The 57290-nt window shown below is 64.3% G+C and carries 48 protein-coding genes and 2 tRNA genes (1 of these 50 running past the window's edge); 33 read left to right on the top strand and 17 right to left on the bottom strand.

Going from position 1 to position 57290, the window contains the following annotated elements; genetic code table 11:
• From PSV26_RS18685 to PSV26_RS18660, 6 genes are all read right to left on the bottom strand, one after another.
• A protein-coding gene (locus tag PSV26_RS18685; RefSeq protein WP_300572936.1) for a M90 family metallopeptidase crosses the window boundary here: on the bottom strand, positions 1–547 show its 5' portion. It extends 236 nt beyond the left edge of the window; only the first 547 of its 783 coding nucleotides appear in the window; the start codon lies at positions 545–547; the stop codon falls past the left edge of the window.
• Between the two features lie 9 nt (positions 548–556).
• A complete protein-coding gene (locus PSV26_RS18680; RefSeq protein WP_300572933.1) occupies positions 557–1366 on the bottom strand; it encodes a UDP-2,3-diacylglucosamine diphosphatase in 810 nt (269 codons plus the stop codon).
• A gap of 35 nt (positions 1367–1401) precedes the next feature.
• On the bottom strand, positions 1402–1911 hold the full coding sequence (locus PSV26_RS18675) for a peptidylprolyl isomerase (protein WP_300512764.1): 510 nt from the start codon (positions 1909–1911) through the stop codon (positions 1402–1404).
• A gap of 6 nt (positions 1912–1917) precedes the next feature.
• Complete coding sequence (locus PSV26_RS18670; protein ID WP_300572930.1) at positions 1918–2514, bottom strand: peptidylprolyl isomerase; 597 nt, start codon at positions 2512–2514, stop codon at positions 1918–1920.
• Between the two features lie 8 nt (positions 2515–2522).
• Complete coding sequence (locus tag PSV26_RS18665; RefSeq protein WP_300572927.1) at positions 2523–3815, bottom strand: L,D-transpeptidase family protein; 1293 nt, start codon at positions 3813–3815, stop codon at positions 2523–2525.
• A gap of 76 nt (positions 3816–3891) precedes the next feature.
• Entirely contained in the window at positions 3892–4992 is a 1101-nt protein-coding gene (locus PSV26_RS18660; protein ID WP_300572924.1) for a tetratricopeptide repeat protein, read from the bottom strand.
• A gap of 260 nt (positions 4993–5252) precedes the next feature.
• On the opposite strand from PSV26_RS18660, the gene cysS reads away from it, so the two are divergent.
• From cysS to PSV26_RS18605, 11 genes are all read left to right on the top strand, one after another.
• The gene (gene cysS, locus PSV26_RS18655) at positions 5253–6629 is read left to right on the top strand and encodes a cysteine--tRNA ligase (RefSeq protein ID WP_300572921.1); all 1377 of its coding nucleotides are present in this window, start codon (positions 5253–5255) and stop codon (positions 6627–6629) included.
• Positions 6630–6684: 55 nt separating this feature from the next.
• Positions 6685–7383 (top strand): DNA-3-methyladenine glycosylase 2 family protein, encoded by a 699-nt coding sequence (locus tag PSV26_RS18650; protein WP_300512754.1) that lies wholly within the window; start codon positions 6685–6687, stop codon positions 7381–7383.
• Positions 7384–7411: 28 nt separating this feature from the next.
• Positions 7412–8389, top strand: a complete 978-nt coding sequence (locus PSV26_RS18645; RefSeq protein ID WP_300512752.1) for an acetyl-CoA carboxylase carboxyltransferase subunit alpha — start codon at positions 7412–7414, stop codon at positions 8387–8389.
• A gap of 32 nt (positions 8390–8421) precedes the next feature.
• Positions 8422–9366, top strand: a complete 945-nt coding sequence (tilS, locus tag PSV26_RS18640; protein ID WP_300512750.1) for a tRNA lysidine(34) synthetase TilS — start codon at positions 8422–8424, stop codon at positions 9364–9366.
• A 182-nt stretch (positions 9367–9548) separates the two neighbouring features.
• Positions 9549–10823 (top strand): aspartate kinase, encoded by a 1275-nt coding sequence (locus tag PSV26_RS18635; protein ID WP_300512748.1) that lies wholly within the window; start codon positions 9549–9551, stop codon positions 10821–10823.
• A 52-nt stretch (positions 10824–10875) separates the two neighbouring features.
• Positions 10876–10968, top strand: a tRNA-Ser gene (locus PSV26_RS18630).
• A gap of 137 nt (positions 10969–11105) precedes the next feature.
• The gene (locus PSV26_RS18625) at positions 11106–11429 is read left to right on the top strand and encodes an I78 family peptidase inhibitor (RefSeq protein ID WP_300572919.1); all 324 of its coding nucleotides are present in this window, start codon (positions 11106–11108) and stop codon (positions 11427–11429) included.
• Positions 11430–11511: 82 nt separating this feature from the next.
• Positions 11512–12420, top strand: coding sequence for a MurR/RpiR family transcriptional regulator (locus PSV26_RS18620; protein WP_300572916.1), 909 nt, complete (start codon positions 11512–11514; stop codon positions 12418–12420).
• A 5-nt stretch (positions 12421–12425) separates the two neighbouring features.
• The gene (locus tag PSV26_RS18615; RefSeq protein WP_300512743.1) at positions 12426–13766 is read left to right on the top strand and encodes an aspartate aminotransferase family protein; all 1341 of its coding nucleotides are present in this window, start codon (positions 12426–12428) and stop codon (positions 13764–13766) included.
• A gap of 31 nt (positions 13767–13797) precedes the next feature.
• The gene (locus tag PSV26_RS18610) at positions 13798–14784 is read left to right on the top strand and encodes a TAXI family TRAP transporter solute-binding subunit (protein WP_300512741.1); all 987 of its coding nucleotides are present in this window, start codon (positions 13798–13800) and stop codon (positions 14782–14784) included.
• Positions 14785–14907: 123 nt separating this feature from the next.
• Positions 14908–17511, top strand: coding sequence for a TRAP transporter permease (locus PSV26_RS18605; RefSeq protein WP_300572913.1), 2604 nt, complete (start codon positions 14908–14910; stop codon positions 17509–17511).
• A gap of 60 nt (positions 17512–17571) precedes the next feature.
• Here PSV26_RS18605 and PSV26_RS18600 read toward each other — a convergent pair whose 3' ends face one another.
• Genes PSV26_RS18600 through PSV26_RS18590 form a run of 3 tightly spaced genes read right to left on the bottom strand, consistent with a single transcriptional unit; the run spans position 17572 to position 20210 of the window.
• Entirely contained in the window at positions 17572–17979 is a 408-nt protein-coding gene (locus PSV26_RS18600) for a S4 domain-containing protein (RefSeq protein WP_300512737.1), read from the bottom strand.
• 48 nt (positions 17980–18027) lie between these two features.
• Entirely contained in the window at positions 18028–19530 is a 1503-nt protein-coding gene (locus PSV26_RS18595) for a sensor histidine kinase (protein WP_300572910.1), read from the bottom strand.
• The gene (locus PSV26_RS18590) at positions 19527–20210 is read right to left on the bottom strand and encodes a response regulator transcription factor (protein ID WP_300573611.1); all 684 of its coding nucleotides are present in this window, start codon (positions 20208–20210) and stop codon (positions 19527–19529) included. Before PSV26_RS18590 ends, PSV26_RS18595 begins: the two co-directional genes overlap by 4 nt.
• 110 nt (positions 20211–20320) lie before the next feature.
• Here PSV26_RS18590 and PSV26_RS18585 point away from each other — a divergent pair, with 110 nt between their 5' ends.
• The 11 genes from PSV26_RS18585 (at position 20321) to PSV26_RS18535 (ending at position 32749) form a co-directional block, all read left to right on the top strand.
• Positions 20321–21280 carry a tripartite tricarboxylate transporter substrate-binding protein gene (locus PSV26_RS18585; protein WP_300512731.1) on the top strand — a complete coding sequence of 320 codons (960 nt, stop codon included), beginning with the start codon at positions 20321–20323 and terminating at the stop codon, positions 21278–21280.
• A 141-nt stretch (positions 21281–21421) separates the two neighbouring features.
• Positions 21422–21943, top strand: a complete 522-nt coding sequence (locus tag PSV26_RS18580; RefSeq protein ID WP_300512729.1) for a tripartite tricarboxylate transporter TctB family protein — start codon at positions 21422–21424, stop codon at positions 21941–21943.
• Positions 21944–22181: 238 nt separating this feature from the next.
• Complete coding sequence (locus tag PSV26_RS18575; protein ID WP_300572907.1) at positions 22182–23684, top strand: tripartite tricarboxylate transporter permease; 1503 nt, start codon at positions 22182–22184, stop codon at positions 23682–23684.
• A 153-nt stretch (positions 23685–23837) separates the two neighbouring features.
• Positions 23838–25337, top strand: a complete 1500-nt coding sequence (locus PSV26_RS18570) for a sigma 54-interacting transcriptional regulator (RefSeq protein ID WP_300572904.1) — start codon at positions 23838–23840, stop codon at positions 25335–25337.
• Positions 25338–25482: 145 nt separating this feature from the next.
• Positions 25483–26676, top strand: a complete 1194-nt coding sequence (locus PSV26_RS18565) for a substrate-binding domain-containing protein (RefSeq protein WP_300572901.1) — start codon at positions 25483–25485, stop codon at positions 26674–26676.
• A 172-nt stretch (positions 26677–26848) separates the two neighbouring features.
• Positions 26849–27625 carry an ABC transporter ATP-binding protein gene (locus PSV26_RS18560; RefSeq protein WP_300572898.1) on the top strand — a complete coding sequence of 259 codons (777 nt, stop codon included), beginning with the start codon at positions 26849–26851 and terminating at the stop codon, positions 27623–27625.
• A complete protein-coding gene (locus PSV26_RS18555; RefSeq protein ID WP_300572895.1) occupies positions 27622–28347 on the top strand; it encodes an ABC transporter ATP-binding protein in 726 nt (241 codons plus the stop codon). Before PSV26_RS18560 ends, PSV26_RS18555 begins: the two co-directional genes overlap by 4 nt.
• Complete coding sequence (locus PSV26_RS18550; RefSeq protein ID WP_300512716.1) at positions 28344–29324, top strand: branched-chain amino acid ABC transporter permease; 981 nt, start codon at positions 28344–28346, stop codon at positions 29322–29324. Before PSV26_RS18555 ends, PSV26_RS18550 begins: the two co-directional genes overlap by 4 nt.
• Positions 29325–29451: 127 nt before the next feature.
• The gene (locus PSV26_RS18545) at positions 29452–30534 is read left to right on the top strand and encodes a branched-chain amino acid ABC transporter permease (RefSeq protein ID WP_300572892.1); all 1083 of its coding nucleotides are present in this window, start codon (positions 29452–29454) and stop codon (positions 30532–30534) included.
• A 28-nt stretch (positions 30535–30562) separates the two neighbouring features.
• Positions 30563–31714 (top strand): ABC transporter substrate-binding protein, encoded by a 1152-nt coding sequence (locus tag PSV26_RS18540; RefSeq protein ID WP_300572889.1) that lies wholly within the window; start codon positions 30563–30565, stop codon positions 31712–31714.
• Between the two features lie 168 nt (positions 31715–31882).
• A complete protein-coding gene (locus PSV26_RS18535) occupies positions 31883–32749 on the top strand; it encodes an alpha/beta hydrolase (RefSeq protein ID WP_300512711.1) in 867 nt (288 codons plus the stop codon).
• Positions 32750–32841: 92 nt separating this feature from the next.
• Here PSV26_RS18535 and PSV26_RS18530 read toward each other — a convergent pair whose 3' ends face one another.
• The 4 genes from PSV26_RS18530 to PSV26_RS18515 all read right to left on the bottom strand — a co-directional run bounded on the left by PSV26_RS18530 (position 32842) and on the right by PSV26_RS18515 (position 36079).
• A complete protein-coding gene (locus PSV26_RS18530) occupies positions 32842–33294 on the bottom strand; it encodes a GNAT family N-acetyltransferase (RefSeq protein ID WP_300572887.1) in 453 nt (150 codons plus the stop codon).
• Positions 33295–33305: 11 nt separating this feature from the next.
• Positions 33306–35036 carry an ABC transporter ATP-binding protein/permease gene (locus PSV26_RS18525; RefSeq protein ID WP_300572884.1) on the bottom strand — a complete coding sequence of 577 codons (1731 nt, stop codon included), beginning with the start codon at positions 35034–35036 and terminating at the stop codon, positions 33306–33308.
• 63 nt (positions 35037–35099) lie between these two features.
• Positions 35100–35387 carry a hypothetical protein gene (locus PSV26_RS18520; protein ID WP_300572882.1) on the bottom strand — a complete coding sequence of 96 codons (288 nt, stop codon included), beginning with the start codon at positions 35385–35387 and terminating at the stop codon, positions 35100–35102.
• 2 nt (positions 35388–35389) lie between these two features.
• Positions 35390–36079, bottom strand: a complete 690-nt coding sequence (locus tag PSV26_RS18515; RefSeq protein ID WP_300572879.1) for a ProQ/FINO family protein — start codon at positions 36077–36079, stop codon at positions 35390–35392.
• 231 nt (positions 36080–36310) lie between these two features.
• Here PSV26_RS18515 and PSV26_RS18510 point away from each other — a divergent pair, with 231 nt between their 5' ends.
• Both PSV26_RS18510 and PSV26_RS18505 read left to right on the top strand, forming a co-directional pair.
• Positions 36311–37093 (top strand): DUF4189 domain-containing protein, encoded by a 783-nt coding sequence (locus PSV26_RS18510; RefSeq protein WP_300512705.1) that lies wholly within the window; start codon positions 36311–36313, stop codon positions 37091–37093.
• Positions 37094–37184: 91 nt separating this feature from the next.
• Positions 37185–40649, top strand: a complete 3465-nt coding sequence (locus PSV26_RS18505; protein ID WP_300572876.1) for a tetratricopeptide repeat protein — start codon at positions 37185–37187, stop codon at positions 40647–40649.
• Positions 40650–40653: 4 nt separating this feature from the next.
• On the opposite strand, the gene hemH is transcribed toward PSV26_RS18505, so the two are convergent.
• Positions 40654–41757, bottom strand: coding sequence for a ferrochelatase (hemH, locus tag PSV26_RS18500; protein ID WP_300512703.1), 1104 nt, complete (start codon positions 41755–41757; stop codon positions 40654–40656).
• Between the two features lie 19 nt (positions 41758–41776).
• Here hemH and PSV26_RS18495 point away from each other — a divergent pair, with 19 nt between their 5' ends.
• Together PSV26_RS18495 and PSV26_RS18490 are read left to right on the top strand one after the other, a co-directional pair.
• Positions 41777–42487, top strand: a complete 711-nt coding sequence (locus tag PSV26_RS18495; RefSeq protein WP_300512702.1) for an HAD family hydrolase — start codon at positions 41777–41779, stop codon at positions 42485–42487.
• Positions 42484–43131 carry a glutathione S-transferase family protein gene (locus PSV26_RS18490; RefSeq protein WP_300512701.1) on the top strand — a complete coding sequence of 216 codons (648 nt, stop codon included), beginning with the start codon at positions 42484–42486 and terminating at the stop codon, positions 43129–43131. The genes PSV26_RS18495 and PSV26_RS18490 overlap by 4 nt, the downstream gene beginning before the upstream one ends.
• 44 nt (positions 43132–43175) lie before the next feature.
• On the opposite strand, the gene hpnE is transcribed toward PSV26_RS18490, so the two are convergent.
• From hpnE to hpnC, 3 genes are all read right to left on the bottom strand, one after another.
• Complete coding sequence (gene hpnE, locus PSV26_RS18485; RefSeq protein ID WP_300572873.1) at positions 43176–44453, bottom strand: hydroxysqualene dehydroxylase HpnE; 1278 nt, start codon at positions 44451–44453, stop codon at positions 43176–43178.
• Positions 44454–44565: 112 nt separating this feature from the next.
• Positions 44566–45408 carry a presqualene diphosphate synthase HpnD gene (gene hpnD / locus PSV26_RS18480; RefSeq protein ID WP_300572870.1) on the bottom strand — a complete coding sequence of 281 codons (843 nt, stop codon included), beginning with the start codon at positions 45406–45408 and terminating at the stop codon, positions 44566–44568.
• Between the two features lie 51 nt (positions 45409–45459).
• The gene (hpnC, locus tag PSV26_RS18475; RefSeq protein WP_300572867.1) at positions 45460–46320 is read right to left on the bottom strand and encodes a squalene synthase HpnC; all 861 of its coding nucleotides are present in this window, start codon (positions 46318–46320) and stop codon (positions 45460–45462) included.
• A 132-nt stretch (positions 46321–46452) separates the two neighbouring features.
• On the opposite strand from hpnC, the gene PSV26_RS18470 reads away from it, so the two are divergent.
• The 7 genes from PSV26_RS18470 (at position 46453) to lon (ending at position 57170) form a co-directional block, all read left to right on the top strand.
• Positions 46453–47613 (top strand): efflux RND transporter periplasmic adaptor subunit, encoded by a 1161-nt coding sequence (locus tag PSV26_RS18470; protein WP_300512697.1) that lies wholly within the window; start codon positions 46453–46455, stop codon positions 47611–47613.
• Between the two features lie 7 nt (positions 47614–47620).
• Entirely contained in the window at positions 47621–50776 is a 3156-nt protein-coding gene (locus PSV26_RS18465) for an efflux RND transporter permease subunit (RefSeq protein ID WP_300572864.1), read from the top strand.
• A gap of 123 nt (positions 50777–50899) precedes the next feature.
• Positions 50900–50986 (top strand) — tRNA-Leu (locus PSV26_RS18460).
• An 89-nt stretch (positions 50987–51075) separates the two neighbouring features.
• The gene (tig, locus tag PSV26_RS18455) at positions 51076–52386 is read left to right on the top strand and encodes a trigger factor (protein WP_300512695.1); all 1311 of its coding nucleotides are present in this window, start codon (positions 51076–51078) and stop codon (positions 52384–52386) included.
• A 115-nt stretch (positions 52387–52501) separates the two neighbouring features.
• A complete protein-coding gene (gene clpP / locus PSV26_RS18450) occupies positions 52502–53122 on the top strand; it encodes an ATP-dependent Clp endopeptidase proteolytic subunit ClpP (RefSeq protein WP_300512694.1) in 621 nt (206 codons plus the stop codon).
• Between the two features lie 177 nt (positions 53123–53299).
• Positions 53300–54565 carry an ATP-dependent Clp protease ATP-binding subunit ClpX gene (clpX, locus tag PSV26_RS18445; RefSeq protein WP_096699741.1) on the top strand — a complete coding sequence of 422 codons (1266 nt, stop codon included), beginning with the start codon at positions 53300–53302 and terminating at the stop codon, positions 54563–54565.
• 175 nt (positions 54566–54740) lie between these two features.
• The gene (lon, locus tag PSV26_RS18440) at positions 54741–57170 is read left to right on the top strand and encodes an endopeptidase La (protein ID WP_300572861.1); all 2430 of its coding nucleotides are present in this window, start codon (positions 54741–54743) and stop codon (positions 57168–57170) included.
• The last annotated feature ends 120 nt before the right edge of the window (positions 57171–57290 follow it).

The following is a 57290-nucleotide window of genomic DNA, read 5'->3' as shown; positions in this document are numbered from 1 at the left end:
AGGCCTTGTGCGCGGCACGCGAGGGCAGGGGCGGGCAACCATCGGCGGCGCCGTCCTTCATGTCGATCTTGTGGACGAACTCGTGGATCACGACGTTGTAACCATGGCCGGCCAGCGCGCCGGCCGAGGCCACGTCCTGCCAGCTCAGCGTGACCGGGCCGCGCTCCATGGCTTCGCCGGAAAGCACCTCGCGGTACTGATGCACGACGCCACTGGCGTCCTGCCTTTCGCGGCGCGCGATCATCTGCCCGGGATGAACCACGATGCCGACAAAGTCGCTGTACCAGTCCAGGCCCAGGTGCAGCACCGGCAGGCAGGCCTGCGCGGCAATGGCCACCGCCATCTCGTCGGTGACCGCCAGGCCGTGCGCACCGGTAAATTCCTTGTGGACCAGAAACTCGGCCACCAGGCGGCGCAACTGCAGACGCTCCGCCTCCGGACGTTCCATCAAAAAAGGGTGGGCGGCCAGCGTTGCCTGCCACAGGGCGTCGGGAATGGTGTCGGCACGTGGCGTGCGTCCGAGCAGCTGGCGCAACCAGTTCAGCATGGCGCCCGCCTACAACAACGGGATGCGGCGCAGGCCGGTGGCCGTCAGGCGCAGCACTTCCGCGCGCGGCACGGCCGCGGCGGCGTCCCAGTCGCTGAGCACCACACGGGAGTAGCCGTGACCGAGGTCGTGCACTGCCGGCCGGTGGGTGTGGCCGTGAATCAGGATCTGCGCGCTGGCGGCTTTGAGTTGCTCGCGGGCCGCGCTGCAGTCCACGTCGGCATAAGGGGCGCCGGACTGCTTGCGCGCCTCGCTTTGCTCGCGCAGGCCGCGCGCGATGGCCTGCCGCTCGGCCAGCGGCCTGGCCAGAAAGCTGCGTTGCCAGTCGGGGCTGCGCACCTCGCGGCGAAATTGCAGGTAGTCCACATCGCCCAGGCACAATGCGTCGCCGTGCGAGAGCAGCCAGCGCTGGTGGTTGAAGCCCAGCACGGTCGGGTCGGCCAGCAAGGTGGCGTGACACAGCGCCATGAGACGCGGGCCGACCAGGAAGTCGCGGTTGCCGTGCATGAAAAACAGCGCCAGCCGGCTCGCCGTCTGGCCGAGCAGATCGGCGCAGCGGTCTTCGAAGCTGCCTTGCGCCCCTGTTGTGTCGCCCGCCCCCACTGTCGTGCCCACAGCGTCGTCACCGACCCAGACTTCAAACAGGTCGCCCAGAATGAACACCGCGTCGGCCGGTGTGCTTTCCATGTAGCGGCGCCAGGCGGCAAACGTGGCGGTATCCCCCGCCTGCAGGTGCAGGTCGGAAATGAAATCGACCGTGCGCCAGGAATGCGGCGCATGGAGCTCCGCAATATGGGGGACGGTCGACGGGATTTTCACGGGCTGAACTTGAACAGGCCCAGTCCAGACGGAGATCAGGCCAGCAGGACGGCTTTTTCAATCACCACGTCGGTTTGCGGCACGTCGTCGTGAAAGCCCTTGCGGCCGGTCTTGACGGCGGCGATCTTGTCGACCACATCGGTGCCGCCCACCACCTTGCCGAACACCGCATAACCCCAGCCCGAGGCGTTGGGCGCGGTGTGGTTCAGAAAGGCGTTGTCGGACACGTTGATGAAAAACTGCGAGCTCGCGGAGTGCGGTGCATTGGTGCGCGCCATGGCCACGGTGTAGTGGTCGTTTTTCAGGCCGTTGTTGGCTTCGTTTTCGATCTCGCCGTCGGTCGGCTTTTGTTTCATGCCGACTTCAAAACCGCCGCCCTGGACCATGAAGCCCGGGATCACGCGGTGGAACACCGTGTTGTTGTAGTGGCCCTTGCTCACGTAGCTGAGGAAGTTGGCCACCGATTTGGGTGCCTTGTCCTGGTCGAGTTCAAGGGTGATGACGCCGTGGCCGGCAATGTGGAGTTCGACTTGTGGGTTGCTCATGAGGGTTTATTTGACGAGGGTTGCGGAGTTGATGAGGATGGGTGTTCTGGGAACGTCGCTGGGGAAGGGGCCGCCCGGGCCGGTGGGCGTGGCCTTGATCCTGCCGACCACGTCCATGCCGCTGACCACCTTGCCGAACACGGTGTAGCCCGGGGACTGCGCGCTCGGGTTCAGGAAGTCGTTGTCCCTGACGTTGATGAAAAACTGTGACGACGCCGAGTCCGGGTCATTGGTGCGCGCCATGGCCAGCGTGCCGACCACGTTTTTGTCGCCGCCTTTGGCCAGCGCTTCGCGCCCTTCATGCGCCACCGGCGGCCGGGTGGGTTTTTGCGCGTAGCTGGCATCGAAGCCGCCGCCCTGGACCATGAAGTTGTCGATCACGCGGTGAAACACCGTGCCGTCATAGTGCTTGTCCCGCACGTACTGAAGGAAATTGGCGACCGTTTTCGGCGCCTTGTCGGGATAAACCTCGACGACAAAATCGCCGGCGCTGGTCGCAAACTTCACCTTGGGGGCGGTGGCCGCGCCTTGCGCCCAGGCCTGGCCGGCCACCAGCGCCAGTGTTGCGATCGCCAGGCAGGCGCGCCGGCTGGGGGACCTCATGCTCGATGTCATCCAATCACTCCTTCAAAGAATATTTTCCACTGCTTGCCCTGGCGCATCCAGTACTGGCGCCGCACCGGGCCGGTGCGCGAGCCGCTGAGCACCTCGCCAAAGGTTACCACCATGGTGTCGGTGCTGTCCGTCCAGCGCAGGTAAGACACGTCCTTGAGCTGCACGGCGCGGCCGCGCCTTCTGTCGGCCTCGCTACGCAGCTGGGCCGTCCAGTCGTCGCGGGTCTTGCCGTAACTGCTGAAGTCGCTGCTGTACAGACTGGCCAGGGTGGCCAGGTCACCGGCCGATTTGGCCTGGTGCCAGCTGTTCAGCGCCTCTTCAAAAGCCTTGCTGTCGGCCTTGATGCTGTGCGGCGCCACCCAGGTGAGGCTTTGCGCAATCACCACCGGTGTGGTGCGTACCTCCACGGTACGGATGATGCGTTCCAGATCCGGATTGGCCAGCACCACACAGCCGTCGCTGGCCAGCGGCGCGCGCGAGAACTGGGTCGGCGGTGTGCCGTGCAGCCAGATGCCGCCGCCGGTCTTGCCGCGCTTGAGGTCCAGTGCATTGGGGTAGTTGATGGGCAGGGCGCCCGAGCCGTAGAAGTCTTTCAGGGACTTCGGGTCCAGGTTGCTGGTGACGAAATAGACGCCCAGCGGGGTGCGCGAATCACCCTCGACCGATTTTTCGATGCCGGATTTCCCCACCGAGATGTAATAGTCGCTCACCAGCTTGAGACCGGTGGTGGAGTTTTCAAACAGGTAGAGCCGGGCCCGCGAGGCGTCCACCGCGATGGCATGTTTGTTGCGCGGCGACAGCGCCAGGAACTGCGAAGGAATGGTGCCCGGCGCCGGTCGCTCACGCAGCGCCTTCAGCCGCATCAGGGATTCCTGGCGCAGCTCGGCCAGCGTGCTGGCACCGGCTTTGGCGGTGCCGTCGGACACGTCGCCCAGCGTGCGCAACGGACGGGAGCGGGCGGCCAGCAGGTCGCCATAAACCAGCTGGGCGAGCTGGAAGTTGGGATGGTCATTGACCAGGCGCTCGGCCTTGACCAGTGCCTCGCGCCCCCGGGCCTGGCCAGCGAGTTTGTAGATCTCGATCAGGCGGGCTTCGGCTTCGCCGTCCCTGACCACCGGCCGCGCGGCTGTCGGGGGTGGCGCTGCGCTGCGTTGATGGGCTGCTCCCTTTCCGGGGGAGGAGGCAGCGGTGGTAGCGTGGGACTTTCTCTTGTCCACGCTCTGGGCGAGGGCGGGACCGCACATCACCGACAGTGCCGTGACGAGGAGGGTGGCGGATGCCCGTTGCATGGGGGGATGGGTGGGGGTCAGTGGCCGTGGAAAATGTCAGGCAGGAGCCGGAGGGGGCGTGTGCAACTGGCGGCCATCAACCGCCGGTGGATTCCCTGACGATGAGCCAGCGCTCGCCGGCCCTCGCCATGTCCAGTGTCTTGCGGCTGGAGATGTTCAGCGCATCAGCGCTGTAATCCTGGCGGAACCTGGCCGTGGCCTTGCTGCCCTTGACGTCGACCGCCAGGTTGTTGATTTTCACGCTGATCTTTGATTTGCCGACGATGCGGCTGCGCCGCTCTTCTTCCCAGGCCTTGCGCGACTGGTTGCCGGGGGTGTCAAAGTCCTTGCCGTAGGCGGCCAGATAGGCCGTCATGTCCTTGCTGGCCCAGGCGCTGGCCCAGGCCCTGACGGCAGCCTCAACTTCCTTTTCGGCGGCGCTGACCGGTGTGGCCGCCGCTGGTGCGGGCGATGCCGCCGGCGCGGCGGGGGCGACAGGTGCGGGTGCTGCGGGCGCGGGTGTCGGCACGGCAGGCGCTGCCGGCGCTGCTGGTGTTGCTGCGGCCGGTTTGGCCGGCGCGGCAGGGGCCTGGGCCGTCACGGCGGGGGTGGCCGGTGTCGCAGCAGCAGGCTTCTGGGCCTTGGCTTCCGGCGTGAACAGGGTGCGGATCAGCGCCAGCTTGGGCGGCACGGCACTGTTGCCGCCGTCGAGCTGCAGCGCCTTGCTGTAGGCCTGGCTGGCCAGCTTGGCATACACGTCGCCGAGGTTCTCGTGCGCGGTGGCATAGCTCGGGTTGGTGCGGATCGCCATTTCCAGGGCGGCCCGGGCCTTGTCGAACTGGTTCTGGCCGGCGTACAGCACGGCCAGGTTGTTGTAGGGCTCGGGCAGTTCCGGGTAGTCCTGCGTGATCTTGGTGAACGTGGTGATCGCGTCGTTCGGCTTGCCGGCTTCGGTCTGGATCACGCCCTTGATGAAGCGCATCTGCGGGTCGCGCGGTTTGCCGGCGAGGTACTTGTCGGCCTTGGCCATGGCTTCCGTCAATTGTCCGGCGCGCACGAGGGTGTTCACCTCGGAGTAGTCGTCGGCATGAGCGGGCGGCACACACAGGGCCGCAACCAGAGCCAGCAAGCGCAGGGCAGTCGGTAGCGCCTGGTTTGAAAGATTAGCTGACTTGGACATATTTCCTCTGGAACGCATGGTGTGGCTGGTATGAAACAGAAAACCGAAGCAGCCGGCTGTGCAGGGTGTGCTGCATGGGCTCTTCCTGGCTGGATATACTGGGAGATTGTATCTGAGGGGTATAGTTTAAGCTCCTGCGAAAAATCATCATTCGCATCCCGTCGACAGACCTTTCGGAGCCGTTTTTCCCTTTGCCGATGCACCCGATGACCCGCCCCCGCTCCAGCGCACCTTCCCGGTTCCGGCGGTTCCAGCCAGACTGAACACCCAGACTTTTCATGAGCCTTCGCATTTACAACACGTTGACGCGTGCCGTAGAGGATTTTTCGCCCCTGGTTCCCGGCCATGTGCGCATGTATGTGTGCGGCATGACGATTTACGACCTGTGCCACATCGGCCATGCCCGAATGATGATGGCCTTTGACGTGGTCCAGCGCTGGCTCAGGGTCAGCGGCTACCAGGTCACCTATGTGCGCAACATCACCGACATCGACGACAAGATCATCAAGCGTTCTGTCGAACGGGGAATCACCATCCGTGCGCTGACCGACGAGATGATCACGGCGATGCACCAGGACATCGGTGCGCTCGGCATCGAGCCGCCCACGCTGGAGCCGCGCGCCACCGACTACGTGCCGCAGATGCTGGGCATGATAGGCACGCTGGAGCAAAGAGGCCTGGCCTACCGCTCGGACAACGGCGATGTGAACTACGCCGTGCGCAAATTCCCCGGCTACGGCAAGCTTTCGGGCAAGTCGCTCGACGAGCTGAGGGCGGGCGAGCGTGTTGCCGTGCTGGACGGCAAGGAAGACCCGCTCGATTTTGTCCTGTGGAAATCGGCCAAGCCGACCGAGCCCGACGATGCCCAGTGGGACAGCCCTTACGGCAAGGGCCGGCCCGGCTGGCACATCGAGTGTTCGGCCATGAGCTGCCAGACCCTGGGCGAGACCTTCGACATCCATGGGGGCGGTGCCGACCTGCAGTTTCCGCACCACGAAAACGAGATCGCGCAGAGCGAAGGTGCCAACGGCAAGCCGCTGGCGAAGTTCTGGGTGCACAACGGCTTCGTGCGGGTGGACAACGAGAAGATGTCCAAAAGCCTGGGCAACTTTTTCACCATCCGTGAGGTGCTGGCGCAGTACGACCCGGAAACCGTGCGCTTTTTCATCGTGCGTTCGCACTACCGCAGCGCGCTCAACTACAGCGACGCGCATCTGGACGATGCGCGCAATGCATTGAAGCGCCTGTACACCGCGCTGCATCTGGTCCAGCCGGCCACGGTGGTGATCGACTGGGTGCAACCGTTTGCCGCCCGTTTCAAGGCGGCGATGGACGATGACTTCGGTACGCCCGAAGCGATGGCCGTGCTGTTCGATCTGGCCGGCGAGGTCAACAGGACCCGGTCACCCGAACTCGCGGGGCTGCTCAAGGCACTGGGCGCCTGCCTCGGCCTGCTGCAAAACGATCCGGCCGCCTTCCTGCAGGCCGGCGCAGGCCTGGACGAGGCCGCCATCCAGAGCCTGATCGAGCAGCGCGCCGCCGCCAAGGCTGGCAAGAACTTTGCTGAAGCCGACCGCATCCGCCAGGACCTGCTGGCACGCGGCATTGTGCTGAAAGACGCGCCGGCCGGCACCACCTGGGAGGTCCGTTCGTGACGAAGGTTTCAATAAAAAAAGGTCTTCAGCCCATGACGGACGGGCGCAACCAGCTATGAAAAAGATAGTAAAAAGCGGCCCGGCCAGCACCGAACTGGCCGAGGTCGCGGAGCCGGCGCTGACCATCGTGCCGAGCTACTGGGCGGAGGCCTGCAAACACCTGGTCAAGAAGGACCGGGTCATGAAACGCCTGATCCCCCGGTTCGGCGACGCCTGCCTGCAGTCCCGCGGGGATGCCTTCAGCACGCTGGCACGCAGTATCGTGGGTCAGCAGATCTCCGTGAAGGCGGCGCAGACGGTCTGGCACCGTTTTGACGCGTTGCCGAAAAAAATGACCCCCGGCCACGTGCTCAAGCTCAAGGTGGACGACATGCGCGCTGCCGGCCTGAGCGCGCGCAAGGTCGAGTACCTGGTTGATCTGGCGATTCACTTCGACGCCGGTACGGTGCACGTCAAGGACTGGGAGGCGATGGAAGACGAAGCCATCATTGCCGAACTGGTCGCGATTCGCGGCATTGGCCGCTGGACCGCCGAAATGTTTTTGATCTTCTACCTGCGCCGGCCCAATGTGCTGCCGCTTGACGACGTGGGCCTGATCAACGGCATCAGCCAGAATTATTTTTCCGGTGAATCGGTCAGCCGCAGCGACGCACGCGAAGTGGCCGCCGCCTGGGCGCCGTTTTGCAGTGTCGCAACTTGGTATATTTGGCGCTCGCTGGACCCCTTGCCGGTGCTGGGTGCCGAGAAGTCCTGAATGAAGAAGCAAGCCTGAGGAGCAGACCATGGCCAAAAAGACCTTTCTCGATTTCGAGCAGCCGATTGCGGAGCTCGAAGGAAAAATTGAAGAGCTGCGCTACGTGCAGACCGAGTCCGCGGTGGACATCTCCGAAGAAATCGACCAGCTCGCCAAGAAAAGCCAGCAGCTCACCAAGGACATCTACAGCGACCTGACGCCCTGGCAGATCACCAAGATCGCGCGCCACCCCGAGCGCCCCTACACGCTCGACTACGTCAACGAGCTGTTCACCGACTTTGTCGAACTGCATGGTGACCGGCATTTTTCCGACGACCTGAGCATCGTCGGCGGCCTGGCGCGTTTCAACGGCACCGCCTGCATGGTGCTGGGCCACCAGAAGGGGCGTGACACGAAAGAACGCGGCCTGCGCAACTTCGGCATGAGCAAGCCCGAGGGTTACCGCAAGGCCCTGCGCCTGATGAAAACCGCCGAAAAATTCAAGCTGCCGGTGTTCACCTTTGTCGACACCCCGGGCGCCTACCCCGGCATCGACGCTGAGGAGCGCGGCCAGTCCGAAGCCATCGGCCGCAACATTTTCGAAATGGCGCAGCTCGAGGTGCCCATCATCACCACCATCATCGGCGAAGGGGGCTCCGGCGGCGCTCTGGCGATCTCCGTGGCCGACCAGGTCGTGATGCTGCAGTATTCGATCTACTCGGTCATCAGCCCGGAAGGCTGCGCCTCCATCCTCTGGAAAACATCGGACAAGGCCGAGGAAGCCGCCGAGGCCCTGGGCATCACCGCGCATCGCCTGAAGGCGCTTGGCGTGATCGACAAGATCGTCAACGAGCCGGTGGGCGGCGCGCACCGAGACCACAAGCAGATGGCGGCCTTCCTCAAGCGCGCCCTCAACGACGCCTTCCGCCAGGTCAGCGACCTCAAGGTCAAGGAGCTGCTGGACCGCCGCTACGAGCGCCTGCAAAGTTATGGCCGCTACACCGACACCAAGGCTGACGCGAAATAGGCCGCCACCCGTCCAGCGGTGGCTGAGGTCGCATGGCCACCGTTGACGACGCCCTGCGCGTCTTTTCCCCGCAACTTCCTCTGGCCGTTGCTTACAGCGGCGGCGCCGATTCCACGGCCCTACTGCTGGCTTGCACCGAGAAGTGGCCGGGGCAGGTGAGGGCGGTGCATGTGCACCACGGACTGCAGGCTGCTGCCGATGATTTCGCCCGCCATTGTGAGGCTGTGTGTGCGCACCTGCAGGTGCCTTTGCGCGTGAGTCGCGTCATGGCCGGTCATGCGCCGGGCGACAGCCCGGAAGACGCTGCCCGCAAGGCACGTTATGAGGCTTTTCGTGCTCTGGCCCTTGAGGAGCGGGCGCAACCAGCTATTAAAAGCATAGCGCTTGCGCAACATGCAGACGACCAGGTCGAGACGATGCTGCTGGCACTCAGCCGCGGCGCGGGCCTGCCCGGTCTGAGCGCCATGCCCGCGAGCTGGCAGCGCGACGGGCTGATGTACTACCGGCCCTTGCTGCAGGTTCCAGGCCCTGCGATCCGCGCCTGGCTGGCGCAAAGGGGGGCTGTTTTCATTGAAGACCCCACCAACACCGACGAGCGCTTCACCCGTAACCGCATCCGCGCGCGCCTCCTGCCGGCACTGGCCGAGACCTTTCCGCAGTTTCGCGAAACCTTTGCGCGCAGCGCCCAGCATGCCGCCCAGGCGCAGTCCCTGCTGGTCGAGGTGGCGCGTGAAGATCTCGCCGCGCTGGGCAGGCCGCCCGTGATCAGGTCATTGCAGGGCTTGTCGCTGGCGCGGCAGGCCAATGCACTGCGCCACTGGCTGCGCGAGGACCACCAGGCCACGCCCAGCGCAGCGCAGCTCGGACAGCTGCTCTCCCAGGTGGCGGCCTGCACCACGCGGGGCCACCAGATTCATCTGAAGATCGCGTCGGGCCATGTGACGCGGGCCGGGGACTGTTTGCATTTCGCCGCCTGAGCGGCGCACCGCCGGGGGCCGGCGCACGTGAGCCTTGTCACAACCCGCTTTGGCGTGTCGTCTAGGTAGTTGTCCTAGGTATAATTGAAGGCTTTGCTGGCGGTCCCGGCCTTCTGTGGGGGGGTGACACGGGAGGCTGCCACGAGCAATGTTCGCAACCAACTCCTGATTGACACCCTGCAATGGCATTGATCGTTCATAAATACGGCGGCACCTCGATGGGCTCGACCGAGCGCATCCGCAATGTCGCCAAACGCGTGGCCAAGTGGGCCCGAGCCGGCCACCAGATGGTGGTGGTGCCCAGCGCCATGAGCGGTGAAACCAACCGCCTGCTGGGACTGGCCAAGGAACTGGCGCCCGGCAAGGCCAGCGACGCCTACCACCGCGAACTCGACGCCCTGGCCGCCACCGGCGAGCAGGCCTCCAGTGCGCTGCTGGCGATTGCGCTGCAGGCCGAAGGCATGGACGCCGTCAGTTACGCCGGCTGGCAGATGCCTATCCGCACCAACAGCGCCTACACCAAAGCCCGCATCGAATCGATCGACGACAAGCGGGTGCGCGCCGACCTGGATGCCGGCAAGGTGGTCATCATCACCGGCTTTCAGGGCGTGGACGACGCCGGCAACATCACCACGCTGGGCCGTGGCGGCTCGGACACCTCGGCCGTGGCCGTGGCCGCGGCCATGAAGGCGCACGAGTGCCTGATCTACACCGACGTGGATGGGGTGTACACCACCGACCCGCGTGTGGTGCCCGAGGCGCGCCGCCTGCAGACCGTGAGTTTTGAAGAGATGCTCGAGATGGCGTCCATGGGCTCCAAGGTGCTGCAGATCCGCTCGGTCGAGTTTGCGGGCAAGTACAAGGTGCCCCTGCGCGTGCTTTCGAGCTTCACGCCCTGGGACATCGACATCGACGAAGAGGCCAAGTCCGGCACCCTGATCAGTTTTGAGGAAGACGAAAAAATGGAACAAGCCATCGTATCGGGCATCGCGTTCAACCGCGACGAAGCCAAAATCTCCATTCTCGGCGTGCCCGACACCCCGGGCATTGCCTACCAGATCCTCGGTGCCGTGGCCGACGCCAACATCGAAGTCGATGTGATCATCCAGAACATCAGCAAGGACGGCAAAACCGATTTCAGCTTCACGGTGCACCGCAATGACTACGCGCGCGCCGTTGACCTGCTCAAGGCCGAGGTCCTGCCCAAGCTGGGTGCGCAGGAGATCACCGGCGACGCCAAGATCTGCAAGGTCAGCATCGTCGGCATCGGCATGCGCAGCCACGTCGGCATTGCGAGCAAGATGTTCCGCTGCCTGAGCGAAGAGGGCATCAACATCCAGATGATCTCCACCAGCGAGATCAAGACCTCGGTGGTGATCGACGAGAAGTACATGGAGCTCGCCGTGCGCGCCTTGCACAAGGCTTTTGACCTGGACCAGCCCGCCGCCAGCCCCTGATCGCTGGACAGCGGCCCAAGTCGTGAGATAATCCGGGCTCAGACAGAATTCAGGAAACGTGACCGAGTGGCCGAAGGTGCTCCCCTGCTAAGGGAGTATGGGGTGTAGAGCCTCATCGAGGGTTCGAATCCCTCCGTTTCCGCCAGACAAAAAGCCACCGCAAGGTGGCTTTTTTTTGTCCTGCTGCAGGGGGCGCGGCGCGCCGTGTCGCAACCAGTCGTAAAAATGCGGGCGCCGCCGGGGCGCCGACGTTATGGTGGCGCTTTACTTCCCGGAGACCTCATGTTGTTGAAGACCCCCCTGATCAGCACCACGCTGGCATGTCTTGTCGTTCTGGCTGGCTGTGCCGCACCTGGCGCACCTACGACGGGCACCAGTCCCATGCCACCACCGCCGCCCGGGACCGCCTGCAATGCGGACGGTGCCCGGTTCGCCGTCGGCAAGGCGCCGGGCGCGAGTGTGGTCGAGGAAGCGCGCCAGCGCTCCGGCTCCTACATGGCGCGGGTGCTGCGTCCCAACCAGGCGGTCACCATGGAGTTCAATGCGCAGCGACTCAACCTCGAGCTGGACGCTGCCGGCGTGATTCGACGGGTGCGCTGCGGTTGAAGACCTTCAGGCGTCGCGCGCGCCTGGTTTGCTGTATGAAACACTTGTGCTATATTTTTCGAATTATTGATACAAATGTTTCATGTCGACATCTTCACTGTTTGCCAGGCTCCCGCTTGAGGGTCTGAGCCCGGAGCTGCTCCGTGCGGCGCGCTGGATAGAGGCGCATCCGCGCGAGGTGGCGCTGCATTCCATGCGTGAATGCGCGCGCCGGGCCGCTCTGGCACCGGCGACCCTGAGCCGCCTGTCGCAGGCGCTGGGCTTCCAGGGTTTTGAGGCGATCAAGCATCTGTGCCAGGAGTCTTTTTCAGCGCGGACCGGTTACGCCGGGCGGGCCGAGGTGCTGCAGGCCAGTGCGCGGCATGACAAGGACTGGCTGGCGCTGCTCAATGAAACCCAGCATGCGAACGCCGCGTCCGTCAGCGGGTTGAACCAGGCCGCGCAGCTGGAAGCCGCGGCCGATGCCATGCTCAAGGCGCGGCGCGTTTTTTTTCTCGGCCTGCGCGCCAGCCATGGCCTGGCGCTGCACCTTCACTACACCTATGGCCTGCTGGCGTCCAACGGCGTGCTGGTGCAGGGCCAGGGCGGCACGCTGATGGACCAGATCGGCGACATGGGCGCGGGTGATCTGCTGGTGGTGACTTCTTCCGCCGCGTACACGCGCCAGACGGTGGACGCCGTGGTGCAGGCGCGGGCGCAGGGCGCCGACGTGCTGGCCCTGACGGACAGTGCCCTTTCGCCGATCGCCCGCTCGGCCACCCAGACACTGCTGTTCCGGACCGACAGCCCCTCGTATTTTCATTCCATGGTCGGCGCCCTGGCATTGACCGAGGCACTGGCTGCCGCCGTCGCAGTGCGCGGCGGGCGCAAGGTGCTGGCCCACCTGCAAACTCGCCAGGACCGTCTGGACAGCGAGGGTGCGTACTGGGACCCGCGCGCCGACAAGGCCGTCACCGGCCGGCCCCTGACTTCTTCTTCATCCAGGAAATAAGCCCCATGCCTGCAGCCTCCACCCATGTCTTTCACCGCCAGCTGCAGCACACGCCGCCGGTAGCCGTCAGCGGCCGGGGGGTGTACCTGACCGATGCCGATGGCAAGAGTTATATCGACGCCTCGGGCGGGGCGGCGGTGTCCTGCCTGGGCCACGGGCATCCCGACGTGCTGGCCGCCATGCATGCGCAGATCGACAAGCTGGCGTATGCCCACACCAGCTTTTTCACCACCGAAGTTGCCGAGACACTGGCCGCGCAGCTGATCAGGACGGCGCCGCAGGGCATGAGCCATGTGTATTTTGTCAGCGGCGGCTCCGAGGCGATGGAGGCCACGCTGAAGATGGCGCGCCAGTATTTCGTCGAGACCGGCCAGCCGCAACGCACCCATTTCATCGCGCGCAGGCAGAGTTACCACGGCAACACGCTTGGGGCACTGGCCATAGGCGGCAACCAGTGGCGGCGCGAACCGTTCGCACCCATCCTGATGCCGGCCACCCATGTGTCGCCGTGTTATCCCTACCGCGAGCAGCAGACTGGCGAGACGCCGCAGCAGTATGGCCGGCGTCTGGCGCAGGAACTGGAGGACGCCATTCTTGAAAAAGGCGCTGACCGCGTGATCGCGTTCATTGCCGAAACCGTGGGCGGCGCGACCGCCGGCGTGCTGGCGCCGGTGCCGGGTTATTTCAAGGCGGTGCGCGAAGTCTGCGACCGGTACGGCGTGCTCCTGATCCTCGACGAAGTGATGTGCGGCATGGGCCGCACCGGCACCCTGCATGCCTGCGAGCAGGAGGGAGTGTCGCCCGACCTGCTGGCCGTGGCCAAGGGTCTGGGCGGCGGCTACCAGCCGATTGGCGCGGTGCTGGCGCAGGGAAAAATTGTCGATGCGATGCGCGCAGGCACCGGTTTTTTCCAGCATGGCCACACCTACCTGGGCCATGCGGTGGCCTGTGCGGCGGCGCTGGCCGTGCAGCAGGTGTTCGAGCGCGACCAGCTCATCGCCCAGGTGCGCGCGCGGGGCGCATTTCTGCAGACGCTGATGCAGGGCAGCTGGGCCGAACATCCTCATGTCGGGGACATCCGGGGCCGCGGTTTGTTCTGGGGCATCGAGCTGGTGCAGGACCGCGCGAAAAAGACCCCGTTTGATCCGGCACGCAAAGTGCATGCACGCATCAAGAAGGAGGCGATGGCGCGCGGCTTGATGGTTTACCCGATGGGCGGCACCGTCGATGGTCGTTATGGTGACCATGTCCTGCTGGCGCCACCGTTCATCAGCAGCGAAGCCGAGCTGACGATGGTGGTGGAGCGCCTTGGTTCGGCCATGGATGCCGCGATAGCCGCGGTTTGAACAACAAGTTTTACAACCTGGAGAAACTGACATGAGCAAGAAGTTTGCGTTGAATGTACTGAGTACCGCGAGTGCCGCTGTGGCCATGGCCGCCGCCCTGATGTCTGCGCCGGCTGTCGCGCAGCAGAAGTTCGTGACCATCGGTACCGGTGGGGTGACCGGCGTGTATTACGCCGCCGGCGGCGCTATTTGCCGCCTGGTCAACAAAGACCGCGCCAAACACGGCATCCGCTGCTCGGTCGAGTCCACCGGCGGCTCGGTGTTCAACGTCAACACCATCAAGGCCGGCGAGCTCGACTTCGGCTTCACCCAGTCGGACGTTCAGTACAACGCCGTCAAGGGGTTGAACCAGTACAAGGATGGCGCCTACAGCGACCTGCGCGCCGTGTTCGCGGTGCACCCGGAGCCTTTCACGGTGGTGGCCCGCAAGGAAGCCAACATCACGAAGTTCGAGGACTTCAAGGGCAAGCGTTTCAACGTCGGCAACCCTGGCTCCGGCACGCGTTCGTCCATGGAAGAGCTGCTCGCGGCGATGGGATGGAAGCTCGGCGACTTTTCGCTGGCGTCCGAACTGAAAGCCGACGAACACGGCCCGGCCCTGTGCGACGGCAAGATCGACGGCTTCTTCTACGGCGTCGGCCACCCGTCGGCCAACATCCAGGACCCCACCACGACCTGCGGCGCCAAGCTGGTGTCCCTGACCGGTCCGGTGATCGACAAGCTGGTGGCGGACAAGCCTTATTACGCCAAGGTCACGATTCCCGGCGGGCTGTACCCGAACAACCCGCTGCCCACCGCCACCTATGGCGTGCTGGCCACGGTGGTGACGTCGGCCAAGACTTCGCCCGAGACGGTGTACCAGGTCACCAAGGCCCTGTTCGAGAACTTTGACGAGTTCAAGAAGCTGCACCCGGCCCTGGCCAACCTGAATCCGCAGAACATGGTCAAGGACGGCCTGAGCGCGCCGCTGCATGAGGGCGCTGCGCGCTACTACAAGGAAAAGGGCTGGATCAAGTAATCCGGCGCAGCACGCCAGCTGCCAGCCGCACCCGGGTGCGGCTGGCCAACCCAAAAAGGGCGGAGCGGACCTCGCCCTTTTTTAATGCCCGTGCATGTGGCTTCCCGTTCCTGAAAGATGACCATGGCAACCGATATCGAAAAAGCGCCTGAAGCGCTGCAGCAACTCGTCGCCGAGGTGGATACCGGCGGGCGCAAGCCAACGGGTCTTGCCGCCGGCATCATTTTTTCCGTGGCGCTCGTCTGGGCGCTGTTTCAGTACTGGTATGCCTCGCCCTTGCCGTTTGCGCTGGGCTTTGGCATCCTCAATGACACCGAGGCGCGCGCCATCCACCTGGGCTTCGCGCTGTTCCTCGCTTTTCTGGCATGGCCCGCCCTGCGCAGTTCACCGCGCGACCACGTGCCGGCGCTGGACTGGGTGCTGGCCTTGCTGGCCGCGTTTGCGGGCGCCTACATCATGCTGTTTTATGCACAGATCGCCACCCGTCCCGGCCAGCCGACAACGATGGACGTGGTGGTGGCCAGCGCCGGCATGCTGCTGCTGCTGGAGGCCACGCGCCGTGCGGTCGGCTGGCCCATGGCGGCGCTGGCCGTGATCTTCGTGGCTTACAGCATGCTCGGCCCCTGGCTGCCCGACGTCCTGTCTCACCGCGGCGCCTCGCTGAACCGGTTGGTGTCGCACATGTGGCTGACCACCGAGGGGGTGTACGGCATTGCGCTGGGCGTGTCGGCCGGCACCATTTTTGTGTATGTGCTGTTCGGTGCCTTGCTGGACCGCGCGGGTGGCGGCAACTACATGATGCAGGTGAGTTTTGCGGCGCTGGGCCATTTGCGCGGCGGGCCGGCCAAGGTCGCGGTGGTGTCGTCGGCGCTCAACGGCATGATCTCGGGTTCGTCGGTGTCCAACGTGGTTTCGGGGGGGATTTTCACCATTCCACTGATGAAAAAATCCGGCTACGGCGGGGTCAAGGCCGGCGCCATCGAGACCATGTCCTCGGTGGACGGCCAGATCATGCCGCCTGTCATGGGGGCGGCCGCCTTCCTGATGGTGGAGTACGTCGGCATTCCCTACACCGACATCGTGCGCCACGCCTTCCTGCCGGCCATTCTTTCTTACCTGGGCCTGTTCTACATCGTGCACCTGGAAGCGCTGAAAATGGGCATGCAGCCCATCATCCGGCGTGAACCCAAGCCACTGCGCGACCGCGTGCTGCGCAATGCCCTGGGCATCTCGGGCAGCATCATCGTGATCGGCTCACTTTATTACCTGTTCGAAGGCATGAAGGCCATGCTGGGCGGCGCCGCACCCTATGTCATCGTGCTGGCGGTCATGGCGCTGTACGGCGTGTGCCTGCACCAGGCGGCGCGCAGCCCCGACCTGGCGCAGGACATCGACATCGACCACCCGAAGGCGCTGGACACCTGGCCCACCGTGCGTGCCGGCCTGCACTTCCTCATTCCGATTGGCACGCTGATCTGGTGCCTGATGGTCGAGGAGATGTCGCCGGCGCTGGCGGCTTTCTGGGCGGTGACCATCCTCGTCGTGCTGATGATGTCGCAGCGGCCGATCATCGACGCCTTGCGCCGCACCCACACGCCGGACGCCTGGCACGAGGGCTGGCGCTCGGTGGTCGACGGCTTTCACGACGGCTCGCGCAACATGATCGGCATCGGCGTGGCGACGGCGACCGCCGGCATCATCGTCGGTGGCATCACGCTGACGGGCCTGGGCCTGCGCATGACGGAATTTGTCGAGTTTGTTTCGCAGGGCAACGTGATCGTGATGCTGCTGTTCATTGCGTTTTCCTGCCTCGTGCTGGGCCTGGGCGTGCCGACCACGGCTAACTACGTGCTGGTGGCCACGCTGATGGCGCCGGTGGTGGTGGACCTCGGCGCGCAGTCGGGGCTGGTGATTCCGCTGATCGCGGTGCACCTGTTCGTCTTTTATTACGGCATCATGGGAGACATCACGCCGCCGGTGGGGCTGGCCACCTTTGCGGCGGCCGCCATCTCGGGGGAGGACGCCATAGAGACCGGCATCCAGGGGTCCATCTATGCGTTGCGCACGGTGATTCTGCCCTTCATCTGGATCTTCAATCCGCAATTGCTGCTGATTGATGTCGGCGGGGCTTTCTCCTTTTTCTGCATCGTGACCGCGAGCATCCTGGCCACGCTGCTGTTTGCAGCCGTCACCATGAACTGGTTTCGTATCAAGAGCCGGCTGTGGGAAAGCGCGATGCTGCTGATGGCCGTGATCCTGTTGTTCCGACCGGACTTTTTCATGGACCAGATCGCACCCGAATACCGCGACGCCAAACCGACCGAGGTGTTCGAGATTGCGCGCAATGTGGAGAGCGATGGCCGGGTGGTGATGGTCACCCGCGGCACCACACTGGAAGGCCGGGAGATCGTCAAGACCGTGGCCGTGCAGCTCGGCGACAAGGGTCCGGAAGGCCGCAAGCGCCTGGCTGACGCTGGCCTGCAACTGGTTCCGCTGGGCGAGACGCTTCAGATCGGCCAGGCCAAGTTCGGTTCGCGTGCCGCCAAGGCCGGGGTGGAGCAGGGCTGGGACGTGACCGCCATCAAGGTGCCGACCGACAGGGCGACGCCGCACTGGTTTTACCTGCCCGCGCTGCTGCTGGCGCTGCTGGTCTGGTGGTCCCAGGGCAGGCGCATGCAACGTGGCCGGGGCCCGGTGCCGCCGCCCGCCGCAGCCTCTTCTTTATAGGAAAAAATGGCTTCCTGCCCTTGTGGGGCAGGCGCAAACAGCTATCAAAAAAGGAGCATTTCAGGAGTCGACCGAGGCGCTCCAGCGGTCACCCCAGGCCTTGTTCTGGGCCTTGTCCAACGAACGCCGGTCGCGTTTGGTGGGGCGCCCTTGCTCCAGGCTGCCGGCCGGCTCGGCGGTCAGGCGGCGCTGCTCGGCCGCCGCTTCCCGCAGCCTGATGCTGTCAGGCGTTTCTTCATAGAGCTGCTGCGCCACCGGCGCCGGCCCGCGCTGCTGGCTCAGGCCCCGGACCAGCACGGTGCGCGTGACCGGGCCCTGCCGCATCGCCACCGTGTCGCCGGCTTTCACTTCGCGCGCCGGCTTGGCGTCCTGGCCGTTGACCCGCACACGGTTCTTGCCGATTTCGTCGCTCGCCAGCGAGCGGGTCTTGTAGAAACGCGCGGCCCAGAGCCACTTGTCAAGACGCATGCCTGACCTCGCGCGCACCGCCATGCCGGGGAAGGGAAAACCTGTGCTTCATTGCCCGTCATTGTGTACCAGCGGCAGGCGCACGGTGGCGTCCAGGCCGGCAATACGCCCATGGTCCTCGCGGTTTTCCAGCGTGATGCTGCCGCCCAGCGCCTGCGTGATCTCGCGGCAGATTGCCAGCCCCAGGCCCGAGCCGTGGCGCACATTGCCGGCCGAAAAGGGCTGGTACAGGCGGGCTGCCAGCTCGCCGGAAATGCCGGGCCCGCTGTCGCTGACGGTCAGGGCCAGGTAGCGTGCGTCGGTGACGAGCCGCACCGACAGCAAGCCGCCGCGCTGGCTGTGCTTGATCGCGTTGTGCAGCAGGTTGCGACAGAGTTCGCCCAGCATCCATTCATGCGCATTGACGCTGGCCGCCGTGGTTTCGATGTCGAATTCCAGGTCCTTCTCGGCAATCAGCGGCGCCAGGTCCAGCGCGACCGCGCGCACGATGGTGTCCATGTCCACCGGCCCCAGGTCCGCCTGCTGGCGCAGCTGCTCGACCTTGGCCAGTGCCAGCATCTGGTTGGCCAGCAGCGTGGCGCGGTCCACGGTCTGGTTGATCTCGGCCAGCGCCGCCTGGGCGTCCATGTCGCCGCGTAGCGCCGACTGAACCTGCACCTTCAACACCGCCAGCGGCGTGCGCAGCTGGTGCGCCGCGTCGCGCACAAAACGTTTCTGGTTGTCCAGCAGGTGCTGCAGCCGGCCCATGACCTCATTGGTGGCGTCCACCAGCGGCAGCAGCTCACGCGGCGCGTCCGGTGCTGCAATGGCCGTCAGGTCGCCCTCGGGGCGCGCCTGCAGCTCGGCGCTGAGACGGCGCACCGGGCGCGTGGCGCGCTGCACCACCACCACGGCCACCAGGGCGATCACGGCCAGCAGCAGCGCCTGGCGCCACAGGGTGTCGAAGAGGATCTTGCGCGCCAGCGTGGTGCGCAACTCCAGTGTTTCGGCCACCTGGATGACGGCCATGCCGCGTCCGTTCGAGCTGGCCACCGGCTGCAGCAGCACAGCCACCCGCACGGCGTCGTCCACGTAGACATCGTCGTAAAAATCGACCAGCGCCGAATAGGGCGGTTTGGCCGGAATGCGACCGCGCCAGAAAGGCAGTTGGGCGTAACCCGACACCATTTCACCATTGAGGCTGGACACCCGGTAAAAAAGCCGGCTCTGGTTGTCGGCCTCAAAGGCTTCCAGCGCCGCGTAGGGCACGGTCACGCGCAGTTCGGACTGCCCGTCGTAGCCGCTCACGTCCAGCTGCTCGCCAATGGATTTGGCCGAGGCCAGCAGCGTGCGGTCATAGGCGGTGTTGACGGCGCCCAGCGTCTGGCGGTACAGGGTGGCGGTGTTGAGCGTGACCAGCAGGCCGACCGGCAGCAGGATGCCCAGCAGAAGGTAACGCCTGAGCGAGATGGCTCCCCCGCTTTTCACTTCGTGTAACACGCTGCCCCCCGAGGGGGCGGTGCTTGCTTGGGGCGGCCCGGCGCTGCGCACGTCGTCCTTCATGCCTTTCATGGCGCGTCGACTTTCAGCAAATAGCCGAGTCCGCGCAAGGTGACCAGGGTCACGCCGGTGTGCGCGATCTTTCTGCGCAGGCGGTACACCACCACCTCCACGGCTTCGTACTGCACATCGGCCTCGCCGGGAAACACCAGCTCGAACAGTTTTTCCTTGGACACCGCCTGGCCGGGCTTGACGATCAGGGCCTGCAGCAGGGCCAGCTCGCGCGGCGTCAGTTCGAGGATCTGGTCGCGGTGGTAAATCGCGCCGCTGTCCTTTTCGTATCGAAGCTGGCCTACCAGATGGTCGCCGGCCCCCGGCTCACTGCCCGCTGTTGTGCGCCGCCGGCTCAGTGCGCGCAGCCGCGCCTCAAGCTCGTCCAGGTCAAAGGGTTTGGGCAGGTAATCGTCTGCGCCGGTGTTCAGGCCGATGATGCGGTCACCCACCGTGCCGCGTGCCGTCAGGATCAGCACCGGCGTGGCCAGTCCCTGGCGGCGCGCCTGCTCCAGCACCTGCAGCCCGTCCAGCCCGGGCAGGCTCAGGTCCAGCACCACCACGTCGGGCTGGGTGGCTGTCCATAGCGCCAGCGCCTTGCGGCCGTCGGTGCAGCCCAGCACCTCCATGCCGCGCCGGCCCAGGGCGCGCTGCAGCGCCGCCTGCATGGACGGGTCGTCCTCGATCAGCAGCAATTTCATGGTGGTCAGCATGGGCAGGACATTAGCACTTTCCCTAGGGTTTTCGGACAGCAGTTTGACAGACAGGAGGCGCATCATCGGTTGCTGACCAACACCACAAGGAGACATGCATGCGTCGCGATACCTTTTTGAAATCCCTGGCCGCACTGGCCGCTACCGGGGCTTTCCCCCTGTCGGCTCTGGCTGCTTCCAATGTGAAGATGATGATTCCGGCCAACCCCGGCGGCGGCTGGGACACCACCGGCCGGGCCCTGGGCAAGGCCCTGACGGACTCGGGCGCGGCGTCCACCGTCAGTTATGACAACAAGGGCGGCGCTGCGGGTGCCCTGGGCCTGGCCCAGTTCATCAACGGCAGCAAGGGCGACCCCAATGCCCTGATGGTCATGGGTGCCGTCATGCTCGGTGGCCTGATCACCGGCAAGCCGCCGGTCAGCCTGTCGCAGGTCACGCCGGTAGCGCGCCTGACCAGCGAGTACAACGTGTTTGTGCTGCCCGCCAACTCGCCGTTCAAGACCATGGCCGACGTGGTGGCCCAGCTCAAGAAAGACCCCGGCAGCGTCAAGTGGGGCGGCGGTTCGCGCGGCTCCACCGAGCACATCGCTGCGGCCATGATCGCACGCGAAGTCGGCGTGGACCCTTCGAAGATCAACTACGTGGCTTTCCGGGGCGGCGGTGAAGCCACGGCGGCCATCCTGGGCGGCAACGTCACCGTGGGCGGCAGCGGCTACAGCGAATTTGCGGAATACATCAACACCGGAAAAATGAAGGCGCTGGCTGTCACCTCCGACACCCGCCTCAAGGGCGTCAACGTGCCCACGCTCAAGGAGCAGGGCATCAATGTGGTGATCGGAAACTGGCGCGGCGTTTACGGCGCACCCGGAATCTCGGCTGCCGAGCGTCAGGCGCTGACCGAGATGATTCTCAAGGCAGTCAAGTCCAAGAGCTGGATGGAAGCCTCCGAGAAAAACAACTGGACACCCGCCGTGCTGACCGGCGCCGCCTTCGACAAGTTTGTCGATGACGACATGGCCAGCCTGCGTGCCACCATGGTCAAGTCGGGCATGGTCTAAAACAACTGGTCTACCGGCCTTTTTGGTTTGTCATGGCGGCCTTGTGCCGCCATCCCTGTTCGCACACGCAAGGCTGCGGTCGATGCAGCATGGATCCCGGATCAAGTCCGGGATGACAGTCCGCCTCAAGCGAGACAACTCATGACACAAGAAAACCCTTCTCCCACGCAAATCCGTTTGCAGACCCTGGTCGGTGCCGGCGTGGTGCTGCTCGGCCTCGGGCTGGCGGCCGGTGCGATCAGCATTCCTTCGGCGGCCGGTTATGGCGGCGTCGGCCCCAACTTCCTGCCGTGGCTGATCTCGCTGGCGCTGCTCGTTTGCGGTGTCTTCATCGTGCGCGAGGCCCGCACCGGCGGCTTTCGCTTCCTGGAGGAACCCACGGATGCGGTTCACGGCCACTGGCCGGGTTTTGCCTGGGTGTCGGCAGGCCTGCTGGCCAATGCGGCGCTGATCACCACCATCGGCTTCATCTTCAGCTGCACCCTGTGTTTTGTGCTGGCCGTGCAGGGGCTGCGCGGTGCGGAAGGCCGGGCCGACCGGCGCCCGGTGGCCTGGCTCAAGGACGTGCTGATCGGCCTCGCGATTTCCGCACCGGTGTTCTGGACCTTCACGAAATTCCTGGCGATCAACCTGCCGGGCCTCACCTCGACCGGCTGGCTGTGAACCTGGAAATGGCAGTTGACCGCTCGTGGTGCAAAAGGATGCCTATGAATGCCCCCTTTCCTGATTTTTCCAGCCGCATTGCTTTGCGCGGCAACGCTTCACACCCGATTGAACCGCCCTGGCGCGGCCTGGGGGCGTTGCTCGTCCTTGCAGGCGTTTGCCTGCCGCGCCCTCTCGCCTACCCAGCCCACCCCATGACGGCCCACTCGGGCGCGTTCAACTGACACTTCCAGGTTTTATGGACATCTTCAATCAACTGTTGCAGGGTTTCGCCACGGCGGCCACACCGGTCAACCTGCTGTGGTGTTTTGTCGGCTGTGCGCTGGGTACGGCCATCGGCGTGTTGCCCGGCATCGGGCCCGCTGTGGCGGTGGCCATGCTGCTGCCCATCACCGCCAAGGTCGAGGCCACGGCCTCCATGATCTTTTTTGCCGGCATTTATTACGGCGCCATGTACGGCGGCTCCACCACCTCCATCCTCTTGAACACGCCAGGGGAAACGGCCAGCATGGTCACGGCGATGGAAGGCAACCGCATGGCCAAGAGCGGTCGCGCCGGTGCGGCGCTGGCCACGGCGGCCATCGGCTCGTTTGTGGCCGGCACGATTGCCACGGTGATGGTCACCCTGTTTGCGCCCGTCGTGGCGGAACTGGCCGTCAAGCTCGGCCCGCCCGAATATTTCATGCTGATGCTGCTGGCCTTCACCACCGTCAGTGCGGTGCTCGGCAAAAGCACGGTGCGCGGCCTGACAGCCCTGTTTGTCGGACTCGCAGCGGGCCTGGTCGGGCTGGACCAGATTTCCGGCCAGGCGCGCTACACCGCTGGTGTGCCCGAGCTTCTGGACGGCGTCGAGATCGTGCTGGTGGCGGTCGGCCTGTTCGCGGTGGCTGAAGCCATGTACGCCGTGCTTTACGAGGGCCGGGTGGCCGAGTCGCAGAACAAGATGAGCCGGGTCCACATGACAGGCCGGGACTGGCGCCGTTCCTGGCCGGCCTGGCTGCGCGGCACGGCGATTGGCGCACCGTTCGGCTGCATTCCTGCCGGTGGTACCGAGATCCCGACCTTCCTCAGTTATGCCGCCGAGAAAAAGCTGGCCAAGGGCAGCGACCAGGCCGAGTTCGGCACGGCCGGCGCCATTGAAGGGGTGGCCGGGCCCGAGGCCGCCAACAACGCCACGGTCACCGCGGCCATGATCCCGCTGCTGACGCTGGGCATTCCGACCTCCAACACCACGGCGATTTTGCTCGGGGCCTTCCAGAATTACGGCATCCAGCCGGGGCCGCAACTGTTCACCTCGTCGTCGGCCCTGGTGTGGGCGCTGATTGCGTCGCTCTACATCGGCAATGTGATGCTGCTGGTGCTGAACCTGCCGCTGGTGGGACTGTGGGTCAAACTGCTGAAGATTCCCAAACCTTACCTGTACGCCGGCATCCTGATTTTTGCCACGGTGGGCGTCTACGGCATGCGGCAAAGTGCGTTTGACCTGTTCCTGCTTTATGGCATTGGTGTGCTCGGGGTGGTGATGCGGCGCTTCGATTTTCCGACCGCGCCCGTGGTGGTGGGCATGATCCTGGGCCCGCTGGCCGAAGCGCAGCTGCGCAATGCCATGTCGATCGGCGAGGGCAGTGCGATGGTGTTTCTGCAGCGGCCCATGTCGGTGATCCTGATCGTGGTGGTGCTGGCGGTGCTGATCCTGCCGCGCCTGGCCAGACGCTGGTCGGCACGTCGGCTCGCGGCCTGAGGCCGAGGCATATATATAAATAGGTGCTCAGCCCTTTATCCGCGGGCGCAAGCAGCTATCAAAAAAATAGCAGGCTACACGCCGGTCGGTGTGTGATGCACCTGGCCGGCGCTGCTGGCGCAAGCGCCGCGCTACCCGCGCTACCATCTGCGCATGGAACACACCGACACCACGCCGCACGGTTTGCCGCTTGATGCGCAGAGCATTCTGGAGCTGGCGGCCAGGTCCATGTTCCAGCTGTTCTCCAGCATCAGCCAGGGCATGTTTCTGGTGGACCGCACCGGCCGCATTGTCTGGGTCAACGACGGCTACAAGCGCTTCCTGCCGGCGCTGGGTTTTTCGTCGGTCGACCAGTTTGTAGGCCACATGGTGGAAGAGGTGATTCCCAACACGCAGATGCGGCGCGTGCTGGAAACCGGCGAGCCTTTCCTGATCGACCTGTTGACCAACCGCGCCGGCACCTTTGTCGTCAGCCGCATCCCCTTGCGTGACGAAAGCGGCGGCGATGTCATCGGCGCCATCGGCATCGTGCTGTTCGACCATCCCGAGACCACCTTGCAACCGCTGATCAGCAAGTTTGCTCTGTTGCACCGCGACCTTGACGATGCGCGCCGCGAGCTGGCCAGCCAGCGGCTGCAGGTGCCCGGGCAGCGCCAGTCCAAATACACCTTCGCCAGTTTTGTCGGCACCAGCCCGGCCGCGGTCGAGGTCAAGCGCCAGGCCCGGCGTGCGGCCCAGACCTCCAGCCCGGTGCTGCTCCTCGGCGAAACCGGCACCGGCAAGGAGTTGCTCGCGCATGCCATCCATGCCAGCTCAAGTCGGGCGCGCGGCCCCTTCATCAGCGTCAACATTGCGGCCGTGCCCGACACCTTGCTGGAGGCTGAATTTTTCGGCGTGGCGCCCGGCGCCTACACCGGCGCCGACCGCAAGGGGCGCGACGGCAAGTTCAAGCTGGCCGACGGCGGGACTCTGTTTCTCGACGAGATCGGCGACATGCCGCAGGCCTTGCAGGCCAAGCTGCTGCGCGCCCTGCAGGAGGGCGAGATCGAGCCGCTGGGCTCGAACAAGCTGATTCCTTTTGACGCGCGCCTGATTGCCGCGACCTCGCGCGACCTGGCCGCGCTGGTGCGTGAGGGCAAGTTCCGCGAGGATTTGTTTTACCGCCTCAATGTGTTGCCGGTGCGGGTGCCGCCGCTGCGTGAGCGCCGCTCCGACATTCCGGCGCTGCTCGAAGTGCTGGGTGAGGAGATGGCGCTGCGCAGCGGCGACCGCCAGCCCGAACTCGCACCGGACGCGCTGGCTCTGCTGTCGGCGCAAACCTGGCGCGGCAACATCCGCGAACTGCGTAACGTGCTGGAGCAGGCGGTGATGCGCAGCGACTCGCTCAACATCGGCCGGGCGCAGTTTGAAGAGGTGCTCCAGGAGGCCGGCATCGAGCGTATTGCACCTTTGCCATTGACGGGTTCCGGGGATGGCGCAGAGGCCGCCTCCGACCCGCTGCGCCCGCTGGCCGAACAGGTAGAACAGGTTGAGCGGCGCGCCATCGCCGCGGCCATGGCGGCGACCGGCGGCAACAAGCTCGCCGCCTCGCGCCTGCTTGGAATTTCACGTGCCAAGCTGTACGAGCGTCTGGATAACCCTGTATATAAATAATACATATGTATGATAATCAGTCAATATTAATGACTTAAAATAAGACAAACTAGACGAATTGCGGAAAAAACCCATATAGATCAATGGTCTTTTTCTGGCACGACATGTGCAATCATGGTGCATCGCCCAACAACAGGAGACATCCATGCATCGTCGCAACCTGATCGCGCTTGCCGCCATCGCCACCGCTTTTGTTTCCCCGCTGGCCCTGAGTCAGTCCAAAGAAGTCAAGATCGCCATCATTGCCAGCAAGACAGGCCCGCTGGAGGCCTACGCCAAGCAGACCATCGTCGGCTTTTACATGGGGCTGGATTACGCCACGGGCGGCACCATGATGGTGGCGGGCAAGAAGCTCGTCGTGATCGAAAAGGACGACCAGGGCAAGCCCGACGTGGGCAAGGCAGCGCTGGCCGCCGCCTATGCCGATGAAAAGGTCGACATCGCCGTGGGACCGACGGCCTCGCCCGTGGCGCTGGCCATGCTGCCAGTGGCCGAGGAATACAAGAAGATCCTGCTGGTCGAGCCTGCCGTGGCCGACAGCATCACCGGCGACAAGTGGAACAAGTACATCTTCCGCACCGGCCGCAACTCCAGCCAGGATGCCGCCGCCAACGCCGTGGCGCTGGACCAGCCGGGCAGTGTGGTCGCCATTCTGGCCAACGACAACGCCTTCGGCCGCGATGGTGTGAAGGCCGCCAAGTCCTTCATGAAGAACGCCAAGATCGTTCACGAAGAGTACCTGCCGGTGGGTACCACCGACTTCACCGCCGGCCTGCAGCGCATTGTGGACAAGCTCAAGGATCAGCCGGGCAAGAAATATCTGTCGGTGGGCTGGTCGGGAAGCCCCACACCCTTTCCGAAGATCGCTGACCTGGATCTTGAAAAGCGCTACGGCATCAAGCTCGCCACAGGCGGCAACATCCTGCCCGCCATGGTGGCCTACAAGAGCTTCCCGGGCATGGAGGGCGCGCTGTACTACTACTTCGGCATCCCCAAGAACCCGGTGAATGACGCGCTGGTGGCCCAGCACTACAAACAGTTCAAGGCGCCGCCTGACTTTTTTACGGCGGGCGGTTTCTCGGCAGCCATGGCGGTTGTGACTGCGCTCACCAAAACCGGCGGCGACACCAACACCAACAAGCTGATCTCCACCATGGAAGGCATGAGTTTTGACACGCCCAAGGGCAAGATGACCTTCCGCAAGGAAGATCACCAGGCCATGCAGAGCATGTTCCATTTCCGCATCAAGGCCGACCCGGCATTCGCCTGGGGCGTGCCCGAACTGGTCCGCGAGATCAAGGCGGAAGAGATGAATATTCCCATTACCAATAAACGGTAATTTCCGCACTGTCATTGCGGGCCTGACCCGCAATCCATGCCGCGCTGACCGGGCGACTGCTGTGTGTTGACACGGTTCCCGGATCTGCTCCGGGATGACAGACGGGGGAGGCTTCGGGCCTCCTGCCGCTTCGCTATGCCGATCCCTGATCCCCGATTCAACGGGAATAGAAATGCTTCAAACCCACGAACTCACGATCCGCTTTGGTGGCCACGTGGCGGTCAATGCTGTCAGCTGCACATTTGCGCCTGGCACGCTGACGGCCATCGTTGGCCCTAATGGCGCCGGCAAAACGACGTACTTCAACCTGATCTCCGGTCAGCTGAAGGCCAGCAGCGGCACAGTCACGCTCAATGGCGAGGAACTCTCAGGGATGGGCGTCTCTGCGCGCACCCATGCCGGTCTGGGCCGGGCCTTCCAGCTGACCAATCTGTTTCCCAACCTCACGGTACTGGAAAACGTGCGCCTGGCGGTTCAGGCCACGCGGCATGGCGCGCACCGGCACGGCCTGAATTTGTGGAGCATCTGGAGCGACCACAAGGCGCTGGTCAATCGGGCTGAAGAAATTCTCGAGGCCGTGGCCATGGAAAGCAAGGCGCAGATGCCGGTGGCCAGCCTGCCGCACGGCGATCAGCGCAAGCTGGAAGTCGCGCTGCTGATGGCGCTGGAGTCGCAGGTCTTCATGTTCGACGAACCGACGGCCGGCATGAGCACCGACGAGGCACCGGTGATCCTGAACCTGATTCGCCAGTTGAAGCAGGACAAGACCAAAACAATTTTGCTGGTGGAGCACAAGATGGACGTCGTGCGTGAATTGGCCGACCGCATCATCGTGCTGCACAACGGCTCGCTGGTCGCCGATGGCGAGCCGGCCGAGGTGATAGCGTCGCCGATTGTGCAGGAAGCCTATCTGGGTGTAGCTCCCGAAGTTGCAGGGGAGGGCGTATGAGCGACCACTTGCTCACTCTGGAAGGCGTGCACACCCATATCGGCGCGTACCACATCCTGCACGGGGTGGACCTGGCCATACCCAAGGGCCAACTCACCATGTTGCTGGGCCGTAACGGCGCCGGCAAGACCACCACGCTGCGCACCATCATGGGCTTGTGGCAAGCCTCGCAGGGAAAAGTGACTTTTGGCGGTCGTGACATCACGCGGCTGACGACGCCGCAGATCGCTGAACTCAATATTGCCTACGTGCCCGAAAGCATGGGCATTTTCTCGGACCTGACCGTCAAGGAAAACATGCTGCTGGCCGCGCGCAGTGCCAGGCGGGCCAGCCAGATGGATGCAGAGCGGCTGAAGTGGATCTTCTCGCTGTTTCCGGCGGTGGAGAAGTTCTGGAACCATCCGGCCGGCAAGTTGTCGGGCGGGCAAAAGCAGATGCTGGCGGTGGCGCGAGCCATCGTCGAGCCGCGTGAACTGCTGATCGTCGATGAACCCAGCAAAGGCCTGGCGCCGGCCATCATCAACAACATGATCGACGCGTTTGCGCAGCTCAAGGCCAGCGGCGTCACCATCCTGCTGGTCGAGCAGAACATCAACTTTGCCAAACGCCTGGGCGACACCGTCGCCGTGATGGACAACGGTGTGGTGGTTCATGCCGGGTCCATGGCCGAGCTGGCTGAAGACACGGCCTTGCAGCAATCGCTTTTGGGGCTTGCCTTATGAAAACAGATTTCGACTGGAAGCCTCTGGCGCTCGTGCCGCTTCTGGCGTTGGGGATTTTTCCCTTCATCGGCTCCGGCTCCACCTGGCTGACCTTGACGGTCGCCGGCCTGGCCATGGGCATGATCATCTTCATCATCGCCTCGGGCCTGACGCTGGTGTTCGGCCTGATGGACGTGCTCAATTTCGGACACGGTGTGTTCATTGCGCTCGGTGCGTTTGTGGCCACCAGCGTGCTCGGCGCCATGAGTGACTACACGCAAAGCGAGTCGATGTTGCGCAACATGCTGGCCGTGCTGCCGGCCATGCTGGTCGCCATGGGGGTCGCCGGTGCCGTCGGTCTGGTGTTTGAGCGTTTTATCGTGCGTCCGGTGTACGGTCAGCACCTCAAGCAGATCCTGATCACCATGGGCGGCATGATCATCGGCGAAGAACTGATCAAGGTGATCTGGGGGCCGGCGCAGATTGCCCTGCCCATGCCCGAAGGCATGCGCGGCTCGCTTCTCTTCGGTGACGCGGCGATCGAAAAATACCGCCTCATCGCCGTGACCGTGGGCCTGGTGGTGTTCGGCGTCCTGGCCTGGACGCTGGTACGGACCAAGGTTGGCCTGTTGATCCGCGCGGGCGTGCAGGACCGCGAGATGGTCGAATCGCTGGGCTACCGCATCAAACGCCTGTTTGTCGGCGTGTTTGTGGTCGGCAGCGCGCTGGCAGGGCTGGGCGGCGTGATGTGGGGCCTGTACCAGCAGAGCGTGACCCCGCAGATGGGAGCCCAGGTCAATGTGCTGATTTTCATCGTCATCATCATCGGCGGGCTGGGCTCCACCGGCGGAGCGCTGATCGGTGCCCTGCTGGTCGGCCTGATGGCCAACTACACCGGTTTTCTGGCGCCCAAGGTGGCGCTGTTTTCCAACATCGCGTTGATGGCCGCCATTCTGCTGTGGCGCCCCCAGGGCATTTACCCCGTGACGAATCGCTGAGGACGACTATGGCCCCCACGCTTTTCACTTCGTGTGCCTCCGCCGTTACGCGGCCCTTTTCACCGGAAGAGGGGGCTGTGCTTGCCTGGGGCGGCCCGGCGCTGCGGCCGTCTATCTGGATTTCATCATGCTGAAAAGACTTCTCTCCAACGACTTCCCGCGCAGCCGCGTGCTGGCCGTGATTCTGGTCGGTCTGCTGCTGGCCCTGGCCTTTGCGCCCTTCATCTTTCCCGGCGTCAAGGCCCTCAGCGTCGCTGCCAAGGTGCTGGTGTTCATCGTGCTGGTGGCCAGCTTTGACCTGCTGCTGGGTTACACCGGCATCGTCAGTTTTGCACACACCATGTTTTTCGGCATCGGCGCCTATGGCATCGCGATTGCGAGCACCCGTCTGGGCGCGACCTGGGAGGCGCTGGCGGTCGGGCTGCTGTCGTCGCTGGCGCTGTCTTTTATGCTGGCGCTGGCAGTGGGCCTGTTCTCGCTGCGCGTCAAGGCCATCTTCTTTGCGATGATCACGCTGGCGGTCGCCTCGGCTTTCCAGACCCTGGCCTCGCAGCTGTCGGAGTTCACCGGCGGCGAGGACGGGCTGAGCTTCAAGGTGCCCGAGCTGCTGTCGCCCAGCATGGAGTTTTTCGATCAGCCTATCCTGGGCGTGTCCATCGACGGCCGCCTGCTGTGTTACTACCTGCTGTTCGTGATCACCCTGGTGTCACTGCTGGGCCTGCTGCGCATCGTCAACTCGCCTTTCGGCCGCGTGCTGCAGGCCATCCGCGAAAACGAGTTCCGTGCCGAAGCCATCGGTTACCGCGTGGTGCTCTACCGCACCACGTCCAGCGTGCTGTCGGCGCTGTTTGCCACCGTCGCCGGCGCCATGCTGGCACTCTGGCTGCGCTACAACGGACCGGACACCTCGTTGTCCTTCGAAATCATGATCGACGTGCTGCTGATTGTCGTGATCGGCGGCATGGGCACGATTTACGGCGCAGCCATAGGCGCGGCGCTGTTCCTGGTGGCGCAGAGCTACCTGCAGGACCTGCTGCGCCTGGGCAGCGAAGCCGCAGGCGGCCTGCCGTGGCTGGCCGCCCTGCTGTCGCCCGACCGCTGGCTGCTCTGGCTCGGCGTCCTGTTTGTTCTATCGGTTTATTACTTTCCCACCGGCGTTGTGGGGCGGCTCAGGGCCGTGCGCAGTCAGGGAGCAACCCCCCGGACCTGAATGCCAGGCCACAAGCAGGAGACAAATCATGAGGACAACCTTGAAGACATGGGGCCGACAGACCTTGGCCGTGCTGGCCCTTTGCGGGCTGGGCGGGGTGGTCGGGGTGGCGCACGCGGCTGATCTGGTCATTGGCCAGGTGGCCCCGCTGTCGGGGGTGCTGGCCAGCACCGGCCACCAGATGGTGGTGGGCGGCAAGATCTATTTTGACCACATCAATGCGCAGGGTGGGGTGCACGGTGCAAAAATCCGTCACGAGGTGGTGGACGACGGCTACAAGGTGGCCGAGACCGTGCGCCTGACGCGCGAGATGCTGGCCAAACCCGAGGTGGTGGCGCTGTTCGGTTTTGCCGGCACGGCCAACGTGACGCAGCTGCTGATGGACGGCGTGCTCGATGTCGGCGGCGCTGCGCTGGTGGCCCCGTACACCGGCGGCGAGTCGCTGCGCAACCCTTTCAACCCGTGGATCTTTCATGTGCGCGCCGGCTACGCTGACGAGACGGAGCACATGGTGCAGCAGGTAACGACGCTGGGCATGAGCCGCATCGCGGTGATGTACCAGGACGACGGCTTCGGCAAAGCCGGTCTGCTGGGCGTCGAGAACGCGCTGGCCAAACGCAAGCTGAAGCTGGCCGTGGCGGCTGGTTATGAGCGCAACACCGACAAGGTCGAAGAAGCGGTCAAAAAGATCAAGGCCTCGGACGCGCAGGCCATCATCATGATTTCGGTCAACAAGTCCACGGCGGCCTTTGTCAAGCTCTACCGCGAGACGGGCGGCGGTGCGCAGCTCTACAACATCTCGGTGGTGGACCCGGCCGAACTGGTCAAGCTGGCCGGCCTGAAAAACGCGCACGGACTGGGCATCAGCCAGGTGGTGCCTTACCCCTTCATGCCGAACACGCCGGTGGTGCGCGAATACCATGCGTTGCTGAAAAAATACGCGCCCGGTGAAGTCGTCAACTACACGAGCTTTGAAGAGTTTGTGGGAGCCAAGGTGCTGGTGGAAGCCCTGCGGCGCGCCGGCGCCAATCCGACGCGGGCCAGGGTGGTCAAGGCGCTGGAGTCCATGAACAGCTTCGACACCGGTGGCGTCGTCGTCAACTACTCACCCGCCAACCGCATCGGCTCACGTTATGTGGAAGTGACCGTGATCGGCAGCACCGGCAAGCTGCTGAAGTAGCCGCTGCGGCGCGGGCCTGGAGAAGAAAAGATTACTGAGCGTTTCCAGATTCATGACAGTCAGAACGCCCAAGCCCCCGCCGGCCCCCTTCCCAGGGGGCCAGGGTGAGTGCGGTCCGATTCACTGTCGTGTATCTGGACAAGATCCATCAACGAGAGAGTCCGCTTCATGCAATTCACGTCTGAGTATTTGACCTGCGCCGGGCGCGAGATCCATTACACCGAATGGGGCCGCCAGCACAGTGCCACCGTCATTGCCTGGCACGGGCTGGCCCGTACCGGACGCGACATGGACGAACTGGCGGCGCACCTCAGCGGCCGCTACCGCGTGATCTGCCCCGACACCATCGGACGCGGCCTGAGCCAGTGGAGCCCCGAACCGAAAGCGGAATACCAGCTGGCGTTCTACGCGCGTATTGCGACAGACCTCTTTGAGCAACTGCACATCGACAGGGCGCATTGGGTCGGCACGTCCATGGGCGGCGCCATCGGCACGGTCTGCGCCTCCGGCCTGTTCGAACCGGCCATGAAAGGCCGCATCCAGAGTCTGGTGCTCAACGACACGGCGCCGCAGATTGCCGACCCGGCGGTCGCGCGGATCAGATCCTATGCAGGCAACCCGCCCGCCTTTGACACCATGCTGGCGCTCGAGGCCTTCTTCCGGCAGGTCTACAAGCCTTATGGCTGGCTGAGCGACGCCCAGTGGCGCCGCATGGCGGAAACCTCGGCGCGCCGCCTGCCCGACGGCCGCCTGACACCCCACTACGACCCGGCCATGGTGCAGCAGTTCACCCACCACCCGGACGACTACCTGATCTGGGAGCATTACGACGCGCTCGAGATTCCCGTGTTGTGCCTGCGCGGCGCCGAGTCCGACCTCGTGCTGCGCGAGACCACCACCGAGATGCAGACCCGCGGCCCGGGCGCCGCAGGCCGGCTGCAGGTGGTGGAAGTGGCCGGCTGCGGCCATGCGCCGGCGCTCAACGTGCCCGATCAGCTGGATCGGGTGGCGGCATTCATCGACGCGGCGGGCTGATTTGCTATTGATTTAATAGCTGGCAGCGCTCGTGGGCAAAGGGCTGGAGGCCGATTTTATGCATCATCCCGGCGCCAACGAGCTGGCTCGGATCACTTTTCATCGAGATAGCCGCGCTCCATGGCCAAGGCCTGGTTTTCAAAAATCGCCATGGCCGTGCGCATGCGCCTGAAACCCAGTTTTCGGTAGAAGCCTTCTTTGCCGGGAACCGCGTAGAGAATGATTTTCCGGTGGCCACGGGACAGGTCCACGAGTTTGCCGACGATCTGCTGGCCCAGGCCGGTTCCCTGGTGGCTGGGCATCACCGCAACGTCGCAGATGTAGGCACAGTCCACGCCATCGGCGAGCGCCCGGCCAACGCCCACCAGTTTGCCGTCCCCATAGACGAAGCACCGGAACATGCTGTTCGTGAAGACAGTTTTCAGGTCGGCCGGCTTCTTGTTCCCCAGCGGCGCCGCGAGGTAAAGGGCGGAGAGTTCGTTCCAGTCGACCTTGTCGATGTGGTGGGTCCAGACCAACGGCACATTGTTCTCCTGATCAATCAAGGGCCGCCATCTTATGGGGCCCAGTGGTAGGTGGCTGCCGCATGCAGCGTCCAGCTGCCGTCACCGGGCAGCTCCAGCACCTGATGGTGGTGCTTGAGCAGCGCCTGGCGGTGGCTGACGCTGATGGGGGTGATGGCCAGGCCGGCGAGCTGGCCGTACAGGCGCTCCTCGTTGCTCGCGTCCAGCGCGCTGGTGGCCTCGTCGAGCAGCAAGTAGCGCGGCTTGGCGAGCAGGGCGCGGGCGAAGGCCAGCCGCTGTTGCTCGCCAACGGAAAGCACCTTGGCCCAGTCCAGCTCGGCCTCCAGCCCGCCGAAACGTTCTGCCAGCGTCGGCAGGTTCACCCGGTTCAGCCATGACAGCAGCTCTTCGTCCGAGACTTCGCGATCGGTCTGCGGGTAGGTCAGCTGGCAGCGCAGATCGCCCAGCGGCAGGTAGGGCTGCTGGGGCAGGAACAACATGTCCGGCCCGGCCGGGCGCACCACCTCGCCCGAGCCCGTGTTCCACAAGCCGGCCATCACCCGCAGCAGCGAGCTTTTGCCTGCGCCGCTAGCGCCGACGATCAGCAGCCCTTCACCCGGGGGAACAGCCAGCGTGAGCCCCTGAACCAGCAGGTGCTCCCGGTTCGGCGTGAGCACCGTCAGGCGGTCCAGGGCCAGCTCAAAGCCAGGTGTGGTGCGGATCTGCTGCGAGGCGTCATCATTGGGCCCGTCGGGCTGGTTGGCCTGGGCATCCAGCGCCTGCGAGAAGGCATGCAGCCGGTCCACCCCGGCGGAAAAGCGGCTCAGGCCCTCGAAGTGTTCGACGATCACCGTGAGTGCGCTCAGGATCGCGGCGAAGGCGCCGGCGGCCTGGATCGCGCGCCCGACCTCCAGTTTTCCGGAGAGCACATCGCCGGCAATGATCACGGTGGGCAGCACCACCGTCAGAAAGCTGTGGGCGAACTGGAAGAGGTTGAGCTTGAACTGCCAGCGAATCACCTGCTGGAAGTTGGCATAAGCCGCCTGGAAGATGCGCTGCAGCGCCGAGATCTCGCGCGCTTCCCCGTCGTAGAAGGCGATCGGCTCCGCATGTTCGCGCACCCGCACCAGACTGAAACGGAAGTCTGCCTCGCGCTGCAGCTGGCGGAAATTCAGGCCGATCAGCCGCTTGCCGAACACCGAGCCGGTGAACCAGGTGCTGAACACGGCATAGCCGATCAGGAAGTAAACCAGCCCCTGGGAAATGGACCACAACACACCGGAAAAGGCGATCAGCTGGATGAAGGCGCCCAGCACGATCATCGAGAAGTACAGCGACTGCTGGGTGAAGGTGTTGATGTCCTCGGCAATACGCTGGTCGGGGTTGTCGATGCCGGCGACGGCGTTGAGCCGGTAGTAGGCGCGCTGATGAAAATAGCGCGCCAGGAAGCGGTGCGTCAGCCACCGGCGCCAGCGCAGGCTCAGGGTGTCGCGCACGAAGTAGTACAGGCCGTAGAGCGGAACCGCCGCGACGAGGATGGCCGTGTAGCGCCAGATCGAGGCCCAGAAGCGTTCGGTGTCCCCCGCGGCCAGGGCGGAGGTGAACTCGCCGGTCTCGTGGTTGAACAGCACGCTGACGGCCGTCTGCGCCAGCAGCAGCAGAATCAGCAGAGCCAGCAGACCCCGGGAACGCCAGCGTTCATCCGAGAGCCAGTAGGGCCGGGCGATCGCCACAAAGCGTCGCCACAGGCGGACATTGAAGCCCGGTGCTGCTTCTGTGCTCATGGCTGCTGCAAGGCCTGCTGGCTTATGTCGGAGGGGCGGTCCATTCCCCTATTGGACATGAATTCAGGGCGGGGCCAGAACGGCGGTGATCACGGCCTCGTCGGGCGCTGCGAAGGCGGTGTTGTGCCGGTCGGTCAGGGGGCCGCCGCCCGGAAAAACTTCACCCTGGGCGCCGTAACCGATGGCCTTGAACTTCCATTGTCCGCCAATCAGCTTGAGGTTGCCCACATGGAGGTCCGGACCGGCCAGCACGCAGTAAACGCCGTCATTGACCCTGCTGAGCGTCAAGGCTGGCAAGGCCTTCACCTTCGCTTGTCCGGGAATGTCCGGACGTGCCCGGCCGTCGGCCATGGTCAGGCCTCGATGGCCGCGAAGAGCTCGCGCTTGTCGAGGCCGTACATGTCGGCAAATTCCTCGGCGGTCTTGCCACTGTTTTCAAAGGTGCGACGCAGTGCTTCGCGTTTGGCCAGCTTCTGGTCGCGCTCGGCAAAGGCTTCCTCGAGCAGGGCAGTGGCTTCCAGGTCATTGGTCTGGACCCGGGCCTGGTAGTCCTGGCGAGTCAGGCCACTGGCCTCGAAAGCTGCCATCAACTGCGCACGGAACTTGGGCCGCAGGTCCTCGCGGGCGCGGGCCTGGCGGCGGCGGAACAGTTCAAGCAGTGACAGGTAGACATGTTCGGGCGCCACGTCGTCACCCGCATTTCCCTGCAGGTCGTGGCGTTTGTTGCCAGCGGTGACGCATTGCAGGTAACGGGTGGAGCGTGTATGGATGCCCAGCGCCGCCTTCAGGCTGTCGCGCTGGAAGTGGTCGGGGTGCGCGGCCAGCAGCTCCTGAAAAATACCGAGCTTGAGCGGCAGGAAATGGGCGCCGAAGAGGTGCGGGTAAAGCTCGAACAGTTTTTCGAGCACCGCTTGCGCCGAACGCGACCGACCTGCTGCGGTGGCGGGCTCGCCCGCCGGCGCGCCGGAGGGCTGGCAGGTCGGCGTGATTTCGTCCGCCGGAGCGGATTCGACGGGGACTGCACTTGTTTCTGAAGGGGTCATGGTCATGGGGGTCATCTTTGGGGCAACCCGTGATTGTCAACCAAATGGGCCGGCCGCAGTGTAAACCCCATGTTCATGGGATCTGAAATGCTGTCGGTTACCGGTTTGTGGCAACTTCGGGCATTCATAATTTGACTGCCATGGAGGAAGGGCTTTCCTCATGCCAAGCGTGCCGCGCATCCCGGATCTTCTTGCGCGTTGTGTCCAACCTATTTCTGACAGGGAACCACCATGATTTCTGGAATGAAGGCTGTCGCAGCCAGACTCGTTTTTGCCTTGCTGCTTTCGTTTGTCGGGGGGCAGGCCATCGCCGCGGGGGCGCTGGCCATTGACAGCCTGCAGGGTGAAAAATACGGCTTTTCCTTCAACCACCCGACGACCGAGCAGGCCGAGCAGCGTGCGATGCGGGAGTGTGGTTCAGACTGCGCCGTGGTGCTGCGCTTTCGCGCTGAATGCGGCGCCTACGCGGCCGATCAGGCCAAGGGCTCCAATGCCTACGGTTGGGGAACCGGTGCGACAAGCTCCATCGTCCAGCAGCGCGCCTTGTCGGAATGCCGGGCCAAGGGCGGCTCGAGCTGCAAGGTCCGTTCATGGGGCTGTGACGCCACGAAGGCCTCTTCCGACCAGGATGCCGGGTCCAGGAACAACAACACCGCCAGCGCGGAATTCCAGATGCAGGGTGACTGGGAGGTGGACTATGCCGGATCGGCCGGGTTCCCCTACAGAGGAACCTTGCGAGTCAATGAGACATCCGGCAACGGGGTCTACCGAGGCGTGATGGTTCTGGCTTACACCAACAACCAGGGCCAGTCCAAGAAAGTTCAGCAGAACACGCTGATCACAGTTCGCGGAAACACCGTCACGATCAAGGGCGGCAATCCTGTCTACCTGCAAGGGTCGGGCAACTACGACCCCGACGCGTTCACTGTGACCATCGGCAGTTCCAATGTCCTGCGCGGCCAGAACAACGACGCCGGCGGCGCTGGTGGCTCCGTGGTGATCACCCGGCGTTAAGTCCCTCCGGAGCGTCCAATCAGGTGTTGGTGCCGGGTGTCTCGCACGGGGCCGGCGCGCGCAGATCGGGCCGGACCTAAAATCCGGGTGAATGAAACACGGCAGAGCTCCCTTACCGCAGGCCAGGCCTGCGCTTGCGCCCATGGATCCGGCGGGCGAGGCGGGGCAGGCCCTCGGCCTCAAGCTGCAAACGGCCCTGGACCTGCACCAGCAGGGACAGCTCGATCAGGCGGAGGTGCTGTACAAGGAAATCCTGCAGGTGCAGCCCCGGCACTTTGATGCGCTGCAACTGCTGGGCACGGTGGCCGTGCAACGAAACCATTCGGCTGAAGCCATCGTCCTGTTTGAGCTGGCTCTGAAGATCCATCCTGAGGACGCCAGCGTACTCAGCAACCGCGGGTCCGCCTTGCTGAGCCTGAAGCGGGCGCAGGAAGCATTGGACAGCTGTGAGCGCGCCTTGCGGGTGCGGCCTGACTACGCCGAGGCACTGAGCAACCGGGGCAATGCCTTGCGGGCGCTGGGGCGTCCGGTGCAGGCGCTGGAGAGTTACGACCACGCGTTGCGGATCAAGCCGGACCATGCGGAAGCGCTGAGCAACCGCGGTGCCGCCTTGCGGGCCTTGAACCGGCATGTCGAAGCGCTGGACAGTTACGACCGCGCGCTCAGGCTCAAGCCGGCGTTTGCCCAGGCACTGAACAACCGGGGCGCAGCCCTGCAGGACCTCAATCGTCATGCCGAGGCGCTGGAGAGTTTTAGCCGAGCGCTGCAGGTCCAGCCCGACCATGCCGAAGTTCATTTGAACGAAGCGCTGTGCCGGCTGCTGCTGGGCGACTTTGCAGGGGGCTGGGAAAAGTACGAATGGCGCTGGAAAAAAGAGCCCGCGCCGTCGGCGCCCAGAAACTTCCGCCAGCCCCTTTGGCTGGGCCAGGAGTCGCTGGCGAACAAGACGATTCTTCTGCACGCCGAGCAGGGCCTGGGCGACACCCTGCAGTTCTGCCGCTACGCCAAAGAGGTGGCGGCGCTCGGCGCGCGCGTGGTGCTGGAAGTGCAGCCGGCGCTCAAGAGCCTGCTCCAGGGCCTTGAAGGCGTCAGCCTGCTGCTGGGCCGCGGCGAGCGCCTGCCCGACTTTGACTACCACTGCCCGTTGCTGAGCCTGCCGCTGGCGTTCAAGGTCGATCTGGGCAACATCAGCGGCGAGCCCTACCTGCACAGCAACCCGGACAAACGCCAGGCTTGGCAAGAGCGACTGGGTCCGACCCGCAACAAGCGCATCGGCCTGGTGTGGAGCGGCAGCACAGGCCACCAGAACGACCACAACCGCTCATTGGCGCTGCAAGACTTCCAGGCATTGATGGAGAGTCACCGACAGGCCGACTGCTACTGCCTGCAAAAAGAGCTGCGTCCGGACGACCGGGCGGCGCTGGCCAACACGCCCGGGCTGACCTTACTGGGCGACTCCCTCCAGGATTTCAGCGACACCGCCGCAGTGGTGGCACTGATGGACCTGGTGATCACTGTCGATACCAGCGTGGCGCACCTGGCGGGAGCCCTGGGCAAGGAGGTCTGGATCCTGCTGCCCTTCAGCCCCGACTGGCGCTGGTTGCTCGACCGCAGCGACAGCCCGTGGTACGCGTCAGCACGGCTGTTCCGGCAGCCCGCCCCGGGGGATTGGGCCAGTGTGCTGGGCCAGGTACAGGCGGCGTTAAGGCTGCGTCTGGCTGCGTCGCCGCGCGAACCCCAACCCGAACCCGGCCGCGCGCTTGCGCCCACTCAAAAGCCGCCGGCGAAGACGGTCCAGGACTTGGCCGCCCAATTGGCGCAGGCGGTGAGCCTGCACCAGCAAGGACAGCTCGATCAGGCCGAAGCGCTGTACAAGCAGATCCTGCAGGTGCAGCCGGCGCACTTTGATGCGCTGCAGCTGCTGGGAATGACTGAAGCGCAGAAGAACAACCCTGCCGCAGCACGGGTCCTGTTTGAGCAGGCCCTGAAAATCCACCCCCAACATGCCGGTGCGCTCAACAACTATGGCAATGTATTGCGAGCCCTGAAGCGCCCTGAAGAAGCGCTGGCCAGCTATGACCGGGCGCTCCAACTCCAGCCGGACTATGCAGAAGCACTCGTTAACCGTGGCAACACGCTTTGGGAACTCCAACGGGCTGAGGAGGCACTGGCCAGTTATGACCTTGCGGTGGATATCGATCCAGGCAACCTGGAAGCACTGGGCAACCGGGGCAGTGTGCTGGGAAGCTTGAAACGCCCGGCGCAAGCGCTGGAGAGTTTTGATCGTGTGCTGGAGATCCGGCCAGACGATGCGCAGGCCCTGTGCAACCGTGGCAATGCCTTGCTGGATCTGAAGCGAGCGGAGGAAGCGCTGGCGAGTTGTGACCGTGCCCTCCAGGTCAGGCCCGACTTTGCAGAAGCGCTCAGCCATCGTGGCAATGCGTTGCGGGCCTTGAATCGCAACGGCGAAGCGCTTGAGAGCTACGACCGCGCGCTCAGGATCAGGCCGGCCTATGCCGAGGCGCTGAACAACCGGGGTACCGCTCTGCAAGACCTGAAACGTCATGCCGAGGCGCTGGAGAGTTGTGCCCGCGCGCTGCAGCTTGAACCGGACAACGCCGAAGCGCACTGGAACGAAGCGCTGTGCCGGCTGATGCTGGGTGACTTTGCGCAAGGCTGGCAAAGCTACGAATGGCGGTGGAAGCGAGAGCTCAACAAGGACCAGCTTCGCAAGTTCCCCCAACCCCTGTTGCTGGGCAAAGAAGCACTTCAGAACAAGACGATTCTTCTGCACGCCGAGCAGGGCCTGGGCGACACCCTGCAGTTCTGCCGCTACGCCAAAGAGGTGGCGGCGCTCGGCGCGCGCGTGGTGCTGGAAGTGCAGCCGGCGCTCAAGAGCCTGCTCCAGGGCCTTGAAGGCGTCAGCCTGCTGCTGGGCCGCGGCGAGCGCCTGCCCGACTTTGACTACCACTGCCCGTTGCTGAGCCTGCCGCTGGCGTTCAAGGTCGATCTGGGCAACATCAGCGGCGAGCCCTACCTGCACAGCAACCCGGACAAACGCCAGGCTTGGCAAGAGCGACTGGGTCCGACCCGCAACAAGCGCATCGGCCTGGTGTGGAGCGGCAGCACAGGCCACCAGAACGACCACAACCGCTCATTGGCGCTGCAAGACTTCCAGGCATTGATGGAGAGTCACCGACAGGCCGACTGCTACTGCCTGCAAAAAGAGCTGCGTCCGGACGACCGGGCGGCGCTGGCCAACACGCCCGGGCTGACCTTACTGGGCGACTCCCTCCAGGATTTCAGCGACACCGCCGCAGTGGTGGCACTGATGGACCTGGTGATCACTGTCGATACCAGCGTGGCGCACCTGGCGGGAGCCCTGGGCAAGGAGGTCTGGATCCTGCTGCCCTTCAGCCCCGACTGGCGCTGGTTGCTCGACCGCAGCGACAGCCCGTGGTACGCGTCAGCACGGCTGTTCCGGCAGCCCGCCCCGGGGGATTGGGCCAGTGTGCTGGGGCCGGTGCAGGCAGCGTTGACGCTGCGTCTGCAATAAGGGCTTATTGCCGGGCGCCGCGGGCCAGCGCTGCGGCCCGTGACGCGGCCAGCGCCTGCACATCGGGTGAGCTCTGGGTCGGCCAGCCCGACAGATGCTGCAGGGCGATGTCGCGCAGGGCGGCCAGCCATTCCGGGCTGTCGTTGAGGCAGGCGATGTAGTTGAAGGTCTTGCCGCCTGCATGCACAAAAGCTTCCCTGGCCTCCTGCGCTATTTCCTCAAGGGTCTCCAGGCAGTCGCCGGTGAAGCCCGGGCACATCACATCGACGCTTTTGACGCCGGCCCTGGCCAGCGCCACCAGCGTGGGCTCGGTGTAGGGCTCCAGCCACTTGGCCTTGCCGAAGCGTGACTGGAAGGTGACGCGGTACTGATCTTTGGCAAGACCCAGTTCTTCGGCCAGCAGCCGGGCGGTCTTGTGGCACTCGCAGTGGTAGGGATCGCCCAGATGCAGCGTGCGCTCGGGCACTCCGTGAAAACTCATGACCAGCTTGTCGGCGCGGCCATGGGTGGCCCAGTGCGCGCGCACGCGCGCTGCCAGCGCCGCGATGTAGCCCGGGTGGTCGTGGTAGTGGTTGACAAACCGCAGCTCGGGAATGCGGCGTGTTCTGGCGGCCCAGCTGTAGACCGCGTCGAACACGCTGGCGGTGCTGGTGCCGCTGTATTGCGGGTAGGCGGGCAACACCAGGATGCGGGTGACACCTTCGGCCTTGAGCGAGTTCAGCTGCGCGGCCACGGAAGGCTGGCCGTAACGCATGGCATAACGCACCTCCACATGGTGTCCGCGCTCGCCCAGGTAGCCGCGCAGCAGCGTCGCCTGTTTGGCCGTCCAGACCTTCAGCGGGGAGCCTTCCGCGGTCCAGATGCTGGCGTATTTGGCTGCCGATTTTTTGGGTCGCACGCGCAGGATGATGCCGTGCAGGATGAACCACCACAAGGCCTTCGGAATCTCGATCACGCGGTGATCGCTGAGGAACTGCGCAAGGTAGGGGCGCAGCGCTGCGGCGGTGGGCGCGTCGGGCGTTCCGAGGTTGCAGTACAACACGGCGGTGCCGCTGGGCGCGCTGGGCGGCTGGCCGTGCTCAAAGGTGGGTTCGGGAGAAAAAGACATGGGTTATTCTCCCTTACCTATGCTTGACCTGACAATTATTAAAGCCATAACCCTTGACCTTGATGACACCCTCTGGCCGGTCTGGCCGGTGATAGAAAAAGCCGAAGCTGCACTTGACGAATGGCTGGGCCGCCACGCGCCCATGACCGCGGCCCTGTTTGCCAACCCCACGGCGCGCCACGATATCCGCGAGCAGATCGTCCGGACCCGCCCCGAGCTCAGGCACAACCTCAGCGCCATCCGGCGCGAGGCTATCCGCCTGGCCCTGTACCGCTCCCGGGAGAACCCCCTGCTGGCGGAAGAAGCCTTTGAAGTTTTTTTTGCCGCGCGCCACGACGTGACGCTGTTCGAAGACGCGATGCTCGCGCTGGAGTTTCTTTCGGCGCGGTACCCGGTGGTTGCGCTGTCCAACGGCAATGCCGATATCGCGCGCATCGGTCTCTCGCCGTACTTTCGCGCCGCCATCAGCGCACAGGCGTTCGGCGTGGGCAAACCCGACCCGCGGATCTTCCATGCCGCAGCAGGCGCCGTGGATGTGCAGCCGCACAACGTGCTGCATGTAGGTGACGATGCTGCGCTGGATGTGCTGGGGGCGCTGAACGCCGGCATGCAGACCGCATGGGTGAACCGCGCTGACCACCTCTGGACGCACGAGGCCGTGCCGCACGAAACCGTGACCAGCCTGACGGAGCTGTGTGACCTGTTTCGCGTCGCTGACACGCAGCCATGACCCTGAAGATCTACGGCATCGCGGCTTCGCGCGCATCGCGGCCGCTGTGGGTGGCGCAGGAACTGGGCCTGAGCTACGAACACATTGCCCAGCCTTACCAGGGCGGCGCAACCCGCACGCCGGCGTTTCTGGCACTCAATCCCAACGGGCATATCCCGGTGATCGACGATGACGGCGTGCTGGTCTGGGAGTCCATGGCCTGCGCGCTTTACCTGGCCGGGCGTTTCCAGGGTGACGGCGCCCCATCGCTTGCTGCGGTGAACCACGCCGAACAGGCCGAGATCCTGCGCTGGAGCTTCTGGGCCGTGACCGAATGCGAGAAAGATGCCCTGACGTTTTTGATGCACACCGTGGCCATGCCCGAGGAGCGGCGCAAACCGCAGCTGGCGCAGGAGGCCGAGCGGCGCCTGCTGCCAGCGCTGCGCGTACTCGATCAGCAACTGCAGGACCGCCATTTCCTGGCCGGCGAGCGCTTCACCGTGGCCGACATCTGCGTGGCTTCGGTGCTCGCCTGGGTGCAGCGTTCGGGCGAACTGAACGGGCAATGTCCGCAGCTCAGCGCCTGGCTTTCGCGTTGCCTGGACCGGCCCGCGCAGCGACAGGTGCGCGCGCTGGCGCGGCGGGACAGCAGCCGGAATCTATAGACAAATTGGGCTCCAGCCCTTGCCGGTATTTCGGGAGCAGCTATTTATTTGATAGCAATTCTGGCGGCCTGCAAACCCGAGCGCACGGCGCCTTCCAGTGTGGCGGGGTAGGGCCCGTCGAGGTAGTCGCCACAGGCAAGCAGCCCCGGCAGCACCTGCGCGGCGGGGCGCTGCAGACCGGGCAGGCAGGCGAAGGTTGCGCGTTTTTCCACAATCGTCTGCACGGCCTGCAGGGCCGTCAGCCCGAGTTGCCGCTCGCCCTGGGCCAGCACGCGCCGGGTCAGTCCGTCCTTGTCGGCGCTGCTGGCGCTGACCACAAAGGCCAGCAGGCCGGCGGGTCCGCCGAGCTGGCCGCGGTCAAACACAAACTGCGCCGGCGCCTCGCCGTCGGGTGGACCCGCGCACAGCGTGAGCATGGGCTGCGCCAGGCGAGCTTCGGGTGAAAACGCATACACCGTGGTGATCGCTTCAAACTGCAATGCGCGGGTGTGCGCCAGCCAGGCCTGGCAGGGCAGGACCGCTGTTTCGACCAGCCGCGCAGCTTCCGCCGGCGGACAGGCGAGAACCACCCGGTCAAAGAGGGCGCCATCGACCTGCCAGCTTCCGGCCAGGCGCGTCAGTCCCTGCACACGGCGACCGAGCCCGACCTCGCCGCCACGCTGCGCGACCCAGGCCAGTGCCGCGTCGGGCAGCAGCGCACTCAGGTCCACACGCGGCAGCAACAGGTTGGAGCCGCCCGATTCGGCGAACAGCGCATCGCGCAGCACCCGTAAATACACCTGGGCGCTGGCGCGGTCGGCCGGCGTGTTCAGCGCCGAGACACACAGCGGCTCAATCAGGGTGGCCATCACCGTCGGGCTCAGTTGGCGGCACAGCTGCGCAACAGACAGCTCCGGCGCGCAGCGAAATCCCGAGAGCTGCCAGCCGACGGCGGCGCGCAGCAACGAGAGTTTGTCGCGCCAGGTCCAGCCGCGTGCTCGCACAATGCCGGCCAGTGCATCCAGCGGGGCGGGCAGCCGGGGGAACGCCAGACCCGTGCCGTCGGGGAATTGCAGGGTCAGCGGCAGGCGCAGCAGGGCCGTGTCGGCAAACGCACCGACGTCGGCCATCAGGCGCAGCGTTTCGCTGTAGGCACCGATCAGGATGTGCTGGCCGTTGTCCAGCGCCAGCGCCGACCCGTCGGGCCACTGGCCGTCGACGCGTCGCGCGCGCCCACCGGGAATACGGGCAGCTTCAAACACGGTGACCTGCTGGCCGAGTCGGGTGGCCTCGACCGCCGCCGCGCAGCCGGCCCAGCCGGCACCGATGACGGCAACTCTCACGCTGGAACCCGCGGTATTGACCAGCAGGGGCCGCGGGTCCGGCTCCGCCGGCCCGCAGGCGCAGCGCCCCATCGGGGGGCAGCGCAGTACGCGCAGCGACAAGCGTGGGGGCTCATTGAACCTTGCCGAAAGCCTGTGTTTTCCACGCCAGCCAGAACTTGCGCAGCGGCGTCAGGCTTACCCGCTGGTGCAGCACCTGGTAGCCGTCGGCCTCGATCTCGCGCAGCAAGGTGCGGTAGATGCTGGCCATCATCAGGCCGGGCTTTTGCGCGCGGCGGTCGGCCTCGGGCAGCAGCGCCAGCGCCTCGTCGTAGAGGGCGAGCGCACGCTGCGTCTGGAACTGCATCAGCGCGGTGAAGCGGTCCGAGTACTGGCGCTTGAGGATTTCGTGCGCTTTCACGTCGAACTGCTGCAACTCGTTGACCGGCAGGTAAATGCGGCCGCGCAAGGCATCTTCGCCGACGTCGCGGATGATGTTGGTCATCTGGAAGGCCAGCCCGAGCTTGTGCGCGTACGCGGTGGTCTGCGGCTGCGTCTGACCGAAAATCCGCGCGGCCACCTCGCCGACGATGCCGGCGACCAGGTGGCAATAGGTCTTCAGGCCGGGGAAATCAAGAAAGCGGTTTTGCGTGAGGTCCATCTGGCAGCCCTCGATCACCGCCTGCAGGTGGCGCGCCTCGATCTGGTAGGTGGGGGCCAGCGGCATCAGTGCCTTCATCACCGGATGGGTGGGCGAGCCGGCGTAGGACTTGAGCACCTCGGCCTGCCACCAGGCGAGCTTGGTGTGCGCCACGCCGGGGTCGATCACCTCGTCAACCACATCGTCGACCTCGCGGCAGAAGGCATAAAAGGCCGTGATGGCCGCGCGCCTTTCCCGCGGCAGAAACAGGAAGGCGTAATAAAAACTGCTGCCGGACGCGGCGGCCTTCTGCTGGACGTATTCCTCGGGGTTCATGGGCGGGATTGTCGCAGGCTTGGAGCGGTGGCAAGCCGGCCGCTGTCGGGATTACATCCGGATCGCGCGCCACAGCATCAGCGTCACATCCCGGGGCGTGAGCTTGGGGCGCTGGCGTAAGGTGGCAAAGCCGATGGCTTCCGTCTTGTCGAGGATGCGCAGGCCGCCTTGTACGACCAGGCGCAACTCCCAGCCCGCGCGCCCCGGCACCTTCTTTGCCAGAGGCAGGCCTTTGAGCATGCGCGCCCTTGCCGAATGGACGCAGGCAGCTATCAATTTCGTAGTGGCCGGGTTCACGTCCAGGGCCTGCAGTTGCGCTTCATCGACGCCGTGCGCAGCCCACAGGTCCTGCGGCAGGTAGATGCGTCCGCGCGGAATGTCCACGCTGAGGTCTTGCCAGAAGTTGATCAGTTGCAGGGCCGTGCAGATGTGGTCGCTCTGCACCAGGGACGCCGCATCGTTGACGCCATAGAGATGCAGCAGCAGGCGGCCGACCGGGTTGGCCGAGCGGCGGCAGTAATCGAGCAATTCGGCCTCGCTGGCATAACGCTGCTTGACGACGTCCTGCTCGAAGGCGCTGAGCAGGTCGTCCAGCAAGGCCACCGGCAGCTGGAACTGCGCGATCACCGGCGCCAGGGCGGCGAAGACGCCCGGCCAGCGCGCCGAGACCGGCCGGCCCTGCGCCGCGGCGAACAGGTCCGCGCGGCAGGCTGCCAGGTCGGCCAGCCGCTGGGCGGGCAGGGCGTCGCCTTCGTCGGCGATGTCGTCCGCCGTGCGGGCGAACCAGTAGATCGCCGCCACCGCCGGACGCAGGTGCGGCGGGCACAGCAGCGAGGCCACGGGGAAGTTTTCGTAGTGGCTGGAAGGGGGCGCCAGTGGCTGCGCAAGGTCGGGATGGGGACCGGAAGTCATGGGCTGGATTGTCGCTTGACAAGCCTTGGGAATTACCCTAGATTACTAACCGGTCAGTCATTAACGGGTTTGTCGGGCTTGCCTGTTTCCTGCTTTCTGGCCTTTTAGCCACCGTTTTTCCTCAATGCCATCATGAATAAAACCGTTTTTGCCGTCCTCAGCAGCGCCTTGTTGTTGGCCGCCTGTTCCAAGCCAGCCCCGCTCGAGGAGCCGGTGCGTGCCGTCAAGGTCATGACCGTGGGGACAGATTCCTTTGCGAGTGCTTACGAGTTTGCCGGCGAGGTGAAGGCCCAGACCGAGTCGCGGCTGGGCTTTCGGGTCGGCGGAAAAATCATCCGGCGGCAGGCCGAACTCGGGCAGCGTGTGAAGGCCGGCCAGGTGCTGGCCCAACTGGACCCGCAGGACTACAAGCTGGCAGCCGATGCGGCGCGCGCCCAGGTCGCAGCGGCGGCCACGCAGCGCGACCTGGCCTCGGCCGACTACAAGCGCTACAAGGAACTGCGGGACCAGAACTTCATCAGCGGCGCTGAACTCGAGCGCCGCGAGGCCACGCTCAAGGCGGCGCAGGCCCAGCTTGAGCAGGCGCAGTCGCAACTGGCCGTTCAGGGCAACCAGGCCGGTTACGCCGTGCTGGTGGCCGACGTGTCGGGGGTGGTCACCGCCGTGGAAGCCGAGGTCGGCCAGGTGGTCTCTGCCGGCACCCCGGTGCTGCGCATTGCTGCCGACGGCCCGCGCGACGTGGTGTTTTCCGTGCCCGAAGACAAGGTGGCGGCCATCAAGGTCGGCATGCCGGTCAAGGTGCGGGTCTGGGCGCAGAACGCCGGGCTGGACGGCAAGGTGCGTGAAGTGGGCGCCAGCGCCGATCCGCTCACACGAACCTATCCGGTGAAGGTGGTGCTGGCCACCCAGGACCCACCGGTGCTGGGCGCCACGGTTTACGTGCAGCCGCAGGGCCTGGGTGCTGCGGGTCTGCAGGTGATCAAGCTGCCGACCACGGCCCTGCGCCAGGAAGGCCGGGCAACGGCGGTCTGGGTGCTGGACCAGGCCAGCATGACGGTGAAGTCGCAGACCATCCAGATCGCGACGGCCGACGGCAACGAAGCGGTGGTGGCGTCGGGCCTGCAACCTGGCATGCTGGTGGTCAGCGCCGGTGTGCATGTGCTGTCGCCCGGGCAGAAGGTCACGATCTATCAGCCAAAAGTGGCTGCAGCCCTTGCCCCGAATGCGCAGACAGCTATCAATCCAGTAGCATCTGCCGCCGCCGCCACGCCCGCCGCAGCGCCCGCGAAGTGAGGCCGGCATGAACCAGGAACAACCAAAAGACAGCTTCAACCTGTCCAAATGGGCGCTGGACCATCCGGCGCTGACGCGTTACCTCATGGTGGTGCTGATGCTGCTCGGCTTTGCCGCCTACTTCCAGCTCGGCCAGGACGAAGACCCGCCGTTCACCTTCCGCGCCATGGTCGTGCGCACCTACTGGCCGGGCGCCACCGCGCAGCAGGTGGCCGAGCAGGTGACGGACAAGATCGAGCGCACGCTGCAGGAAGTGCCGTTTGCCGACAAGATCCGCAGCTACTCCAAGCCTGGCGAGTCGCAGATCATTTTCCAGATCAAGGACTCGTCGAAAGCCGCCGATGTGGCCGGCGTCTGGTACGCGGTACGCAAGAAAATCGGCGACATGCGTTACACCCTGCCCGGCGGCGTGCAGGGGCCGTTTTTCAATGACGACTTCGGCGATGTGTATGGGGTGATCTATGCGCTGCAGGCCGATGGCTTCAGTTATGCCGAGCTCAAGACCTTTGCCGACGAGGTGCGCCAGAAACTGCTGCGGGTGCCCGATGTGGCCAAGGTCGAGCAGTTCGGCGTGCAGGACGAAAAGCTCTACATCGAGATCTCGCAAAAGCGCCTGGCCCAGCTCGGGCTGGACTTCAGCCAGGTGCTAAGCCAGCTGGGCCAGCAAAACGCGGTGGAATCGGCCGGCGCGGTGCAGACACCGCTGGATGTGGTGCAGGTGCGGGTGGCCGGGCAGTTCGAGGCGGTCGAACAGCTGCGCGCCATGCCGATACGCGGCACGTCGGGCAGCCAGCTGCGCCTGGGCGACATTGCCGAGGTCAAGCGCGGCTACGTCGACCCGCCTGCCGTGAAGGTGCGGCACCAGGGCAGGGAAGTCATCGCGCTCGGTGTCTCCATGGGCAAGGGCGGCGACATCATTGCGCTGGGCAAGGCGCTGAAGGCGACCACCGCCGGCCTTGCAGGCGGTCTGCCCGCCGGCATCGAGCTGGTGCAGATCCAGGACCAGCCGACGGCGGTGGCGACCTCGGTCAATGAGTTTGTGAAGGTGCTGATCGAGGCGGTGGTGATTGTGCTGGCCGTGAGTTTCATCGCGCTGGGTTTTCACCGCCGGCCCGGGCAGCACCCGCTGTGGAAGCGGTATTACATCGACATGCGGCCCGGCCTGGTGGTGGGCATCACGATTCCGCTGGTGCTGGCCGTGACCTTTCTGGCCATGAACTACTTCGGCATCGGGCTGCACAAGATCTCGCTCGGTTCGCTGATCATCGCGTTGGGCCTGCTGGTGGACGACGCCATCATTGCGGTGGAAATGATGGTGCGCAAGATGGAAGAGGGCTACGACAAGGTGCGCGCCGCGACCTTTGCGTACGAGATCACCGCCATGCCGATGCTGACCGGCACGCTGATCACGGCGGTAGGCTTTTTGCCGATCGGCATGGCGAAATCCACCGTGGGCGAATACACCTATGCGATTTTCGCGGTCACGGTGATCGCGCTGGTGCTGAGCTGGATCGTGTCGGTGTATTTCGTGCCTTATCTGGGAACCTTGCTGCTCAAGGCCAAGCCTGTGCCGGCCGGTGCCGAGGCAGGCCACCAGGAGCATTTCGACACACCGTTTTACCGCGGCTTCCGGCGGGCCGTGAACTGGTGTGTCGAGTACCGCTGGATCACGATTGGCGCGACGGTGCTGTTTTTCGCACTGGGCATTGTCGGCATGGGCAAGGTGCAGCAGCAGTTCTTCCCGGACTCCAGCCGTCCCGAGATCATGGTGGACATCTGGTTTCCCGAGGGCACCTCGTTTGCCGCCAATGAACTGACAACCAAACGCGTGGAAGCGCGCCTGCTCCAGGAAGCCGGCGTGCGTTCGGTCAGTACCTGGGTCGGCTCGGGCGTGCCGCGTTTTTACCTGCCGCTGGACCAGGTTTTCCCGCAGACCAATGTGTCGCAATTCATCGTGCTGCCGCAGGACCTGAAGGTGCGCGAGTCCCTGCGCATCAAGCTGCCGGCCTTGCTGGCCCAGGAATTCCCCGAGGTGCGCGGCCGCATCAAGCTGCTTCCCAATGGCCCGCCCGTGCCCTATCCGGTGCAGTTCCGCGTGGTTGGCGCGGATCCGCTGGTGCTGCGCGAACGTGCCGACGAGGTCAAGGCGGTGCTGCGCGAGAGCCCCAATACGCGCGGCACCAACGACAACTGGAACGAGTCGGTCAAGGTCCTGCGCCTGGAGGTGGACCAGTCCAAGGCACGCGCCCTGGGTGTGACCAGCCAGTCGATCGCCCAGGCGTCCAAAACCATCCTGGCCGGCAGCACCGTGGGCCAGTTCCGCGAGGGCGACAAGCTGATCGACATCGTGCTTCGCCAGCCGCTGGACGAACGCAATGCCATCACCGACATCGCCAATGCCTACCTGCCGACCGCGTCAGGCAAATCGATTCCGCTCACGCAGATCGCCAAACCGGTGTTCACCTGGGAGCCCGGCGTGATGTGGCGCGAGAACCGCGACTATGCGATCACGGTGCAAAGCGACATCGTCGAAGGCTTGCAGGGCGCCACGGTGACCAACCAGCTCCTGCCCGGGCTGAAGGCGCTGGAGGCGAAGTGGCGGCAAGCGGGCATGGGCGGCTACCGCATCGAGGTTGCCGGCGCTGTCGAGGAGAGCAGCAAGGGCTCCAGCTCGATCGCAGCCGGCATTCCCGTCATGCTTTTTCTGACTTTCACCTTGCTGATGCTGCAGCTGCACAGCTTCAGCCGCGCGATGCTGGTCTTCCTGACCGGACCGCTGGGCATTGCCGGCGTGGCTGGGGCCCTGCTGCTGCTGGGCCGGCCTTTCGGCTTCGTGGCTTTGCTGGGCGTGATCGCGCTGATGGGCATGATCCAGCGCAACTCGGTGATCCTGATCGATCAGATCGAGCAGGACCGGGCGGCCGGCGTTCCCGCCTGGGATGCGATCGTGGAGTCGGCGGTGCGGCGTTTGCGCCCCATCGTGCTGACGGCCGCCGCTGCCGTGCTGGCCATGATCCCGCTGTCGCGCAGCGTCTTTTGGGGGCCGATGGCGGTTGCCATCATGGGCGGCCTGATTGTTGCCACGGTGCTGACGCTGCTGGCCTTGCCGGCGATGTACGCAGCATGGTTCCGTGTGAAGCGGGAGTCATCGGTCCCGGCTTGACCCCACCTGTGGGATGGCTGACCGCTGATGCGGCAGCCGATACAGGCTAAAATAGAAAGTTGACCGATTTCAGGCGGGGGTCCACAAGCCGAAAAGCTGAGGATTCCCGTTTTTATTTCAGGCGCGCGGGTGGCGAAATTGGTAGACGCACCAGGTTTAGGTCCTGACGTCCGCAAGGATGTGCGGGTTCGAGTCCCGCCCCGCGCACCACGATTGAGACTTTCAGGACGAGGGCCGCACCGGTTGACCGGTGCGCCCCGCTGTCTTTTACACATTTTTCGGATATTTAGGAGTAGATCATGGCCGTGACTGTTGAAACCCTCGAAAAGCTGGAGCGCAAGATCACTTTGACGCTGCCCGTAGGCACCATCCAGTCCGAAGTGGACTCGCGCCTGAAACGCCTGGCCCGCACAGTCAAGATGGACGGTTTCCGTCCCGGCAAGGTGCCCATGAACGTGGTCGCCCAGCGTTATGGCTACTCGGTACATTACGAAGTCATGAACGACAAGGTCGGCGAGGCTTTTTCCGTGGCCGCCAATGAAGCCAAGCTGCGCGTGGCCGGCCAGCCGCGCATCAGCGAAAAGGAAGGCGCGCCCGAGGGCGAGCTGACGTTTGACGCCATTTTCGAGGTCTACCCGGAAGTCAAGATCGGCGACCTGGCCAGCGCCGAAGTGGAGAAAATCACCGCCGAAGTGACGGACGAAGCCATCGACAAGACGGTGGACATCCTGCGCAAGCAGCGCCGCACCTTTGCCCAGCGCGCCATCGACGCGCCTGCGCAGGACGGCGACCGCGTCACCATCGACTTCGAAGGCAAGATCGACGGCGAGCCGTTTGCCGGCGGCAAGGCGGAAGCGTTCCAGTTCCTGGTCGGCGAAGGCCAGATGCTCAAGGAATTCGAAGACGCGGTGCGCGGCATGAAAAGCGGCGAGAGCAAGACCTTCCCGCTCAATTTCCCCGCCGACTACCATGGCAAGGATGTCGCCGGCAAACAGGCCGACTTCATGGTCACGGTCAAGAAGATCGAAGCCGCCCACCTGCCTGAAGTCAACGAAGCCCTGGCCAAGTCCCTGGGCATCGCCGAAGCCACCGTCGAAGGCCTGCGCGCCGACATCCGCAAGAACCTCGAGCGCGAGGTCAAGTTCCGCCTGCTGGCCCGCAACAAAAACGCCGTCATGGACGCGCTGCTGGCCCACGCCGAACTCGACGTGCCGCAGGCGATTGTCCAGTCGGAACTGGACCGCATGGTTGAAGGCGCCCGCGCCGACCTCAAGCAGCGCGGCATCAAGGACGCCGACAAGGCGCCGATTCCCGACGACATCTTCCGCCCGCAAGCCGAAAAGCGTGTGCGCCTGGGTCTGGTGGTGGCCGAACTGACCCGTACCAACGACCTGTTTCCCAAGACCGAACAGGTCAAGGCCCACGTCGAAGAACTGGCTTCCAGCTACGAAAAACCGGAAGACGTGGTGCGCTGGTACTTCAGCGACGAAAAACGCATGGCCGAGGTCGAGTCCGTCGTGATTGAAAACAATGTCACGAATTTTGTGCTGGGCAAAGCCAAAATCGTCGAGAAATCGGTGCCTTTTGATGAGTTGATGGCGCAGAACTGAAGCCGGTGGCGGGCCATGGGCCCGGCGCAAAGCTGATTTCTGATGCAGGGGCTTGCGGCTGAGGCTTCAAGCCCCATTTATTTTGGGTAAAGTAGTCCCAACAATTGGAGAAAACATGAACATTTACAGCAGTGCACAGGACATCCAGGGCCTCGGCATGGTGCCGATGGTGATTGAGCAGTCCGGCCGCGGCGAGCGGTCCTATGACATCTATTCGCGACTGCTGAAGGAGCGCGTCATTTTCCTCGTGGGCCCGGTCAACGACCAGACGGCCAACCTGGTGGTGGCGCAGTTGTTGTTCCTGGAAAGCGAAAACCCGGACAAGGACATCTCCTTCTACATCAACTCCCCGGGCGGTTCCGTGACTGCCGGCATGGCGATTTACGACACCATGCAGTTCATCAAGGCGGATGTTTCCACCCTGTGTGTGGGCATGGCAGCCAGCATGGGCGCCTTTTTGCTGGCCGCTGGTGCCAAAGGCAAGCGCTTCTCGCTGCCCAACTCGCGCGTGATGATTCACCAGCCTTCGGGCGGCGCGCAAGGCCAGGCGACCGACATCGAGATCCACGCCCGCGACATCCTCAAGACGCGTGAGCAGCTCAACCGCATCCTGGCCGCCAACACCGGGCAGACCGTCGAGAAAATCGAGCGTGACACCGAGCGCGACTACTTCATGTTTGCCGAGGAAGCCAAGACTTATGGTGTGGTGGATCAGGTAATTGCCAAACGCCCCTGAAGCAGCGTCCGCATCCCCTGGTTGCAACATAGCAACGGCGTTTCTGTAACAGGGAACGCCGTTTTTACTGGCCGCTCCCCGAGAGCCGGCTGAGGCCTGTTTTGCCGTGCGTAGGGCCAGGTTTATTTGGTTATCATTAGCTAACACGTCCCACGGGCACCCAAAGGCATTACATTCATGGCCGATAAAAAAGGCTCTTCCAGCGAAAAAACCCTGTATTGCTCCTTCTGCGGCAAAAGCCAGCACGAAGTCAAGAAGCTGATTGCAGGGCCATCGGTTTTCATCTGTGATGAATGCATCGACCTGTGCAATGAAATCATCCGCGATGAGTTGCCCGCCGGGGATGACGTGCGCGAAACGCGTGGCGACCTGCCGACGCCGCTGGAAATCAAGGCCACACTGGACGGCTACGTCATCGGCCAGGAGCCTGCCAAGCGCACGCTGGCCGTCGCCGTGTACAACCATTACAAACGCCTGCGCCACAAGGAAAAAGCCAAAAAAGACGATGTGGAGCTGACGAAAAGCAACATCCTGCTGATCGGCCCCACCGGCTCCGGCAAGACCCTGCTGGCCCAGACCCTGGCGCGTACGCTCAACGTTCCTTTCGTGATGGCCGACGCCACGACGCTGACCGAAGCCGGCTACGTCGGTGAAGACGTCGAAAACATCATCCAGAAGCTGCTGCAGAGCTGCAACTATGAAGTCGAGCGCGCGCAGCAGGGCATTGTCTACATTGACGAAATCGACAAGATCTCGCGCAAGTCCGACAACCCCTCGATCACGCGCGACGTGTCGGGTGAGGGTGTGCAGCAGGCGCTGCTCAAGCTGATCGAGGGCACCATGGCCTCGGTGCCGCCGCAGGGCGGCCGCAAGCACCCGAACCAGGACTTCCTGCAGGTCGATACCACCAACATCCTGTTCATCTGTGGCGGGGCATTTTCGGGGCTGGAAAAAGTCATTGAAAACCGCACCGAGTCGTCCGGCATCGGGTTCGGCGCTTCGGTCAAGAGCAAGAAGGCCCGGAGCCTGACCGAGGCCTTCAAGGACGTGGAGCCAGAAGACCTGATCAAGTTCGGCCTGATCCCCGAACTGGTGGGCCGCATGCCGGTGGTTGCGACCCTGGCCGAACTGACCGAGGACGCGCTGGTGCAGATCCTGACGGAACCCAAGAACGCCGTCGTCAAGCAGTTCAGCAAGCTGCTGTCCATGGAAGGGGTCGATCTGGAAATTCGCCCCTCGGCGCTCAAGGCGATTGCCCGCAAGGCGCTGGCCCGCAAGACCGGCGCACGCGGCCTGCGCTCCATCCTGGAGCAGTCCCTGATTGACACCATGTTTGACCTGCCCAATACGAGCAATGTTGAAAAAGTGGTGGTTGACGAGTCGACGATTGAGGAAAACAAGCCGCCGCTGCTGGTGTACCGCGAAGCCGCCAAACAGGCCTGAGACCGCACACCGGCAGGGAAGGCCCCGGGTGTGCCTGCAGCGGCATAAATGGGCCGCAGGCTTGAAATGTGGCCGCTGTTCCCCACTTTCGAGATAACTGTTTTCACCGATACTGGAAATCCCCGGACGCCCTGGCGCCACGGTTTTCGTTAAAGGCCTACCTTCAAGGGTTGATATGTCCGCACAAACCACATTGCCTTCCACCCCCATCGACCTGCCGCTGCTGCCGCTGCGTGACGTGGTGGTGTTCCCCCACATGGTGATCCCGCTGTTCGTGGGCCGCCCCAAGAGCATCAAGGCCCTGGAATCGGCCATGGAGGCCGAGCGCCGCATCATGCTTGTGGCCCAGAAAGCAGCCGCCAAGGACGAGCCGTCTGTCGAGGACATGTTCGGCGTCGGTTGTGTGGCCACGATCTTGCAGATGCTCAAGCTGCCGGACGGCACGGTCAAGGTGCTGGTTGAAGGGCAGCAACGCGCTGTCGTCAACAAAATCGAAGAGGGTGAGGCCCACTTCAGTGCCAATGTGACGCCGGTGGAGGCGGCCGTGCTCACGCCCGGCGACAAGACCAGCGAGACGGAAGCGCTGCGCCGCGCCGTGATGCAGCAGTTCGACCATTACGTCAAGCTGAACAAGAAAATCCCGCCGGAAATTCTCACCTCGATTTCCAGCATCGATGACGCCGGCCGCCTGGCCGACACCATTGCTGCGCACCTGCCGCTCAAGCTGGACGCCAAGCAGGTCATCCTCGATCTGGACAACGTCAAGGCCCGTCTCGAGAACCTCTACGAGCAGCTCGAACGCGAAGTCGACATCCTCAATGTGGACAAAAAAATCCGCGGCCGCGTCAAGCGCCAGATGGAGAAGAACCAGCGCGACTTCTACCTGAACGAGCAGGTCAAGGCGATCCAGAAGGAACTTGGCGAAGGTGAAGAGGGCGCGGACATCGAAGAGATCGAGAAAAAGATCAAGACCGCCAAAATGCCGCAGGAAGCTCGCAAGAAGGCCGAGAGCGAGCTGAAAAAACTCAAGCTGATGTCGCCGATGTCGGCCGAAGCCACGGTGGTGCGCTCCTACATTGACGTATTGACTGCTTTGCCCTGGAGCAAAAAGACCAAGATCAAGCACGACCTGGCCAATGCCGAGGCCGTGCTGGACGAAGACCACTACGGCCTGGAGAAGGTCAAGGACCGCATTGTTGAATACCTCGCGGTGCAGCAGCGCGTCGACAAACTCAAGGCGCCTATCCTCTGTCTGGTCGGCCCTCCTGGCGTTGGCAAGACTTCACTGGGCCAGTCGATTGCCAAGGCCACGGGGCGCAAGTACGTGCGCATGGCGCTGGGCGGCATGCGTGACGAGGCCGAGATCCGCGGGCACCGTCGCACCTACATCGGCGCGTTGCCGGGTAAAGTGCTGCAAAGCCTGACCAAGGCCGGCACCCGCAACCCGCTGTTCCTGCTCGACGAGATCGACAAGCTCGGCACCGATTTCCGCGGCGACCCTTCCAGCGCGTTGCTCGAGGTGCTGGATCCCGAACAGAACCACACCTTCGGCGACCATTACGTCGAGGTCGACTTCGACCTCAGCGACGTGATGTTCGTGGCCACCTCGAACTCAATGAACATCCCGCCGGCCCTGCTGGACCGTATGGAAGTGATCCGGCTGTCGGGCTACACCGAAGACGAAAAGACCAGCATTGCCATGCGTTACCTGTTGCCCAAGCAGCTCAAGAACAATGGCGTCAAGGAGGACGAGCTGGAGATCAAGGAGCAGGCGGTTCGCGACATCGTGCGTTATTACACGCGTGAGGCCGGTGTGCGCTCGCTCGAGCGCGAACTTTCCAAGATCTGCCGCAAGGTCGTCAAGGGCATCCAGCTCAAGAAGATGGAGCCCAAGGTCGTGGTAACCGCCGGCAACCTCAACGATTTCCTGGGTGTGCGCAAGTTCGACTACGGCCGCGCCGGGGAGCTCAATCAGGTCGGTCAGGTGGTCGGGCTGGCATGGACGGAAGTCGGCGGTGACCTGTTGACGATCGAGGCGGCGATGATGCCTGGCAAGGGCGTGATCACGCGTACGGGGTCGCTCGGCGACGTGATGAAGGAATCCGTGGAAGCCGCGCGCACGGTGGTGCGCAGCCGGGCGCGGGTGTTGGGCATCAAGGACGAAATGTTCGAGAAGCGTGACATCCATATTCACGTTCCCGACGGCGCTACGCCCAAGGATGGTCCCAGCGCCGGTGCGGCGATGACCACGGCCTTCGTATCGGCGATCACCGGCATTCCGGTGCGCGGCGATGTGGCGATGACCGGCGAGATCACGCTGCGCGGCGAGGTGACCGCGATTGGCGGCCTGAAGGAAAAACTGCTCGCGGCTTTGCGCGGCGGCATCAAGACCGTCATCATCCCCGAAGAGAACGCGAAGGACCTGCAGGAGATTCCTGAGAACGTCAAGAACGGTCTGGAGATCGTGCCTGTCAAATGGATTGACCAGGTGTTGCAGATCGCACTGGTGCGCCAGCCGGTTCCCCTGCCGGACGACGAGCCCGCCGTGGCGGCAGCAGCACCTGCCGCGCCGGTTGGTGAAGTGGCGGGCAGCATCAAGCATTGAGTCTTTGGAAATTTTTCAGATTTCTTCGAAAAGCGCAAAAAATCACGCTATAATTCGAGGCTGATAACGCGGGAGTAGCTCAGTTGGTAGAGCGCAACCTTGCCAAGGTTGAGGTCGAGA

The organism is Polaromonas sp. (assembly GCF_029945685.1).
Classification (GTDB): Bacteria; Pseudomonadota; Gammaproteobacteria; order Burkholderiales; family Burkholderiaceae_C; genus Polaromonas.
The sequence above is the reverse complement of the archived record's forward strand: the minus strand, read 5'-3'. Positions and strand labels throughout refer to the sequence as shown.

Excerpts from the sequence above, each read along its gene's own strand:
- PSV26_RS18665 (WP_300572927.1), bottom strand. The coding sequence starts at position 3,815 with ATGCAACGGGCATCCGCCACCCTCCTCGTCACGGCACTGTCGGTGATG.
- PSV26_RS18645 (WP_300512752.1), top strand. The coding sequence starts at position 7,412 with ATGGCCAAAAAGACCTTTCTCGATTTCGAGCAGCCGATTGCGGAGCTC.
- PSV26_RS18520 (WP_300572882.1), bottom strand. The coding sequence starts at position 35,387 with ATGGCCGACGGCCGGGCACGTCCGGACATTCCCGGACAAGCGAAGGTG.
- PSV26_RS18625 (WP_300572919.1), top strand. The coding sequence starts at position 11,106 with ATGTTGTTGAAGACCCCCCTGATCAGCACCACGCTGGCATGTCTTGTC.
- PSV26_RS18570 (WP_300572904.1), top strand. The coding sequence starts at position 23,838 with ATGGAACACACCGACACCACGCCGCACGGTTTGCCGCTTGATGCGCAG.
- PSV26_RS18575 (WP_300572907.1), top strand. The coding sequence starts at position 22,182 with ATGGACATCTTCAATCAACTGTTGCAGGGTTTCGCCACGGCGGCCACA.
- hpnC (WP_300572867.1), bottom strand. The coding sequence starts at position 46,320 with ATGACTTCCGGTCCCCATCCCGACCTTGCGCAGCCACTGGCGCCCCCT.
- PSV26_RS18675 (WP_300512764.1), bottom strand. The coding sequence starts at position 1,911 with ATGAGCAACCCACAAGTCGAACTCCACATTGCCGGCCACGGCGTCATC.
- PSV26_RS18470 (WP_300512697.1), top strand. The coding sequence starts at position 46,453 with ATGAATAAAACCGTTTTTGCCGTCCTCAGCAGCGCCTTGTTGTTGGCC.
- PSV26_RS18565 (WP_300572901.1), top strand. The coding sequence starts at position 25,483 with ATGCATCGTCGCAACCTGATCGCGCTTGCCGCCATCGCCACCGCTTTT.
- PSV26_RS18595 (WP_300572910.1), bottom strand. The coding sequence starts at position 19,530 with ATGAAAGGCATGAAGGACGACGTGCGCAGCGCCGGGCCGCCCCAAGCA.
- PSV26_RS18610 (WP_300512741.1), top strand. The coding sequence starts at position 13,798 with ATGAGCAAGAAGTTTGCGTTGAATGTACTGAGTACCGCGAGTGCCGCT.
- clpX (WP_096699741.1), top strand. The coding sequence starts at position 53,300 with ATGGCCGATAAAAAAGGCTCTTCCAGCGAAAAAACCCTGTATTGCTCC.
- lon (WP_300572861.1), top strand. The coding sequence starts at position 54,741 with ATGTCCGCACAAACCACATTGCCTTCCACCCCCATCGACCTGCCGCTG.
- tig (WP_300512695.1), top strand. The coding sequence starts at position 51,076 with ATGGCCGTGACTGTTGAAACCCTCGAAAAGCTGGAGCGCAAGATCACT.
- PSV26_RS18660 (WP_300572924.1), bottom strand. The coding sequence starts at position 4,992 with ATGCGTTCCAGAGGAAATATGTCCAAGTCAGCTAATCTTTCAAACCAG.
- PSV26_RS18495 (WP_300512702.1), top strand. The coding sequence starts at position 41,777 with ATGCTTGACCTGACAATTATTAAAGCCATAACCCTTGACCTTGATGAC.
- PSV26_RS18635 (WP_300512748.1), top strand. The coding sequence starts at position 9,549 with ATGGCATTGATCGTTCATAAATACGGCGGCACCTCGATGGGCTCGACC.
- PSV26_RS18560 (WP_300572898.1), top strand. The coding sequence starts at position 26,849 with ATGCTTCAAACCCACGAACTCACGATCCGCTTTGGTGGCCACGTGGCG.
- PSV26_RS18490 (WP_300512701.1), top strand. The coding sequence starts at position 42,484 with ATGACCCTGAAGATCTACGGCATCGCGGCTTCGCGCGCATCGCGGCCG.
- PSV26_RS18465 (WP_300572864.1), top strand. The coding sequence starts at position 47,621 with ATGAACCAGGAACAACCAAAAGACAGCTTCAACCTGTCCAAATGGGCG.
- hpnD (WP_300572870.1), bottom strand. The coding sequence starts at position 45,408 with ATGAACCCCGAGGAATACGTCCAGCAGAAGGCCGCCGCGTCCGGCAGC.
- PSV26_RS18505 (WP_300572876.1), top strand. The coding sequence starts at position 37,185 with ATGAAACACGGCAGAGCTCCCTTACCGCAGGCCAGGCCTGCGCTTGCG.
- cysS (WP_300572921.1), top strand. The coding sequence starts at position 5,253 with ATGAGCCTTCGCATTTACAACACGTTGACGCGTGCCGTAGAGGATTTT.
- clpP (WP_300512694.1), top strand. The coding sequence starts at position 52,502 with ATGAACATTTACAGCAGTGCACAGGACATCCAGGGCCTCGGCATGGTG.
- PSV26_RS18550 (WP_300512716.1), top strand. The coding sequence starts at position 28,344 with ATGAAAACAGATTTCGACTGGAAGCCTCTGGCGCTCGTGCCGCTTCTG.
- PSV26_RS18545 (WP_300572892.1), top strand. The coding sequence starts at position 29,452 with ATGCTGAAAAGACTTCTCTCCAACGACTTCCCGCGCAGCCGCGTGCTG.
- PSV26_RS18555 (WP_300572895.1), top strand. The coding sequence starts at position 27,622 with ATGAGCGACCACTTGCTCACTCTGGAAGGCGTGCACACCCATATCGGC.
- PSV26_RS18510 (WP_300512705.1), top strand. The coding sequence starts at position 36,311 with ATGATTTCTGGAATGAAGGCTGTCGCAGCCAGACTCGTTTTTGCCTTG.
- PSV26_RS18670 (WP_300572930.1), bottom strand. The coding sequence starts at position 2,514 with ATGAGGTCCCCCAGCCGGCGCGCCTGCCTGGCGATCGCAACACTGGCG.
- PSV26_RS18620 (WP_300572916.1), top strand. The coding sequence starts at position 11,512 with ATGTCGACATCTTCACTGTTTGCCAGGCTCCCGCTTGAGGGTCTGAGC.
- PSV26_RS18650 (WP_300512754.1), top strand. The coding sequence starts at position 6,685 with ATGAAAAAGATAGTAAAAAGCGGCCCGGCCAGCACCGAACTGGCCGAG.
- PSV26_RS18515 (WP_300572879.1), bottom strand. The coding sequence starts at position 36,079 with ATGACCCCTTCAGAAACAAGTGCAGTCCCCGTCGAATCCGCTCCGGCG.
- PSV26_RS18580 (WP_300512729.1), top strand. The coding sequence starts at position 21,422 with ATGACACAAGAAAACCCTTCTCCCACGCAAATCCGTTTGCAGACCCTG.
- PSV26_RS18540 (WP_300572889.1), top strand. The coding sequence starts at position 30,563 with ATGAGGACAACCTTGAAGACATGGGGCCGACAGACCTTGGCCGTGCTG.
- PSV26_RS18525 (WP_300572884.1), bottom strand. The coding sequence starts at position 35,036 with ATGAGCACAGAAGCAGCACCGGGCTTCAATGTCCGCCTGTGGCGACGC.
- PSV26_RS18590 (WP_300573611.1), bottom strand. The coding sequence starts at position 20,210 with ATGAAATTGCTGCTGATCGAGGACGACCCGTCCATGCAGGCGGCGCTG.
- hemH (WP_300512703.1), bottom strand. The coding sequence starts at position 41,757 with ATGTCTTTTTCTCCCGAACCCACCTTTGAGCACGGCCAGCCGCCCAGC.
- tilS (WP_300512750.1), top strand. The coding sequence starts at position 8,422 with ATGGCCACCGTTGACGACGCCCTGCGCGTCTTTTCCCCGCAACTTCCT.
- PSV26_RS18600 (WP_300512737.1), bottom strand. The coding sequence starts at position 17,979 with ATGCGTCTTGACAAGTGGCTCTGGGCCGCGCGTTTCTACAAGACCCGC.
- PSV26_RS18535 (WP_300512711.1), top strand. The coding sequence starts at position 31,883 with ATGCAATTCACGTCTGAGTATTTGACCTGCGCCGGGCGCGAGATCCAT.
- PSV26_RS18585 (WP_300512731.1), top strand. The coding sequence starts at position 20,321 with ATGCGTCGCGATACCTTTTTGAAATCCCTGGCCGCACTGGCCGCTACC.
- PSV26_RS18615 (WP_300512743.1), top strand. The coding sequence starts at position 12,426 with ATGCCTGCAGCCTCCACCCATGTCTTTCACCGCCAGCTGCAGCACACG.
- PSV26_RS18605 (WP_300572913.1), top strand. The coding sequence starts at position 14,908 with ATGGCAACCGATATCGAAAAAGCGCCTGAAGCGCTGCAGCAACTCGTC.